53 protein-coding genes (2 of these 53 only partly in view) are annotated in these 55851 nt (G+C 65.3%); 28 read left to right on the top strand and 25 right to left on the bottom strand.

Features of this window, described 5'->3' with window-relative positions:
• Window positions 1-81 carry the 5' end (the start) of an MGH1-like glycoside hydrolase domain-containing protein gene (locus FDY95_RS16355; protein WP_138079393.1) on the bottom strand. 2604 nt of this gene lie to the left of the window's left edge, so 81 of the gene's 2685 nt are visible here — the first part of the coding sequence; the start codon lies at window positions 79-81; its stop codon lies off the left edge, out of view.
• Between the two features lie 478 nt (window positions 82-559).
• Here FDY95_RS16355 and FDY95_RS16350 point away from each other — a divergent pair, with 478 nt between their 5' ends.
• Window positions 560-802, top strand: a complete 243-nt coding sequence (locus FDY95_RS16350) for a hypothetical protein (protein WP_111477200.1) — start codon at window positions 560-562, stop codon at window positions 800-802.
• 219 nt (window positions 803-1021) lie between these two features.
• Here FDY95_RS16350 and FDY95_RS16345 read toward each other — a convergent pair whose 3' ends face one another.
• The 3 genes from FDY95_RS16345 to fdhD form a co-directional block, all read right to left on the bottom strand.
• Window positions 1022-3583, bottom strand: coding sequence for an FdhF/YdeP family oxidoreductase (locus tag FDY95_RS16345; protein WP_138079391.1), 2562 nt, complete (start codon window positions 3581-3583; stop codon window positions 1022-1024).
• A gap of 114 nt (window positions 3584-3697) precedes the next feature.
• Window positions 3698-4039, bottom strand: a complete 342-nt coding sequence (locus FDY95_RS16340; protein WP_138079389.1) for a DUF7009 family protein — start codon at window positions 4037-4039, stop codon at window positions 3698-3700.
• A 160-nt stretch (window positions 4040-4199) separates the two neighbouring features.
• Window positions 4200-5108: a formate dehydrogenase accessory sulfurtransferase FdhD gene (gene fdhD, locus FDY95_RS16335; protein ID WP_138079387.1), complete on the bottom strand. Its 909-nt coding sequence runs from the start codon at window positions 5106-5108 to the stop codon at window positions 4200-4202.
• A 336-nt stretch (window positions 5109-5444) separates the two neighbouring features.
• Here fdhD and moeB point away from each other — a divergent pair, with 336 nt between their 5' ends.
• Window positions 5445-6536, top strand: coding sequence for a molybdopterin-synthase adenylyltransferase MoeB (gene moeB / locus FDY95_RS16330; RefSeq protein ID WP_138079385.1), 1092 nt, complete (start codon window positions 5445-5447; stop codon window positions 6534-6536).
• A 189-nt stretch (window positions 6537-6725) separates the two neighbouring features.
• Window positions 6726-7889 carry a putative sulfate/molybdate transporter gene (locus tag FDY95_RS16325; protein ID WP_138079383.1) on the top strand — a complete coding sequence of 388 codons (1164 nt, stop codon included), beginning with the start codon at window positions 6726-6728 and terminating at the stop codon, window positions 7887-7889.
• Between the two features lie 99 nt (window positions 7890-7988).
• Here the strand turns inward: FDY95_RS16325 and FDY95_RS16320 are convergent, their stop codons facing one another.
• The 4 genes from FDY95_RS16320 to moaA form a co-directional block, all read right to left on the bottom strand.
• Window positions 7989-8414: a hypothetical protein gene (locus FDY95_RS16320; protein ID WP_138079381.1), complete on the bottom strand. Its 426-nt coding sequence runs from the start codon at window positions 8412-8414 to the stop codon at window positions 7989-7991.
• A gap of 71 nt (window positions 8415-8485) precedes the next feature.
• Entirely contained in the window at window positions 8486-9289 is an 804-nt protein-coding gene (locus FDY95_RS16315; RefSeq protein WP_138079379.1) for an alpha/beta hydrolase, read from the bottom strand.
• 8 nt (window positions 9290-9297) lie between these two features.
• Window positions 9298-10572: a leucine-rich repeat domain-containing protein gene (locus FDY95_RS16310; protein WP_138079377.1), complete on the bottom strand. Its 1275-nt coding sequence runs from the start codon at window positions 10570-10572 to the stop codon at window positions 9298-9300.
• Between the two features lie 58 nt (window positions 10573-10630).
• On the bottom strand, window positions 10631-11647 hold the full coding sequence (gene moaA, locus FDY95_RS16305; RefSeq protein WP_138079375.1) for a GTP 3',8-cyclase MoaA: 1017 nt from the start codon (window positions 11645-11647) through the stop codon (window positions 10631-10633).
• A gap of 124 nt (window positions 11648-11771) precedes the next feature.
• Here moaA and moaD point away from each other — a divergent pair, with 124 nt between their 5' ends.
• Entirely contained in the window at window positions 11772-12014 is a 243-nt protein-coding gene (gene moaD / locus FDY95_RS16300; RefSeq protein ID WP_138079373.1) for a molybdopterin converting factor subunit 1, read from the top strand.
• A 122-nt stretch (window positions 12015-12136) separates the two neighbouring features.
• Window positions 12137-12553, top strand: a complete 417-nt coding sequence (locus FDY95_RS16295) for a molybdenum cofactor biosynthesis protein MoaE (RefSeq protein ID WP_138079371.1) — start codon at window positions 12137-12139, stop codon at window positions 12551-12553.
• Between the two features lie 71 nt (window positions 12554-12624).
• On the opposite strand, the gene FDY95_RS26385 is transcribed toward FDY95_RS16295, so the two are convergent.
• Together FDY95_RS26385 and FDY95_RS16285 are read right to left on the bottom strand one after the other, a co-directional pair.
• Entirely contained in the window at window positions 12625-13083 is a 459-nt protein-coding gene (locus FDY95_RS26385; protein WP_171025716.1) for a hypothetical protein, read from the bottom strand.
• A gap of 67 nt (window positions 13084-13150) precedes the next feature.
• Entirely contained in the window at window positions 13151-14371 is a 1221-nt protein-coding gene (locus FDY95_RS16285; protein WP_138079367.1) for an XdhC family protein, read from the bottom strand.
• Window positions 14372-14641: 270 nt separating this feature from the next.
• On the opposite strand from FDY95_RS16285, the gene FDY95_RS16280 reads away from it, so the two are divergent.
• The 7 genes from FDY95_RS16280 (at window position 14642) to FDY95_RS16255 (ending at window position 21952) form a co-directional block, all read left to right on the top strand.
• Entirely contained in the window at window positions 14642-16792 is a 2151-nt protein-coding gene (locus FDY95_RS16280) for a catalase (RefSeq protein WP_138079365.1), read from the top strand.
• A 260-nt stretch (window positions 16793-17052) separates the two neighbouring features.
• A complete protein-coding gene (locus tag FDY95_RS16275; RefSeq protein ID WP_138079363.1) occupies window positions 17053-17898 on the top strand; it encodes a class I SAM-dependent methyltransferase in 846 nt (281 codons plus the stop codon).
• Window positions 17899-18004: 106 nt separating this feature from the next.
• The gene (locus tag FDY95_RS16270; protein ID WP_138079361.1) at window positions 18005-19717 is read left to right on the top strand and encodes a tetratricopeptide repeat protein; all 1713 of its coding nucleotides are present in this window, start codon (window positions 18005-18007) and stop codon (window positions 19715-19717) included.
• A 138-nt stretch (window positions 19718-19855) separates the two neighbouring features.
• The gene (locus FDY95_RS16265; protein WP_138079359.1) at window positions 19856-20578 is read left to right on the top strand and encodes a DoxX family protein; all 723 of its coding nucleotides are present in this window, start codon (window positions 19856-19858) and stop codon (window positions 20576-20578) included.
• 105 nt (window positions 20579-20683) lie between these two features.
• Window positions 20684-21022: a potassium transporter KefB gene (locus FDY95_RS16260; RefSeq protein WP_138079357.1), complete on the top strand. Its 339-nt coding sequence runs from the start codon at window positions 20684-20686 to the stop codon at window positions 21020-21022.
• A 260-nt stretch (window positions 21023-21282) separates the two neighbouring features.
• The gene (locus FDY95_RS26380) at window positions 21283-21459 is read left to right on the top strand and encodes a hypothetical protein (protein WP_171025715.1); all 177 of its coding nucleotides are present in this window, start codon (window positions 21283-21285) and stop codon (window positions 21457-21459) included.
• A complete protein-coding gene (locus FDY95_RS16255) occupies window positions 21440-21952 on the top strand; it encodes a nucleotidyltransferase family protein (RefSeq protein WP_138079355.1) in 513 nt (170 codons plus the stop codon). The genes FDY95_RS26380 and FDY95_RS16255 overlap by 20 nt, the downstream gene beginning before the upstream one ends.
• Before the next feature lie 21 nt (window positions 21953-21973).
• Here the strand turns inward: FDY95_RS16255 and FDY95_RS16250 are convergent, their stop codons facing one another.
• The 7 genes from FDY95_RS16250 to FDY95_RS16220 all read right to left on the bottom strand — a co-directional run bounded on the left by FDY95_RS16250 (window position 21974) and on the right by FDY95_RS16220 (window position 30064).
• Entirely contained in the window at window positions 21974-22339 is a 366-nt protein-coding gene (locus tag FDY95_RS16250) for a hypothetical protein (RefSeq protein ID WP_138079353.1), read from the bottom strand.
• 105 nt (window positions 22340-22444) lie between these two features.
• Window positions 22445-24682 (bottom strand): xanthine dehydrogenase family protein molybdopterin-binding subunit, encoded by a 2238-nt coding sequence (locus FDY95_RS16245; RefSeq protein ID WP_138079351.1) that lies wholly within the window; start codon window positions 24680-24682, stop codon window positions 22445-22447.
• Window positions 24679-25701, bottom strand: coding sequence for an FAD binding domain-containing protein (locus tag FDY95_RS16240; RefSeq protein ID WP_138079349.1), 1023 nt, complete (start codon window positions 25699-25701; stop codon window positions 24679-24681). The genes FDY95_RS16245 and FDY95_RS16240 overlap by 4 nt, the downstream gene beginning before the upstream one ends.
• Window positions 25702-25782: 81 nt before the next feature.
• A complete protein-coding gene (locus FDY95_RS16235) occupies window positions 25783-26304 on the bottom strand; it encodes a (2Fe-2S)-binding protein (protein ID WP_138079347.1) in 522 nt (173 codons plus the stop codon).
• A gap of 560 nt (window positions 26305-26864) precedes the next feature.
• On the bottom strand, window positions 26865-28031 hold the full coding sequence (locus FDY95_RS16230) for an NTP transferase domain-containing protein (RefSeq protein WP_246074055.1): 1167 nt from the start codon (window positions 28029-28031) through the stop codon (window positions 26865-26867).
• A 144-nt stretch (window positions 28032-28175) separates the two neighbouring features.
• Window positions 28176-28670, bottom strand: coding sequence for a cyclic pyranopterin monophosphate synthase MoaC (moaC, locus tag FDY95_RS16225; RefSeq protein ID WP_138079345.1), 495 nt, complete (start codon window positions 28668-28670; stop codon window positions 28176-28178).
• Between the two features lie 5 nt (window positions 28671-28675).
• Window positions 28676-30064: a chloride channel protein gene (locus FDY95_RS16220; protein WP_138079343.1), complete on the bottom strand. Its 1389-nt coding sequence runs from the start codon at window positions 30062-30064 to the stop codon at window positions 28676-28678.
• Window positions 30065-30255: 191 nt separating this feature from the next.
• Between FDY95_RS16220 and FDY95_RS16215 the strand changes: the two genes are divergently transcribed.
• Window positions 30256-31479 carry a molybdopterin molybdotransferase MoeA gene (locus FDY95_RS16215; RefSeq protein ID WP_138079341.1) on the top strand — a complete coding sequence of 408 codons (1224 nt, stop codon included), beginning with the start codon at window positions 30256-30258 and terminating at the stop codon, window positions 31477-31479.
• A 258-nt stretch (window positions 31480-31737) separates the two neighbouring features.
• Here FDY95_RS16215 and ygiD read toward each other — a convergent pair whose 3' ends face one another.
• Window positions 31738-32628 carry a 4,5-DOPA-extradiol-dioxygenase gene (gene ygiD, locus FDY95_RS16210; RefSeq protein WP_171025714.1) on the bottom strand — a complete coding sequence of 297 codons (891 nt, stop codon included), beginning with the start codon at window positions 32626-32628 and terminating at the stop codon, window positions 31738-31740.
• A gap of 275 nt (window positions 32629-32903) precedes the next feature.
• Between ygiD and FDY95_RS16205 the strand changes: the two genes are divergently transcribed.
• From FDY95_RS16205 to FDY95_RS16195, 3 genes are all read left to right on the top strand, one after another.
• Complete coding sequence (locus FDY95_RS16205; RefSeq protein WP_138079339.1) at window positions 32904-33356, top strand: carboxypeptidase regulatory-like domain-containing protein; 453 nt, start codon at window positions 32904-32906, stop codon at window positions 33354-33356.
• A 273-nt stretch (window positions 33357-33629) separates the two neighbouring features.
• The gene (locus FDY95_RS16200) at window positions 33630-33998 is read left to right on the top strand and encodes a VOC family protein (RefSeq protein WP_138079337.1); all 369 of its coding nucleotides are present in this window, start codon (window positions 33630-33632) and stop codon (window positions 33996-33998) included.
• A gap of 103 nt (window positions 33999-34101) precedes the next feature.
• Window positions 34102-34584 (top strand): cupin domain-containing protein, encoded by a 483-nt coding sequence (locus FDY95_RS16195; protein ID WP_138079335.1) that lies wholly within the window; start codon window positions 34102-34104, stop codon window positions 34582-34584.
• 62 nt (window positions 34585-34646) lie between these two features.
• On the opposite strand, the gene FDY95_RS16190 is transcribed toward FDY95_RS16195, so the two are convergent.
• The gene (locus tag FDY95_RS16190) at window positions 34647-35246 is read right to left on the bottom strand and encodes a Crp/Fnr family transcriptional regulator (RefSeq protein WP_138079333.1); all 600 of its coding nucleotides are present in this window, start codon (window positions 35244-35246) and stop codon (window positions 34647-34649) included.
• Window positions 35247-35379: 133 nt separating this feature from the next.
• Between FDY95_RS16190 and FDY95_RS16185 the strand changes: the two genes are divergently transcribed.
• The 4 genes from FDY95_RS16185 (at window position 35380) to FDY95_RS16170 (ending at window position 41405) form a co-directional block, all read left to right on the top strand.
• On the top strand, window positions 35380-36417 hold the full coding sequence (locus tag FDY95_RS16185) for an LLM class flavin-dependent oxidoreductase (protein WP_138079331.1): 1038 nt from the start codon (window positions 35380-35382) through the stop codon (window positions 36415-36417).
• A gap of 197 nt (window positions 36418-36614) precedes the next feature.
• Window positions 36615-39182 (top strand): TonB-dependent receptor, encoded by a 2568-nt coding sequence (locus FDY95_RS16180; RefSeq protein WP_138079329.1) that lies wholly within the window; start codon window positions 36615-36617, stop codon window positions 39180-39182.
• Window positions 39183-39271: 89 nt separating this feature from the next.
• On the top strand, window positions 39272-40588 hold the full coding sequence (locus FDY95_RS16175) for a PepSY-associated TM helix domain-containing protein (RefSeq protein ID WP_138079328.1): 1317 nt from the start codon (window positions 39272-39274) through the stop codon (window positions 40586-40588).
• A 160-nt stretch (window positions 40589-40748) separates the two neighbouring features.
• Window positions 40749-41405, top strand: coding sequence for a hypothetical protein (locus tag FDY95_RS16170; protein ID WP_138079326.1), 657 nt, complete (start codon window positions 40749-40751; stop codon window positions 41403-41405).
• A gap of 77 nt (window positions 41406-41482) precedes the next feature.
• Here the strand turns inward: FDY95_RS16170 and dnaB are convergent, their stop codons facing one another.
• Window positions 41483-43021 (bottom strand): replicative DNA helicase, encoded by a 1539-nt coding sequence (dnaB, locus tag FDY95_RS16165; protein WP_246074054.1) that lies wholly within the window; start codon window positions 43019-43021, stop codon window positions 41483-41485.
• A gap of 597 nt (window positions 43022-43618) precedes the next feature.
• Here dnaB and FDY95_RS16160 point away from each other — a divergent pair.
• The gene (locus FDY95_RS16160) at window positions 43619-45001 is read left to right on the top strand and encodes a UDP-N-acetylmuramate--L-alanine ligase (RefSeq protein WP_138079322.1); all 1383 of its coding nucleotides are present in this window, start codon (window positions 43619-43621) and stop codon (window positions 44999-45001) included.
• 128 nt (window positions 45002-45129) lie between these two features.
• Window positions 45130-45846 (top strand): alpha/beta fold hydrolase, encoded by a 717-nt coding sequence (locus FDY95_RS16155; RefSeq protein WP_138079320.1) that lies wholly within the window; start codon window positions 45130-45132, stop codon window positions 45844-45846.
• On the opposite strand, the gene FDY95_RS16150 is transcribed toward FDY95_RS16155, so the two are convergent.
• From FDY95_RS16150 to FDY95_RS16140, 4 genes are all read right to left on the bottom strand, one after another.
• The gene (locus tag FDY95_RS16150) at window positions 45818-46099 is read right to left on the bottom strand and encodes a hypothetical protein (RefSeq protein ID WP_138079318.1); all 282 of its coding nucleotides are present in this window, start codon (window positions 46097-46099) and stop codon (window positions 45818-45820) included. The two genes, FDY95_RS16155 and FDY95_RS16150, sit on opposite strands and share 29 nt — an antisense overlap.
• Window positions 46100-46163: 64 nt before the next feature.
• The gene (locus tag FDY95_RS26990; protein WP_262710189.1) at window positions 46164-46289 is read right to left on the bottom strand and encodes a hypothetical protein; all 126 of its coding nucleotides are present in this window, start codon (window positions 46287-46289) and stop codon (window positions 46164-46166) included.
• Window positions 46286-46915: a hypothetical protein gene (locus FDY95_RS16145; protein WP_138079316.1), complete on the bottom strand. Its 630-nt coding sequence runs from the start codon at window positions 46913-46915 to the stop codon at window positions 46286-46288. Before FDY95_RS16145 ends, FDY95_RS26990 begins: the two co-directional genes overlap by 4 nt.
• 18 nt (window positions 46916-46933) lie before the next feature.
• Window positions 46934-47725, bottom strand: coding sequence for a M48 family metallopeptidase (locus FDY95_RS16140; protein WP_138079314.1), 792 nt, complete (start codon window positions 47723-47725; stop codon window positions 46934-46936).
• A 252-nt stretch (window positions 47726-47977) separates the two neighbouring features.
• On the opposite strand from FDY95_RS16140, the gene FDY95_RS16135 reads away from it, so the two are divergent.
• The 3 genes from FDY95_RS16135 to FDY95_RS16125 all read left to right on the top strand — a co-directional run bounded on the left by FDY95_RS16135 (window position 47978) and on the right by FDY95_RS16125 (window position 52905).
• A complete protein-coding gene (locus tag FDY95_RS16135) occupies window positions 47978-48592 on the top strand; it encodes a fumarylacetoacetate hydrolase family protein (protein ID WP_138079312.1) in 615 nt (204 codons plus the stop codon).
• A gap of 240 nt (window positions 48593-48832) precedes the next feature.
• On the top strand, window positions 48833-50800 hold the full coding sequence (locus FDY95_RS16130; protein WP_138079310.1) for a M23 family metallopeptidase: 1968 nt from the start codon (window positions 48833-48835) through the stop codon (window positions 50798-50800).
• 395 nt (window positions 50801-51195) lie between these two features.
• Window positions 51196-52905, top strand: coding sequence for a glucose-6-phosphate isomerase (locus FDY95_RS16125; protein ID WP_138079308.1), 1710 nt, complete (start codon window positions 51196-51198; stop codon window positions 52903-52905).
• A gap of 190 nt (window positions 52906-53095) precedes the next feature.
• On the opposite strand, the gene FDY95_RS16120 is transcribed toward FDY95_RS16125, so the two are convergent.
• Window positions 53096-53599: a cupin domain-containing protein gene (locus FDY95_RS16120; protein WP_138079306.1), complete on the bottom strand. Its 504-nt coding sequence runs from the start codon at window positions 53597-53599 to the stop codon at window positions 53096-53098.
• 212 nt (window positions 53600-53811) lie between these two features.
• On the opposite strand from FDY95_RS16120, the gene FDY95_RS16115 reads away from it, so the two are divergent.
• The 3 genes from FDY95_RS16115 to FDY95_RS16105 form a co-directional block, all read left to right on the top strand.
• The gene (locus FDY95_RS16115) at window positions 53812-54369 is read left to right on the top strand and encodes a lipocalin family protein (RefSeq protein ID WP_138079304.1); all 558 of its coding nucleotides are present in this window, start codon (window positions 53812-53814) and stop codon (window positions 54367-54369) included.
• Between the two features lie 98 nt (window positions 54370-54467).
• The gene (gene bcp, locus FDY95_RS16110; protein ID WP_212744916.1) at window positions 54468-54917 is read left to right on the top strand and encodes a thioredoxin-dependent thiol peroxidase; all 450 of its coding nucleotides are present in this window, start codon (window positions 54468-54470) and stop codon (window positions 54915-54917) included.
• Between the two features lie 172 nt (window positions 54918-55089).
• Window positions 55090-55851 carry the 5' portion of a transketolase gene (locus tag FDY95_RS16105; protein ID WP_138079300.1) on the top strand. It continues 126 nt past the right edge of the window, so only the first 762 of its 888 coding nucleotides appear in the window; it begins with the start codon at window positions 55090-55092; the stop codon falls past the right edge of the window.

Below are 55851 nucleotides of genomic sequence, written 5' to 3'. Positions count from 1 at the left end.
CTCCGTTAGATAGGGGCCGAATTTCAGCCAGGCCGCTTCACCCGTCTTGGAAGCGGCTAGGCGTAGTTGTTCCTGCGTCATGAACTGTATGGCGAAGCCCGGGCCGAGGCCGGAGCTTTAGCGTAAAGGTTGAGAGAGGGCGCAGGGGCAGCGAATGGGTCGGACGGCGCATGCTCATATCCAGTGGTCGGTTGGTCCCTGTCGCGAATTGGTTTTCGGGCTTCTACGTAAGCCACCCCGTCGATAGTTCGGGCGCTAAGTGGTTTGGGCTCAGCCCCATCGATGCGCAAACGTTTGCTATAAGCGCATTTGCGCAAGTACTCCGGGAGGCTAAAACCGGGCCAGCTGCCCGGTGTGTCCGGCCGCCGTCGGTGCCAACGGCCTTAGCGGCAGCGTCTAAGCCTTTTGGCCTGGGCGGGCGCGCCGGCTGGCGGCCAGCCCGAAATGCCCGGACGGCTTCGCAGTAACCGTCCTCTAAAATAAGTGTTTTACTATTTATCTGAGTTGGAACTATATAGGAACGGAATATGCTTGTGGCTCCGAACATTTCCCCCACCCTATGCTTGATAACTACCTCGTCGCCACCGGCTTTTACCAGATTTCCTGGCCCGATGGCCCCGACGCCAAACCGGGCATCACCTTCGTGCGTCCCGGTGCCCGCGAATCCCTGCGGGTGTTCTTGTGCGCCGCCGCCCCGGAAATGGAAGTCTACACCGGCGAGTTGCAGAACGGCCGCCTCGTTTACCGCGGCCCCGCCGAAGTAGTAGAGCAGCTGCGCAACCTGGCCGAAAGACAGAACTAACGGCCCGCCCGATTCAATCAAAAAGCCCGCGTGCAAGCTGCACACGGGCTTTTTTTATGCTCTGGCAGATATGCTAGGCCGACAATTCCAGAGCGGTCATGCTGAGCTTGTCTAAGCATCTCTACTGCTTCGTTAAATCGTTGCATGCGAAGTGGTAGAGATGCTTCGACAAGCTCAGCATGACGGCCTATTTACTACCCGCGAATTTTTAAGGTCAGCTTACCCGCTGACGGCGACCTGCAGCGGGCGGGCTTTGGTTTCGCCTTCGGGCAGGGTTTCGGGCAGGGGCATCACCGTTACCACCACGAACTTGGAGGTGGGCGTGTTGCTCACGTCGGCCACGCTGGCCACGGGCACTAGCACGTTCATCTCGGGGTAGTAGGCGGCGCAGTTGCCGCGCGGCAAATCGTAGGGAATGGCCACGAACCGCTCGGCGTGGCGCTGCTGCCCCTCGAAGTGGCTGGTGATGTTGACGAGCTGCCGCGGCTGAATGCCCCGGGCCCGCATGTCGTCGGGGTGCAGGAAGATGACGCGCCGCTCGCCGTACACGCCGCGGTACCGGTCGTTGTAGTCGTAGATGATGGTATTGAACTGGTCGTGCGAGCGGATGCTGAAGAGCACCAGCTGATCGGGCAGCAGCTCGTGCTTCTTGAACTCGGTGACGGTGAAGTTGGCCCGGCCGTTGTCGGTGGTGAATTTTCGCTCGCGCGGGCCGTTGGGCAAATAGAAGCCGCCCGGCCGGCGCACCTTCTGGTTGAAGTCCTCGAAGCCCGCGATGGTGCGGGCAATATGGTCGCGGATGACGTCGTAGTTCTCCATCATGGCCACCCAGTCGGTGGTGGTTTGCTCGCCCAGGGTGGCAATGGCCATGCCGCACACAATGGCCGTTTCGCTCAGCATCTGGCCCTCAAGGGGCTGCAGCACACCGTGCGAGGCCTCCACCACGCCCATGGAGTTTTCGCAGGTCACGAACTGCTTGCCGTTGCGCTGGGTATCGATTTCAGCGCGCACCAGGCAGGGCAGCAGCAGGGAGGTGTCGCCCGTGACGAGGTGGCCGCGGTTGAGCTTGGGGGCCACGAACACCGTCAGCTCCTGCCGGCGCATGGCCTCGGCAATGAATTCGGTGTCGCTCATGGCCGAGAGGAAATTGCCGCCCATGCTCACGAACACTTTCACGCGCCCGTCGTGCATGGCCTTGGCCGTTTCCACCGAGTCGAGGCCGTGTTCCCGCGGGGGCTGGAAGTCAAACTCGTTTTCCAGCGCGTCGAGAAACACCTTGCTGGGCCGCTCCCAGATGCCCATGCTTCGGTCGCCCTGCACGTTGGAGTGCCCGCGTACCGGGCACAGGCCCGCGCCCGGAATACCGATGGCGCCCTTCATCAGGTGCAGGTTCACGATTTCGCCGATGCTATACACGGCGTTTTTCTGCTGGGTGAGACCCATGGCCCAGCAGGTGATAATCTTCTTTTTCGCCCCGATGATGTTAGCCGCTTCCAGCAGCTGCGCCCGCGGCACGCCGCTCATCTGCTCGATGTCTTCCCAACTGGTGTTGTGCAGCTCGGTCAGAAACTCCTCGTAGTGCGCCGAGTATTCGCGAATGAAGTCATGGTCGATGACCTGGCCGGGGTTGCGCTCCTCGGCCTCCAGCAAGTACTTCATGATGCCGCGCAGCACCGCCTGGTCGCCGTTGACGCGCACCTGCAGCCAGAGGTCGGTTATCTGGGTTCCGTCGCCGAGCAGGGCGCCCAGGGCCCGCAGCGGGTTCATGAAGTCCTGGGGGTTGCGGAAGTGGTTCAGCCCGGCTTCCATCAGCGGGTTGACGCTGATGATCTGGGCCCCGTTGCGCTTGGCTTTCTGCAGGGCCGAGAGCATGCGCGGGTGGTTGGTGCCCGGGTTCTGCCCCATGATGAGAATGACCTCCGCCTCGTAGAGGTCGTTGAGCGTTACCGAGCCCTTGCCCAGGCCCACGGTGTTGGTCAGGGCCGAGCCGCTCGACTCGTGGCACATATTGGAGCAGTCGGGCAGGTTGTTGGTGCCGAACTCACGCACGAACAGCTGGTAGGCGTAGGCCGGCTCGTTGGGCACCTTGCCGGAGGTGTAGAAGGCCGCCTCGTCGGGCGACTTCAGCCCGTTGAGCTTCTCCCCGATCAGCTGAAAGGCTTCTTCCCAGGCAATGGGCGCGTAGTGCGTGGCGCCGGGGCGCAGCACCATGGGGTGCGTAATGCGGCCGGCGTTGTTCAGGTCGCGGTCGGTGAAGCGCGACAAATCCGCTACGCTGTGCTGGGCGAAAAAGTCCGGCCCGATGGTGCGGTGGTCGGCGTCGGAAGCCGTCGACTTGGCCCCGTTCTCGCAGAATTCGGCCACCGAGCGGTGGGTGTCGGGGTCGGGCCAGGCACAGCTGCTGCAGTCGAAGCCGTCCATCTGGTTGAGCTTGAGCAGGGCGTGGGTGCCGCGGCCCAGGCCGGCTTCGGCCCAGCTGAACTCCATGCTTTTGATGACGGCCTGCAGGCCGGCGGCCACTTTGCTGGGCTTGGTGAGGGTGAGGCCGGTGAAGTCTTCGGGCGGCTGGGCCAGCACGGGGTACTTGTGCTTGGCGCCGAGGGTGTCGGGGGCTTCCATAATGCGCTTGTCGGCGTCGGGCTTGCCGCCCGGATCCTCGTGGTCGGCTACGGGCGCGGTGCCCTGGCCGGGCCGCTCCCCGCTCTTGGGCACGTTGCTGGCCGCGGGTTGCTCGTTGGTGTTGCCGGACTGGCTGGGGTCTTGGGCGGGCGACTTTTCCATAATGAGCCTCACCCCCCGGCCCCGCGCCAAGGGGAGCGGGAGAGCCTGACGACTGCGGGAGGTTTTTGTTTCGGTGGGATTGGGTACTTCAGGGCAAGTTTACGGACTGCCAGGCTAGTGACGGCAGCCGAGGTCTTTCTCGACCAGTATACGCAGCTCCTGCCCGTCCGTCATGTCGACGGTGCCGGCGAGGCTGATTTCGGCCGGTTCCAGCCAGGCCTGGGCCAGCGCGGCGGGCACCAGCACGGATAAGGAACCGGGGGTATAGGCCACGCGCAGGGCTTGCGCGGCGGCGGTGGAGTCGTCGTCGGTGAGCTGCAGGGCGTAGGTGAACTGGCCGGCCGGACCGGGCGCCAGCGGCACCACGGCCTCTACCCGGCCAGCATGGGCAAACTGCGCCACTTCCTCGTCGGAAAGGCGCAGGCGCAGGGTGTTGTCTTCGATGCGGAGCTTCATGGGGGGGGAAAGGGAGGAGCTAGGAGCTAGGAGCTAGGAGCTAGGAGCTAGGAGCTAGGAGCTAGGAGCTAGGAGCTAGGAGCTAGGAGCTAGGAGTGTATGGCCGTTTTGGCCTGGGGTTGCGAATTTGCACGACATTCTAGCTTCTTGCTTCTGGCTCCTAGCTCCTGAATTCTGACACCTCGCTCCTGACTTCTGGCTCCTCGGAAATAATCCGCCAGGGGTGCGAGTAGATGTTGTAGCGCTGCTGGCGCACGAAGCCGAGCAAGGTCATGCCGAAATCCTGGGCAGCCTGCACGGCCAGGGAGCTGGGCGCGCCCACGGCGGCCAGCACCGCAATACCGGCTACGGCCGCCTTTTGCACCAGCTCGAAGCTGGCCCGGCCGCTGACTAGCAGCACGTGCCGGTGCAGGGGCAGCTGCCCGGCCAGCAGGGCCGCGCCGATGAGCTTGTCGAGGGCATTGTGGCGGCCCACGTCTTCGCGCAGCAACAGCAGCTCGCCCTGGGGCGAAAACAGCGCCGCCGCGTGCAGCCCGCCGGTTTGCTCGAATACGGCCTGGGCTTCGCGCTGCCGCTCGGGCAGCTGGTGAATCACCGGGGCCAATATCAGCGGGCCGTCAGCGGGCAGTAACGGGCAGGCCGCCGCGTGCACCGCCTCGATGCTGGTTTTGCCGCACACGCCGCAGCTGCTGCTGGTGTAGAAGTGGCGCTCCAGGCGCGGCAGGTCCAGGGGCAGGTCGGCGGCCAGCTCGGCACGCACCACGTTGCCCTGCTCCTCGGGCTTTTGCACGTCGGGGCAGGGGCGCACGCCCAGCAGCTCCTCGCGGCGCCGGATCAGGCCCTCGGTGAGCAGAAAGCCGGCGGCCAGCTCCTCGTCGTGGCCGGGGGTGCGCATGGTCACGGCCAGGGTGCGGTGCTCCCGCTGCCCGCTGGGGCCGTAGCCCAGGCGAATTTCCAGCGGCTCCTCGGCGGCCAGCACGTCATCGGCCGGGGTGCGCGCCTCCCCCACCACGCGCTGCACGCGGGTGTATTCGTAGCTGGTGGGCGGCAGAAAAACGGGAGCAGGCATTGGCGGTGGGGTGACAGGTGACAAGTGACAGGTGACAGGTGACAGGTGACAGGTGGGCAACGGCAGCCTGCTGATTGGAGTTGAGCGGCTGCTGTTGTGTTATTCGGCGGGGCGGGCCCGGAGGCGAATCCGAGGAATAACCAGTCGGCGGCGTCTGCTGCCAACCTGCGGCGGCGGACATATGTTATCCGCCGCGCCAACCTTTCCCGCGTCCGGCAGTTCAGCACGTACGCCCGCCCGTAAATTTCCGCCCTTCCACCGCCCCTTTCACCTGTCACGTGTTACCTGTTACGTGTCACCTGTCACCTGTTACCTGTTACCTGTCACCCCTGCACAATGCTTACTCCCGCTGAACGCCACCGCTACCGCCGCCACCTCCAGCTGTCCGAAATCGGCGAGGCGGGCCAGCTGAAGCTGCGCGCGGCCCGGGTGCTGGTGGTGGGCGCGGGCGGCCTGGGCTGCCCGGTGCTGCAGTACCTGGCCGCCGCCGGCGTGGGCACCCTCGGCATTGCCGATGCCGACCAAGTGGAGCTCAGCAACCTGCAGCGCCAGATTCTCTACGGCCCCGCCGACCTCGGCCAGCCCAAAGCCGCCACCGCCGCCCGCGAAGTACAACGCCTCAATCCGCTGGTGCATTGCCAGTTACACGCCGTGCGCGTGAGCCTCAACAACGTGCGCGAGCTAGTGGCCGATTATGACCTGGTCGTCGACGCTACCGACAACTTTCCCACCCGCTACCTGCTCAACGACACCTGCGTGCTGCTGGGCAAGCCCCTGGTGTCGGGCGCCATCTACAAGTTCGAGGGACAGGTGTCGGTGTTCAACTACCGCGGCGGGCCCAGCTACCGCTGCCTGTTTCCCGAGCCGCCCGGCGCCGCCGAAGCCCCCAACTGCGACGCCACCGGCGTGCTGGGCGTGCTGCCCGGCCTCATCGGCACGGTGCAGGCTTCCGAGGCGCTGAAGGTGCTGCTCGACCTGGGCGAGGTGCTCAGCGGCCGCCTCTGGGTGCTCGACGCGCTGACCATGCAGACGCGCGCCCTGCGCTTCGCCCGCCACCCCGCGCGCAGCCTGATAACGCCCGACACAGCCAACCCCGCCGACTACCACGACCCCGGCTGCGCCGCCCCGCCCGCCGACGGCATCACCGCCGCCGAGCTGCGGGCGCGGCTGCAGTCCCCCACCCCGCCCTTCCTGCTCGACGTGCGCGAGCCGCACGAGTTTGAAGCCCAGCACCTGCCCGGCGCCCGGCTGCTGCCGCTGGGCCAGCTGGCGGCGGGCGTGGCCGCCGTGCCCCGCGAGCAGCCGGTGGTGGTGTACTGCCGCTCCGGTGCCCGCAGCCGCCGCGCCATTCAGCAGCTGCAGGCCGATTTTGGCTTCCGCAACCTGCAGAACCTGGAAGGCGGCCTCCTGGCCTGGGCGGAGTCCTGAGCCAGCCACGACTGGCACCGGTTTAGCCGTGCAGCGGCTTCCCGGGTTCGGAAAGAAAGCAGGGTTTCAACCCGCGTAGCCGCCCAGACCGTATGCCTGGGCTGTTTGTACTCATCCGCAGGCTGAAAGCCTGCCTTATGTCGGGCGCCGGTTAGGCTGCGGCTGCACCGGCGCCAGTTCACTTCCCTTATGCCCGAAACCGCTACGCCGCCCGCCCGGCCCCGCATCCGCTTCGACCGCAACGAGCTGGCCGGCGCCTTCGGCGACCTGGGCACCGACCTGCCCCTGCTCATCGGCATCATCGCCGCCTCCGACGTCGACGCGGCCGGGGTACTCATCATGTTCGGGCTGATGCAGGTGTTTTCGGGGCTGTGGTACGGGCTGCCCATGCCGGTGCAGCCGCTCAAGGCCTTTGCCGCGCTGGTCATTGCCCAAAAGCTGCCCGGGCGCCTCATCTTCGGCGGCGGGCTGGCCATCGGCGCCAGCATGCTGCTACTCACGGTAACCGGCCTCATCGACGCGCTGGCGCGGCTGGTGCCCAAGCCCGTGGTGCGCGGCATTCAGCTGGGGCTGGCCCTGCAGCTTTCCACCCTGGCCCTGAAGGAGTACGTGCCCGCCGACGGCCTGGGCGGCTACGTGCTGGCGGCCGTGGCGTTTCTGATTACGGTGGTGCTGCTCGGCAACCGCCGCGTGCCGGCCGCGCTGCTGGTTATCGGCCTGGGCGTGGCCTACGGCCTGCTGTTCAAGCTGGACCTGGGCACCGCCCACCGCGCCCTCGGCCTGCACCTGCCCACCCCGCACACGCCCGCCTGGCCCGACGTAGTAACCGGCGCGGTGCTGCTGGCCCTGCCGCAGATTCCCCTTTCGCTGGGCAATTCCATCCTAGCCACCCGGCAGGTGCTGCACGACCACTTTCCGGAGCGCGACATTACCGTGCGCCAGATCAGCTTCACCTACGCCCTGATGAATCTGGTGAACCCGCTGCTGGGCGGCTTTCCGGTGTGCCACGGCTCGGGCGGGCTGGCCGGGCACTACGCCTTCGGGGCGCGCACGGGCGGCTCGGTGCTGCTCTACGGCGGGCTGTTTCTGGTGCTGGGGCTGTTTTTCAGCCAGGGCTTTCAGCAGGTGGTGCAGATTTTCCCCTTGCCGGTGCTGGGCGTGCTGCTGCTCTTCGAAGCCCTCACGCTGGCCGCGCTGCTGCGCGACGTGGCCGGCACGCGCGCCGGTTTGCTGCTGGTGGTGCTGGTGGGTTTGCTGTGCTGGGGCCTGCCCTACGGCTACCTGGTGGGCCTGACGGTGGGCACGGCGGTGTACTACGCCATGCAGCGCGGCTGGGTAGGCCTGGGCAAATAGTCCCCAAACCGAAGCGCCGACCACTCCCGCCGAAACCACAAACGCCCCACGCCCGCGGCGTTACCGCGGGCGTGGGGCGTTTGGACATTGCCGAATAGCTTAAGCCGGCTGGGCCGGACTGGCATCGGGGCTGGCGGCCGGGGCAGCCGAGGGCGCGGCGGCGTGGTAGCGGATGTGGCGCCCGAGGCACTGGGCCACGTCGGTAGCCAGCTGATCGGGGGTAGAGTTGACGGCGTAAATCGTCTGTCCGGCGCGGCGCAGCATCAGCTGGGCCGAGGTGCCGTGCTCGGCCGATACCCGGGCAGCCACCACCAGCGCGTGCGTATCGGGCCAGGAGGCTTCGAAGGCCAGGGCGGTGCCCTCCCAGGGCGCCTTCACGGGCCGCACGCTCAGCGGGCGAAACGACCTTACTTCTTCAAAAGCCGTCAGCAGCGGATTGCTCAGCACGGCAAGCTCTGCGGACTCAGCATCGGCGGCAGACGCGTGCAGCGCGGCCGCAAACTCGTGGACGGTTGGAATAGGCATGGCAAAGGGAGGGAAAGGTGACGCCCCCGCAAAATGCGGATTTTTTCGGTTTGAACGGCCGCGACCCTCCCCTATTGCCCCGTCAGCAGCCCGCGCAGCACCTGCTGGTAGCGCGGGTTGTCGGTCATGCCGTTGTGGCCCGCGCCCGGCAGCACGATCAGCCGGTCGGTGGGCCGGAGCAGGGCCCGCAGCCGCCGGGAGGAGCCGGGGTAAATGACCTCGTCCCGGTCGCCGTGGAAGAGCACTACCGGCGCCGCCACGCGCGGCAAGACCTCGTAGGTACGCAGCGGGTAGCGCACCAGGAAGCCCGGCACCCAGGGATAGTGGCTGCGGGCCATGTCCTGCATGCTGTAGTACGGGGCCTGCAGTATGAGCAGGCGCGGCCGGTGCCGCGCCGCCAGCCAGGCCGCCGGCCCCGTGCCCAGGGAGTAGCCCAGCACCACGGTCTGGTTTTCGGGGTAGTCGGCCGCCAGCTGCTGGTACGCGGCGTCGGCGTCGGTCAGCAGCTGCGTTTCGGTGCTGATGCGGCCCTGGCTTTTGCCGTAGCCGCGGTAGTCGAGCAGGAACACGTCGTAGCCCAGCGCGGTGTAGAGCGGGGCCACCTCGCCCCAGCTGTCGAGGGCGCCGCCGTTGCCGTGCAGGTAGAACACCAGCCCCCGGCGCGGCGCCTCGGTATGAAACAGCAGGCCGTGCAGGCGCGTGCCGTCGGGCGCCGTGGTCCACCGCTCCTCCCAGCGGCCGGGGAAGCGGAAGCGGTAATCGGCGGGCAGCTTCGCGGGGAAGAACAGCAGGCGCTCCTGCTGAAAGTAGAGCAGCAGGCAGACCAGTACGTAGACCGCAGCCGCGCTGCCCAGAATCCAGAGCACTACTTTCATTACCGATTCTAGATAGCCAGCTTTTCGAGCCGGGGAAAACGCTTGACATCGACCTGCGCCGAGTCGATGGGATTACCCCGCAAATCCAGCTCTACCAGGTTCTGCAACTGATATAAAGACTCCGGCAGCGACTTTATTGTGCCGTTTTCGTGCAAGTCGAGCCGCCGGAGCTGGGAAAGTTGGCCGATGGGCGTCAGTTCCTGCAGCTGGTTGCGTCGGGGATGGTTCCAGAAGCCTTCCAACTCCAACACCCGCAGCTGCGTGAGCTGCCCGATGGAAGCGGGTACCGTACGCAGGCTGGCATTGCCCAGGTATAGCTCTTCCAGCCACGGCAAGTTATTGATAGCTGCGGGGTAACGGCGGAAACGATTATCATCAAGATTCAGCACCCGCAGGGCTTTCAGGCGCGGCAGTGAAGCGGGCAAACTATCCAAGTCGTTATGCCCCAGGTTTAGCTCCCGCAAGCTGTCAAGCTCATACAAAACGACGGGAAACGCCGATAAGTCATTGTAACTAAGGTCGAGTTTTTTAAGCCGTTTCAGCTTCCCAAATCCAACGGGCATCTCCTTTAGGTCGCTGAGGTGTAGCTTCAGCTCTTCCAGGTTATACAGCTCCCCTAACCGACGGTACAGGGTATCCGGGCCGCTGTCCCGGCCATTGCGTTTTCTATATTGAATGGCGTACGTGGTCAGGTCCAGCGACTTTACTTTCGCCGGCTCCTTCAGCGCCAGCCGCAGGTCCTCGTACTGGCCGTGGTAGTCTTTCTGCTGCCGCTGGAAATACGTGGCATCGAGCGGAAAGCGGACGGTTTGGTTCAGCAGCGGGTGCCGCTTCTGCTTTTCGTCCTGGTATTGCAGCGCAATGCGCAGCCGGGGGGCCGTTGGCGAATTATTCAGGCGCGTGATGGTACCGCTTATCGACTTGAACTGCTCGAAATACCACGTAGCGCGGGCATGGCCCAGCACCCGCACGGCGGGCCCGGGCACCGCTACCGCCTGCCCCACGGGCAGGGCCGCTAGGTCGCGCAGCTGCAGATACACTTCCTTGCTGTACCAGTTGTCCGTAACCCCGCGGCGGTTGGAATAATAGCTGTAGTTCAGCACCACGTACCGACCAGTGTCCAGTTCCGTCCCGCCTACGACGACGGCCTTATTCAACAGCTTCGTCGTGATGCGGTGGTAGCGCGTGTGCAGACTGCGCTGGATGGTATGGCAGGCACTCAGACCTAGTAAGCAGATGCCGGCTACCCACTTGCACAGACGTGGACAAGTAATCCAAGACATAATTAGGCTCAAATACAGCTATCGGAGCCGGAAGGTATTGTTTTGACGTTAATTCACTCTACCCCCCAATCGTCGACATCGACTCGAAGTTGAGCTGATGCAGGGGGCGCTGTTGCTCGGCCTCGAAGCCGTTGGCGGCACGCTGGTAAAAGGCTTGGCACAGGGCGGCGCGCACCTCGTCGTCGGAAGCGCCGCCGCGCAGCAGGGCCCTCAGGTCGAGGCCGCCCTGGTCGTAGAGGCAGGTTTTCACGCTGCCTTCGGCGGTGAGGCGGATGCGGTTGCAGGTGCCGCAGAAGGTGCGCGAGTAGGCCGCAATGATGCCCAGCCGGCCCGCATGGCCCGCCACCGCGTAGTGCGCGGCCGTGTCGCCGGGGCGGGTGGGCTCGGACAGGAGCGCGCCGAAGTGCTGCGCCAGGTGCTCCCGGATGCGGCGGTGATTCCACGGCAGCGTGGCCGCGGTAGCCTCGTGCGAGCCGCCGTTGAAGGGCATCTCCTCGATAAAGCGCACGTCCACGGGCAGTTCCCGCGTCAGTTCGGCCAGGGGCAGCAGGTCCTCGGTGTTCTGCCCGTCCATCACCACGGCGTTGATTTTGACGCGGATGCCAGCCGCCAGCAGGGCGTAGAGCGTGTCGAGCACCCGGGGCAGCTCGTCGCGGCGGGTGATGCGCGCGAAGCGGCCGCGGTCGAGCGTGTCGAGGCTGAGGTTGACGGCCCGCACGCCCATGCGAGCCAGGGCCGGCACGTGCGGGGCCGTGAGCACGCCGTTGGTGGTCAGCGTCAGCTCCGTGATGCCCGGCAGCTGGCTCAGGCGCTCCATAAAGGGCACCAGGTCGCGGCGCACGAACGGCTCCCCGCCCGTCAGGCGCACCTTGCGCACGCCCAGCCCGGCCAGGAGGCCGACCAGCCGCTCCATTTCCTCGTAGCTGAGCAGCTGCTGCTTGGGCACGTACTCGATGCCTTCGGCGGGCATGCAGTAGAAGCAGCGCAGGTTGCAGCGGTCCGTCACGGCCAGGCGCAGGTATTCCAGCGGGCGGCCGTGGCTGTCGAATAAAACGGACGGAGCGGATTCGGTCATGGAAGCAGAAGCGGGACGGACGCCGGGGCAGCGGCCGCGTGCTTGCAACAACGGCCGGGCGGCATTTGTGTTCGATTTCGGCGAATTTCGCAACCCAACCGGCTGCTTTTCCGGTTATGGCCCCATGAAGTTAACCATTGCCCTCTTCGGCATCACCCGCGAAATCGTCGGAAGTCCCCAGCTGGAGCTGACCGTGCCCGCGGGCCAGTCGGTGCAGGAGCTGCTGGCCGAACTGCACCAGTCCTTCCCGGCCCTAGGCCAGTTGCGCAGCCTCGCCGTAGCCGTCAACAACGAATACGCCCAGCCCGGCACCCAGCTGCAGGAGCGCGACGAAATTGCCCTGATTCCGCCCGTCAGCGGCGGGTGAGGTAATTAATAATTAAGAATGAAGAATTAAGAATTGGTGGTTTTGGCCGGTTGATGGCTCTCGACCAATCAGGCTTCGTTCTCAATTATTAATTCTTCATTCTTAATTATTAATTGACAGAAATGCTCATTCAGCTCACCGACCAGCCCATCGACGTGGCCGCCGTCCTTCAGGCCGTGCAGGCCGACGGGGCCGGGGCGGTCAACGCCTTTATCGGCACCATCCGCAACCGCAGCACCGGCCGCCGGGTGGTGCGCCTGCACTACGAGGCCTACGACCAGATGGCCGTGCACCAGCTGCGCAAAGTGGCCGAGCAGGCCGTGGAGCGCTGGCCCATGCTGCAGGAAGTGGCCATAGTACACCGCAAAGGCACTCTGGAAATCGGTGACGTGGCCGTGGCGGTGGCCGTATCGACGCCGCACCGCGCCGAGTCGTTTGCCGCCTGCCAGTACATCATCGACACCCTGAAGGAGGTGGTGCCCATCTGGAAAAAGGAGGAGTACGAGGACGGCACCGTGTGGGTGGCCGCGCACCCCTAGCACCTGACGCGACCCGGACCGGGAGCCAAGAGCAGCTATCCGACCGGACGGCACCGTAGCCCGGTGGGCCGCTACCGGCTCCGGGCTACGGTGCCGTCCGGTGAAACCCACTCGGTGATGATAGTTCGGTCGGGCAGCCGCCGCGTTACCTGCAGCCGTTCGCGGCTGTCGTTGATTACGTACAGGTACTGGTAGGGCGTCAGCCGCTGGCCGGCCGCGTTGTAGAGCGTGTAAGGCCCGGAGCGCTTCAGCCAGCCCCATTGCGTGCTGGTAGTGGGCGGCCCGGCGCACCCGGGGCTGCTCACGGTGCGCGGGCCAAAGGCCCGCCAAGTGCGGTGCTGGGCGATAATGCCAGGCACCAGCTGCAGGTATTCCGTTTGCCGGAAAGGCCAGAGCGGCGGCCGGTGCCGCAGGGCCCGTCCCTGCGCGCTGGGGCCCCCGTTTCTTAACGGCCCTGCCCCGGCAGCAGCCCCCTCCGGCAGGGTCACCAGGGCAATCAGTAGCAGCGTATGTCCGGCAACAATCCGCATAGCCCAAGATAAGCAAAATCCCCAACGCCTTTCCTAGCTTCGGGCGCGCGGGCAGCAGCACGTCCGGTCAGATGCCGCAGCTCGGCTCCGTCACCACCACGTGACGGTAGCGAGGCTTCCCGCCCACCATTTCTGCGGCCGAGTCGGGCGCGGCCACGTCGGTGGGGCGGGCGTGGATGGGGTCCGGGGAATGGGTGAGCATGCCGCCGGGCCGGCCCTGGCGCACGGCCTGGATTTCGGCCACAATGGAGAGGGCAATTTCCTCCGGCGTTTCGGCGCCTAGGTTCAGGCCGATGGGACTGTAGAGGCGGCCTTGCAGGCGCGCTTCGGCCTCGGGCACTTCCTCGCGCAGCTCTTCGAGCAGGCGGGCGGCTTTCTGGCGCGGGCCGAGCAGGCCGATGTACTGGGTGGGCGCGTCGAGCAGGCGCTGGAGCACGGCCAGGTCGTAAGCGTAGTTGTGGGTGAGCAGCACGGCGTAATCGGCGGTGAGGGGCAGCTCGGGCACCTGGCCCAAGGGCACCACGCGCACCTCGGCGGCTTCCGGGAACCGCTCCGGCGCGGCCTGGCGGGGGCGGCCGTCCACCACCGTCACCTGCCAGCCGAGCCCGGCGGCCAAGCGCACCAGCGGCTGGGCGTCGTTGCCGGCCCCGTACACCGCCAGGCGCAAGGGTGGGCGCAGCACTTCCAGAAACACGCGCACGGTGCCGCCCGGCGCGGCGTATTCGCGGATCAACGACTGATCCTGACCGAGGGCCTGGTCGGCGTCGCGGCGGATGTCAGCGGTGAGGGCGAGGTTGTCGAGGGCGGAGCCGCGCACCTGCCCGCCGGGCAGCAGCAGCAGGCGCTGGCCGAGGTCGGCCACGGCCTGGCCGGCGGCGCAGCGAAACACGGTGGCCAGCACGGCCGGCTCGGGGTGCCGGGCAAAGCCGCGCAGCAGCTCCAAGGGGTTGTCGGGGTCTTGGAAATCCAGCGGCTCCAGCAGGATGCGCACCACGCCCTGGCAGCCGGGGCCGAGGCCGTGACGGGGGTCGTCTTCGTCCGAGGTGTCGTAGGTGACCAGCGTCGGCTGGCGGCGCACGAGGGCCTGCCGGGCGCGCTGCCGGGCGTCGCCTTCGAGGCAGCCGCCGCTGATGGCGCCAGTGAGCTGCCCGTCGTCGGTGACGAGCATGCGGGCGCCGGGGCGGCGGTAGGCCGAGCCTTCCACTTCAACCACGGTGGCCAGGGCGCAGGCGCGGCCGGCCGCGCGGTAGTCGTCGTAGGCAGCGAGCAGGCGTTGGAGTTCGGTCATGGGGAGCAACAGGATAAACCGTTCCGGCGGCAGCGGAAGCGGCGTCAAGGCAGTACGCGCCGCCGGAGCGGCTGGTTATCAACCCGCCCGGCGCCTGCAGGTTTGCGGCCCGGGGCAAAAGCCCGCGGCTAAGCTCGTGCATACGGCCCGCCCGGGCGGTTTTGGGCCGAACCCGGCGGGGCAGCGTCCGTTAAGCAGGGCAGCCACCGCCCCAGCCGCGCCAGCGGCCCAGAGCCGGCCTTCCTCTTATCAACTGCCTAGCGCTGTATCATGAGCAAAAAGCCAAAACCCACCGAGCAGGACGCCAAATCCCAAGACCTGGAGCAAAACCGCGAGTACGGCCACGGCGAGTTCCTGACCTCCAACCAGGGCGTGCGCGTCAACAACGACCAGAACTCGGAAAAGGCCGGGGAGCGGGGCCCCTCGCTGCTGGAAGATTTCCTGCTGCGCGAGAAAATCACCCACTTCGACCACGAGCGGATTCCGGAGCGGGTGGTGCACGCCCGCGGCGTGGCCGCCCACGGCTACTTCGAGGCCTACGACAACGCCCAGCAGTACTCGCGGGCCCAGTTTCTGCAGCCGGGCGTGCGCACGCCCATCTTCACCCGTTTCAGCACCGTGGCCGGCTCGCGCGGCTCCTCCGATATGGCCCGCGACGTGCGCGGCTTCGCGGTGAAGTTCTACACCCAGGAGGGCGTCTACGACTTCGTGGGCAACAACATCCCGGTGTTTTTCATCCAGGACGCCATTAAGTTTCCGGACCTGATTCACGCCGTGAAGCCCGAGCCGCACAACGAGATTCCGCAGGCGGCCTCGGCCCACAATACCTTCTGGGATTTCATCAGCACCAATCCCGAGGCCATGCACATGGTTATGTGGGTGATGTCGGACCGGGCCCTGCCGCGCAGCCTGCGCACCATGGAGGGCTTCAACATCCACACCTGGCGGCTGATTGATGCCGACGGGAAAGCCCGCTTCGTAAAGTTTCACTGGAAGCCCAAGCTGGGCATCAAGTCGGTGATGTGGGACGAGGCGCTGCAGATTTCGGGCAAGGACCCCGACTTCCACCGCCGCGACCTGTGGGACAACATCGAGCAGGGCAACTTCCCCGAGTGGGAGCTGGGCGTGCAGGTGGTGGAGGAGGAAGACGAGTTCAAATTCGGCTTCGATCTGCTCGACGCCACCAAGATCATTCCCGAGGAGCTGGTGCCCGTCACCATCATCGGCCGGATGGTGCTCGACCGCAACCCCGACAACTACTTTGCCGAGACGGAGCAGGTAGCATTCCACCCCGGCCACGTGGTGCCCGGCATCGACTTCACCAACGACCCGCTGCTGCAGGGCCGGCTGTTTTCCTACACCGACACCCAGCTCACGCGCCTGGGCGGCCCGAACTTCCACGAAATTCCCATCAACCGCTCGGTGGCGCCCATCCACAACAACCAGCGCGACGGGCACATGCGCCAGCAGATCAACGTGGGCAAAACCAGCTACGGCCCCAACTACCTCAACGACAACACGCCCAAGCAGGCCAAGCAGAGCGAGGGCGGCTTCGTGAGCCACCAGGAACGGGTGGAGGGCAGCAAGGTGCGCGCCCGCAGCAAGAGCTTCGTGGACCACTACTCCCAGGCCCGCCTGTTCTGGAACAGCCAGGCCGACTGGGAAAAAGCCCACATCGTGAAGGCCCTGCGCTTCGAGCTGGGCAAGGTGGAGGACGAAGGCGTGCGGGAGCGGATGCTGGTGCACCTCAACCAGGTAGCCCAGGAGCTGGCCCAGCGCGTGGCCAAGGGCCTGGGCCTGGAAGTGCCTTCGGCCAAGGGCATGCAGCTCAACCGCATCGTGGGGGCCGACGAGGACCCGGCCCGGCTGCAATCCAAGCCCGCCAGCGGCGACGAGGGCAAGTCCGACGCGCTCAGCATCGAGTTCAGCCCGGTGAATGCCCAGAAGGATATCCAGACCAAGCAGGTAGCTATCCTGGCCGCCGACGGCGCCGACGCGGCTAGCATTCAGTCCTTGAAGAAAGCACTCGAAGCCGGCGGTGCTACGGCCAAGCTGGTGGCCCCGCACCTGGGCATGCTCAAGGTGCAGGGCGGCGAGGCCCTGCGCATCGACTTCAGCCTGCAAACCACCGCCTCGGTGCTGTTCGATGGCGTGTACGTGGCCGGCGGCGAGCCAAGCGTGCAGGCCCTGCGCCAGCAGCCCGACGCGGTGCAGTTCGTCAACGAGGCCTACCGCCACTGCAAGCCCATCGGGGCGGCGCCGGCCGGCGAGGCCCTGCTGAAAGCCGCCGCCTACGCCGGCGCCGAAGACCTGCCCGGCGGCCCCGGCGTGAGCGTGGCCGGCAATACGGACCAATTCATCCAGGATTTGACCACCGGCCGTTTCTGGCAGCGGGAGCTGGAGAGCCAGCCGAAAGTGTAAGGCGTAGTTGCCCATTCAGGGCCTTACGGAAGCCCCGCGGTGCTCGGCACGGCGGGGCTTTTGTTGTGCTCGGCACCCTCCTGTCGGTCCACGGGCGGCATGCTCAATCGGATGAATGCCGCTGGCGGCCGGCGACTTAATGCGCGGAAGTTGGCCTTTTGCGGGTTACAATATTGTATATTGGCTATAGTTACCTCCCGAAGCCGGCCCGGCGGCTCCGCTCCTACTCCCCGCTCCTTCATCCAACTTTCCATAAGGCTATGAACGCAGAGCTTGAAACCATCCGTGAACAGCAGAAGGCCACCTGGAACAAGTTTTCGGCCGGCTGGCGCAAGTGGGACGACTTCACCATGGACTGGCTGCGGCCCATGGGCGAGGAAATCATCCGTGACCTGCACATCCGCCCCACCGACATCGTGCTCGACGTGGCGGCCGGCACCGGGGAGCCGGGCCTGAGCATCGCCACGCTGGCCAAGGACGGCAAGGTCGTCATCACCGACCTGGCCGAGGGCATGCTGGCCGTGGCCCGCGACAAAGCCGCCGACCGTGGCATCAGCAACTACGAAACCGTGGCCTGCGACGTGTGCGAGCTGCCCTTCGACGACGAAACCTTCGACGCGGTGAGCTGCCGTTTCGGCTTCATGTTTTTCCCCGATATGCTGCTGGCTGCCCGCGAGATGCACCGCGTGCTCAAGCCCGGCGGGCGCTTGGCCGCCTCGGTGTGGGGCGTGCCCGCCCAGAATGCCTGGATTACGACCATCATGGGCACCATCGGCCGCCACCTGCAGCTGCCGGCCCCGCCGGCCGGAGCGCCGGGCATGTTCCGCTGCGCCGCCCCCGGCTTCCTTACCGATCTGCTGCGGCAGGCCGGCTTCCAGGACGTGCACGATACCCAGATAACCGGGCAGCTGCGCAGCAGCAGCAAGGAGGCGTACTGGCAGTTTATGAACGAAGTGGCCGCGCCCGTGGTAGCCGCCATGAGTCAGGCCGACGCGGCGACGCAGGTCAACATCCGCACCGAAGTCTTTGCCCTCATCGACGAGCAGTGCTCCGACGGCTCGACAGCCCTGAACTACGGCACGGTGGTAGCCTACGGTCAGAAATGACGGCCGCTCTGCCGAGCCACCGCAGTCGGTGCTTCCGGACCCTGGCCGCCAAAAACAGCGGCCTGCACGGCGGCACCGGTTTCCCGGCTATTGCCCGTTCCCGGCCATGAATGCGCCCCGCTTCCACCCGTGGCTGATTTTTTACGGCCTGTGCCTGCTGCCCTCGGCGTGCCGGCAAAACCATCAGGTCGATGCGGCCGAGACGCCAACGGTAACCGAGCTGAATCTGAAGCGCGGCAACCTGTCGGTGTGCGGCCCGGCCGAGCAGCAGTTCGGCCGCGTGGCCTTCGAGGTAACCGCCCCCCGGCCGGTGCAGGCCGATTTTACCCTGGCCGTGTCGCTGTTGCACTCCTTCGAGTACGACGAAGCGGAAAAGGTCTTTGCCCGCATCATCGACCGGGCGCCCGACTGCGCCATGGCCTACTGGGGCGTGGCCATGTGCAGCTACCACCCGCTCTGGACGCCTCCCTCGCCCGCCGAGCTGGCCAAGGGTGCCCGGGCCGTGGCCCTGGCGCGGCGCCTGCCGAAGAAAACCGCCCGGGAATCCGCTTACATCGAAGCCCTGGCCGTTTTTTACCAGGACTACGCGCACGCCGACCACCGCACCCGCAGCGGGCGCTTCGAGCAGGCCATGGCCCAGGTGGCCGCCCGCTTTCCCACCGATAAGGAAGCCGCCATTTTCTACGCCCTGGCCCTCGACGCGGCCGCCGACCCAGCCGACAAAACCTTCCGCAAGCAGCGCAAGGCCGGGGCCATCCTGGAAGGGCTGCAGCCGCAGGCGCCCGGGCACCCGGGCATCGTGCACTACCTCATTCATACTTACGACTACCCCGAGCTGGCCGCCCTGGCCTTGCCGGCGGCCCGGCAGTACGCTTCCGTAGCGCCCTCCTCAGCCCATGCGCTGCACATGCCTTCGCACATTTTCACCCGGCTGGGGCTGTGGAACGAGTGCATCAGCTCCAACCTGGCGGCGGCTTCTTCAGCCCGCTGCTACGCCGAAAACGCGGGGCTGCGGGTCCACTGGGACGAGGAGCTGCACAGCATCGACTACCTGGCCTACGCCTACCTGCAGCAGGGCGACAACCCACGCGCCCGGGAGCAGCGCCGCTACCTGGCCTCGATGCAGGAGGTGTCGCCCGTTACCTTCAAGGTAGCCTACGCCTTTGCGGCCGTACCCGCCCGCTACGTGCTCGAAAACAAGCAGTGGGCCGAAGCCACCCGGCTCCGGCCCCAGCGCGCCAACCTCGACTGGGCGCAGTATCCCTGGCAGCGTGCCATCACGCACTTCGCCCGGGCCCTGGGCTACGCCCACACCCAGCAGCCCGACTCGGCGCAGCTCGAAATCGACCAACTCAGCGCCCTGTGCCATGCGCTGGCCGAGCAGCACGACGACTACAAGGCCCGGCAGGTCGAGGTGCAGCTGCTGGCCGCCGAGGCCTGGCTGGCCCTGGCCCGGGGCCAGTCGGGCGCCGCCCTGCAGCGCATGCAACAGGCCACCGCCCTCGAAGACCGCACCGAGAAGCACCCGGTCACGCCCGGCGAAATCATTCCGGCCCGGGAGCAGCTGGCTGATATGCTGCTGCAGCTGAACCAGCCTGCGCCGGCCCTGGCCGCCTACGAAGCCAACCTGCGGCAGCACCCCAACCGCTTCAACGGGCTATACGGCGCGGCCGTGGCCGCCGAGCGGGCGGGCCAGCCCGTCAAAGCCGCGGCATACTTCCAACAACTGACCGAAGTGGCTCGGGCTGCTAACTCCACCCGGCCGGAATTGGCGGTGGCACGGGCTTTTCTGGCGAAGCAAAAAGGACCGGTCATCTAAGCGCAGCATCCGGTTTTCGGAACAGAGCCCGGTGGCCGTAGCCAACGAGCTGATTTCTCGAACTATTTTTACTTTGCAATTCAAAGAACTTTATACATTTGCATCAACTACCGTATTCCCACTGCCCCCTTTCTCTCCATGAGCCTTTCCTCTACCCTGGACCGCCTGCATGCCCAGGCCCGGCAAAACCGCTGGCTGCGCTACTTCGCGGTGTTTAACCGGCTGGCGCTGGCGGCGGGATTCATCCCAACCGGGTTCGTGAAAATCATGGGGGAGCGGTTTACCTCCCTGTCCAACAACCACCCGATGGGGCATTACCTGGAGGCGCTGCACCACACCGGCTATTATTATCCCTTTATCGGAGTGCTGCAGATGACGGCGGCCCTGCTGCTGCTGCTCCCCGGCACGGCGGCGCTCGGGGCGGTGCTTTACTTCCCCATCATTCTGAACATCTGCATCCTGTCGCTGGCCGTGCGCTTTGATGGTTCGCTGCTCACCTCGCCGCTGATGGTGCTGGCCAATCTGTACCTGCTCTGCTGGTACTACGACCGGCTGAAATTCCTGCTGCCCTTCAATCAGCCGCCCGTGCCGGCCCTGCCCGCGCCGCAAGCCAGCAACAAATTCCCGGCGGGCTTTTTCGCGGGGGTAGTGGCGGCTATTGCGCTGGTGGTCGTGGGCATCACCTCCTTCGACGTGAAGCCCTACAACACCCTGGCCGATTGCCGGACGCAGTTCGACGGCAGCCACCGAACCAGGGCGGGCTACCATTTCTGTGAGTGCATTCACAACCAGGGCCTACCGCTGGACCAGTCTCTGGCCGAGTACCAACAAGCCCCCGACGACCCGGCTAGCACGCCCTAATCGTTGCGGGTCGTCGTCGGGCCTTATCAGTATCGACAGCAGGAGCTAGTTGGAAAGCCTGCTTCGGCCATTCAACCGCTTTCACCCATCAACCACCACAAACCCATGACTGCTCAACAAGACCTCCCGACAAGCCTCCACCCCAGCCCGCTGAGCAAACGCGTCGCGCAGGGCGCCGGCATTGCTTTCGTGCTGATAGCCCTTTTCATGGCGGTTTTCGCCAGCGGGGCCCACCTGAAATTTGGCCTCTGGACCGTGCTGCCGCTGCTCACCGTGCCGGTAGCGGGGGCTTTCGGGGGCCTGCTCTACTACCTGCTGGATTACCTTCGCTACCAGGGCGGCTGGCAGAAAGCAGTGGCCAACGTGGTCAGCCTGGTGGCGTACGGCGTGCTGCTGTGGCTGAGTCTGGTAGCAGCTTTTGCGGTGACAGGGCTCTGGGACTGACGGTATCGGTTAAGCTCGCTATCTAAACGCGCTTGGTGAGTCGTGTAGTTTTGGCCGAACGTGTAATGCGCCGGTTTTTGGCTACAGCGTGTGCGGAATGCCGGGCCGACGACGCCTCTCAAGCGTAGAGCGGGAAACCAGGGTATTACAGTTCGGAACCTTGTGTCTGACTACCTTGTCGATTGGTAATGAGGGCATGGAGCCGGCTTCATTGCTATGCCCACAACCACCCAGACACGGAGCGTTGAAGCGCAGTCATTATGAAACGTTACACCTCTTTCAAGAGCCTCAAAAAGGCCGCTGATCCGCGTAGCACTCCAGTTGCTGTTCGTGCGCCGGCAGAAGGGAAAATCAGAGACTTTCTGCAGTTGGTGAAAGCGACTATCCGGCCAAACGATAAACCGGCGACGAAAGCGCATGACGGAATCGGCGAATGAGACGCTGCTGCAGCTCTGCCGACTATTGCATAAGCATGCGGTAGAATACCTGATTGTGGGTGGTGCGGCGGTGGCTATTTACGGGCACTATCGGATGAGCATGCTACCGTCTGGAGAGCTGTCCGATAAATATGATTTTGACTTCTGGTATAATCCCAGCTACGCCAATTACTATCGGCTCCTGGAGGCATTGGAAGAGTTTGGTATAAATGTCGATTCCTATCGGAACGAACAATCACCGAACCCGAAGAAGTCATTTTTCAAACACAGCTTCGAGGATTTCATGGTAGATTTTCTACCCGAAATCCTGGGCCTTGGCAGATTCAATGACGCTTTCCGTCGAAAGACGGTTTCCAGGCTGGATGGCTTCGATATTTACACCGTTGCGCTGGCAGACCTCATCCTGAGCAAACAGGCTACGAATCGGGGAAAGGACCAAGAGGATATTGCGGTGCTGCAGAAGTTGAATCAGCGGTCCAATCCGGATTCTTAGTCGTGAAACCAACAGCAACTATCAGCGCCGCATGTAATACGTCAAATACCCCTCCCTTTTTCCCACAATTGCCGACATCAAAGCGCCCCAATCCCTCCAGCCATATCCTAGGGCCACTCCATCGGAGAAAACGAAATGCCAGTCGTTGGCCTTTTCGTCGGCGGTAGCGCCCACCCAGCCCAGCTCTTCAATTGCCCTTTTAATCAACTCCAGGTGTGGGCGGTACTCGGGCTCAGTAGCGGCCAGATATTCACTCCACAGAGGATAGTCCTTAGACCATAAGGGTAAGTCCTCATCCCCACCGCCTACATTACCATAATCCTCCGGCTCATCGGTGGTGACGACAAGCTCCAGCCCCGCCTCATTTTTAATTCTGATTGCGTCCATAACTAAAATCCGGTTTCCGTTTTTCCGCCTCTCCGACCTAAAGAAACAGCAACGCCCCGAAACCACTGTGGTTTCGGGGCGTTGCCATTGCGACTCCAGCCGAGGCTACAGCAGCTTGTCAATCGTGAGCGGGAGGCTGCGTACGCGCTTGCCGGTGGCGTGGTACACGGCATTGGTAATGGCGGCGGCCACGCCCAGCAGGCCCACTTCGCCGATGCCTTTCACGCCCAGCGGGTTCACGTGCGGGTCTTCCTCCTCCACGAAATGCACCTCGATGTCGCGCACGTCGGCGTTGACGGGCACGTGGTACTCGGCGAAATTGTGGTTCAGGTAGCGGCCGTAGCGGTGGTCCATCACGGTTTCCTCCATCAGGGCCATGCTGATACCCCACACCACCGAGCCGAGCACCTGCGAGCGGGCGGTTTTCTGGTTGATGATGCGGCCGGCGGCCACCACGTTCACCACCCGCGTGACGTGGATGGTGCCCAGGTCCTCATCCACCTGCACTTCCACGAACACTGCGTTGTGGGCGTGCATCGAGTACTTCTGCATGTTCAGCGGGTTGGGCATCACCGAGGAGTCGGCCTCGATTTCCCGCTCCCCGCTCACTTGCAGCACGTCGCGCAGCACCACCGATTGCCGGGGCTCCTTGCGCAGCCGGATCAGGCCGTTGACGAATTCCACGTCCTCGGGCTTGGCGCCTTTCAGCGGGGAGTCGTCCATTTTCTGGGCCAGCTTCAGCAGCTTTTCGCCCAGGGCCTCGCACACGCTTTTCACCGCGGAGCCGACGGTGGCAGCCGTCCAGGAGCCGCCCTGCACGGGGGCTTCGGGCAAGGTGGTGTCGCCGAGCTTGGCGGTGACGGCTTCCATGGGCAGGCCCAGGGTTTCGGCCGCAATCTGCGTCATCACGGTGTAGGTACCGGTGCCGTTTTCGCCGGCGGCGCTGCTCACCGTGAGCTTCCCGTCGGCGGTGATAGTGGCTTTGGCGGCGGCTTTCTGCATGGAAGCATCCCACACGCCTCCGGCCATTCCCCAACCGACCAGCCGGTTGCCCTCGCGCATGGAGCGGGGCTCCATCTTGCGCTTATCCCAGCCGAAGCGGCGGGCGCCTTCGTCGTACACTTCGCGCAGCTTTTTGCTGCTGAAGGGCTTGTCCTCGTTCTGGTCGCGGTCGGCGTAGTTGCGGCGACGGAATTCCAGCGGGTCGATGCCGGCTGCGTAGGCCATTTCGTCCATGGCCACTTCCAGGCCGATGGAGCCGGTGGCCGCGCCGGGCGCGCGCATGTCGAGCGGGGTAAACACGTCGAGCGGCACCACTTCGTACTCCAGGTGCACGTCGGGGCACTGGTAGAGCATGCCCGACCAGTTCACCACATTTTCGGTGTACTCCTCGAAGCGCGAGGTTTCGTGGACGGCCTTGTGCTTCACGCCCACCAGGGCGCCGCTGGCGTCGGTACCCAGCTCCACCGTCTGCAGGGTGTGCGGGCGGTGGCCCAGGCTGAACATCTGCTGGCGCGTGAGGCTCAGGCGAATGGAGCGTTTCAGCTCCAGCGCGGCCAGCACCGAAAGGTATAGCTCGTACTGCGGCCGCAGCCCCGCCCCGAAGCCGCCGCCCATGAACAGGTTGACCACCCGGGCCTTATCGGCGCTCAGGCCGAACACCTTTTTCAGGTACTGCTGGCAGTTGAAGACGCCCTGGGTTTTGTCGTAGACGGTCAGCTTGCCGTCGGGGTGGTAGTGCACCGTGGCCCCGAAGATTTCCATCGGGTTGTGGTGCTGGGTGCCGTGCACGTACTCCTGCTTGATGCGGTGCTCGGCCTTGCTGAGGCCCTTGTCGGCGTTGCCGCGGCGCACGGGCGGTTTGTAGCCGGTTTTGCCGCTGCCGGGCTCCTGGCCCTTCTCGCGCAGGGCCTCCACGTCGGTTTCGTGCTTCTCCTGCTCGTACTCGATTTCGAGGACGGAAGCGGCGTAGCGGGCCAGCTCAAACGTTTCGGCTACTACCAGCGCCACGGGCTGCTGGCTGAACTTGATTTCGTCGTCCTGCAGCGGACGGAAAGGCGAGCCGCCGGGGGCCACGTCGTCCTTGTAGCTGCGGTCAAACCAGGCCAGCGTGGGCACGTTTTCGTGCGAAAACACTTGGAGGACGCCGGGCAGCGCCAGGATTTTGTCGGCGTGGATTTTCCGGATTTTGCCCTTGGCCACGGGGCTGCTCACCACGTAGCCGTACACGAGGTCGGGCACGTCAAACTCGGCCGAGTACTTGGCCTGGCCGGTCACCTTCAGGGGGCCTTCGACGCGGCTCGGGGCCTTGCCGACGTATTTGGTATTGCTATCGGTGCTCATGGATTGCTGTTGGTAAAGACGTCGGATGCTTGTTGCTCCCCGGCCGCAGCCTGCGTGAGGGCCCGCACGATGGCGCGCTTGGCCAGCTCGATCTTGAAGTCGTTGGTGCCCTGCCCCTTGGCTTCCTTAAGCACCGCCTCGGCGACCTTGCGGAAAGTGGCTTCGGTGGCGGGCTGGCCTTTGAGCAGGTCCTCGGCGGCCCGGTCGCGCCAGGGCTTGTGGGCCACGCCGCCGAGGGCCAGCCGGGCTTCCTTGATGGTATTGCCGTCCAGCTCCAGCCCCACGGCCACCGATACCAGCGCGAAGGCGTAGCTCTGCCGGTCGCGCAGCTTGAGGTAGGCGAAGTTTTCGGCGAAGCCCTGAGCGGGCAGTTCGATGCCGGTAATCAGCTCCCCCGGTTTCAGGGTGTTGTCGCGCTCGGGGTGGTCTTCGGGCAGGCGGTGGAAGTCCTCGAACTTGATCTGCCGCTCGCCGTCGGGACCCTGCACCTGCACCACGGCCTCCAGCGCGGCCAGGGCCACGCACATATCCGAGGGGTGAGTGGCAATGCAATGCTCAGAAGTGCCCAGGATGGCGTGGATGCGGTTGTAGCCGCCGATGGCTGCGCAGCCCGAGCCGGGTTCCCGCTTGTTGCAGGGCGTGGCCGTGTCGTAGAAGTAGTAGCAGCGGGTGCGCTGCATCAGGTTGCCGGCGTTGGTGGCCATGTTGCGCAGCTGCGGCGAAGCCCCGGCCAGAATGGCTTGGCTCAGCAGCGGATAACGCTGCTGGACCTCCGGGTGCCAAGCCGTATCGGCGTTCGAGGCCGTGGCGCCCAGGCGCAGCCCGCCGCCGGTGGTGCTTTCGATGGCCGACAGCGGCAGCTTGTTCAGCCCGACGAGGTGCTGGGGGTGCGCCACGTTTTCCTTCATCAGGTCGAGCAGGTTGGTGCCGCCCCCGATGTAGGCCGCGGCCTCGTGGCCGCTGAAGTCGCGCACGGCAGCATCCACCGACGCGGCACGGGTAAGGGTGAAGGGGTTCATCTGGTGAGTTGGTGAGGTGGTGAGATGGTGAGTTGCGAGGCGTGAAATGGCGGCGAGTCGTTGAACAGCCAACTCACCATTTCACCGCTTCGCGTCGACTACTTCCTTCACGGCGGCCAGGATGCCCACGTAAGCGCCGCAGCGGCAGACGTTGCCGCTCATCAGCTCCCGGATTTCGTCCTCGGTCTGGGCTTTGCCCTCGTTGATGAGCCCCTGCGCCGAGCAGATCTGGCCGGGCGTGCAGTAGCCGCACTGGAAGGCGTCGTGGTCGATAAAGGCCTGCTGCAGGGGGTGCAGCGCGTGCTCGGAGCCCAGTCCTTCGATGGTCGTGATGTCGGCGCCTTCCTGGAGCACCGCCAGCGTCAGGCAGCTGTTGATGCGCTTGCCGTCGACGAGCACGGTGCAGGCCCCGCACTGGCCGTGGTCACAGCCCTTCTTGGTGCCGGTGAGGCCGGCGTACTCGCGCAGGGCATCGAGCAAGCTGGTCCAGGGCGCCAGCTGCAAGGGGTGGTCCTGGCCGTTGATGCGCAGGGTGACGGGGCTGGGTGGCACCAGGGGCCGGAGCTGGCCGTCGGCGGCGCTGGTTGTGGAAACGGTACTCATAGAGGCGCTTGGGTTGGAATAGAGGAACAAGACGGGCGGGAACCCCGGCGGCCGGCTCCGCCGAGCCGGACCGCCGCTGGTTAAGCCCTACGCTTGCCCCGGCGCCGGAGTTGGCCGAAGCGTTTGGTTTATTGAACTATAACGCTTCAGCATTTCGATGAAAGCTCAACAGGTAAACCGTTGATATAACTGTTCTTCACCCAAGTAGGCGGCGCCGTTTCGCTCCCGCTTCTTTCTGCCCCGCAGCCTTCTGGTGAAGAACGGCAACAGCTCAGCCGGCAGCCCCTGCCACGGAGCGGCGCCACATCAATGGAAAAGGGAATCGACAAGAACGACCGAGCTCCGGAGGAGCGGCACTTTGACTACATGGGTCGGGTGCCGCTCCTCCGGAGCTCAAAACGTTTAGGCGGTGGTCGTTCTGTTGACGTGGCGCCGCTCCGCGGCTGGGGTATTGCCGATTGCAGGCCTTTGCAACGCGCATTTTAGGGCAATGCGGCCCTGCGTCAGCCACGACAGTGGTACTACGACTTCGCTGCGCTCAAGTCGTAGTACCACTCGGGTTATCGGATGCCCAGCTCCTGCTGCGCCGCTGCGCGCTCCGCGGGCGTATTCACGTTGCGCAGCTCCTGGGGCGCGGGGGCGGGCAGCAGCTCGATGTCGGAGTTGATCAGGGCTTTGCGCGGGCAGGAATAGCCCAGGGCCAGAAACTGCAGCAGCACCGGGTAGCTGCGCGGCTCCCAGATGGTGATGAGCGGCTCGGGAAACTCGTTGTCGGGGCTTTGGAAGGCGGTGGCCACGCGGCCGGCGTGGCGGTGCTGCACCAGGTGCCGCAGCGTGGCTTCGGTGAGGAAGGGCAGGTCGCAGGCCACCACCAGCCAGGCGGCGTTGGGGTCGTGGCGGAAGGCGGTGAGCAGGCCGCTCATGGGCCCCAGGTCGAGGAACTGGTCGGGCAGGGCGGTGAGGCCGGCGGGCACGTCGGCGGCCTGGTCGGGGCGGCAGCTGATGAGCACGTCCTGGCAGAGCGGGGCCAGCAGGGCGGCAGCGTGCTCCCGCTGCTCCCGCTGGTGGTAGCGCAGGCGGCTTTTGTCCTGCTGCATGCGCTGGCTGCGGCCGCCGGTCAGCACCAGGCCGCGCAGCGGGGGCTGCTGCTCGCGCAGCCACTGCTGCGCCCAGGCGGCAATGGCGTCGGTATCGGCCAGGGGCAGTACGGGCACTTCGGCGGCATTCGGCAGGTGGTTTCGCAGCACGGCGGGCAGCTCCGTCTGGCCTTCCGACAGCAGCACCAGCCGCACGTCGGTCAGGCGGTCCAGCTTCTTGTCCAGGGGCTTGCGCGGGTCGATGATGACCACCTGCTGCCGGGCGCGGAAGTGGTTGCCGTTGACGAGCACCAAGCTCTGCTCGTTCAGCCACTGGGGCTGAATGAACTTATCCATGCCGCGGCGCAGGTCGAGGCGGCGGAAGTGAATCTTGTCGGTCAGCTCGGCGGCGGCGCCGGCCTGCAGGATGGCATCGGCCCCGCCCGCCCCCCCGTCGGCCGCCTCGTCGCCGGCCGCGTGGTCGGCATCGATGTAGGCCACGCGCAGGGCGGGCGTGAGCAGGGGCAGCAGCCGGGCGGCCAGGTCCTTGATGACGCCGCAGGGCGCGCCGAGGATGCCCAGCTCGTGGCGGCCGAATTCCCCAAGGTCGGGGCGGGCCAAAGCGGCGTGTTTCTGGTGTTTGGGTTCCATACTTGCGTTTAGAACGTCATGCTTCATTGAACGTCATGTCGAGCAAAGCGAGACATCTCGCGTGCTAACGTCGGATAGTGAAGCTCAACGAAGGAAGTTACTATCGAGCGAGATGTCTCGCTTTGCTCGACATGACGGCTCCTTTTACCCCTCGTGCTGAAAGTCGCTTTTGCCGCCGGTTTTCGACAGCAGCCGGGTTTCCTGAATGACGATGTCGTGCGAAAGGGCCTTGCACATGTCGTAGATGGTCAGGGCCGCTACCGAAGCGCCGGTCAGGGCCTCCATTTCCACCCCGGTTTTGCCCGTCACGGTGGCGGTGCATTCAATGACGACGGCCTCGGGCGGGGCCACGGTGATGGTGACTTGGCAGTCGTCGAGGCCCAGGGGGTGGCAGAGCGGAATCAGGTCGGCGGTTTTCTTGGCGGCCATGATGCCGGCCAGAATGGCCGTCTGGAACACCGGCCCCTTGCGGGTGGGCAGGTCGCCCTGCTGCACCAGGGCCAGGATATCGGCCCCGAGCAGCACGCGGCTGCGGGCGCGGGCCACGCGGCGCGTCACGGCTTTCTGACCGACGTCGACCATGGCCGGCTGCCCGGCGGCGTTGAGGTGGGTGAGCTTGGGGGAATCGGAATCAGGCATGGAAGTCAGATAGAAGTGGCGGCGGAGGCGGGCAGCGGTTGGGCCAGGGTTTCGCGCACGAAGGCTTTTTTCAGGTGCTCGTAGAAGGAATGCTGGTCGACCAGCGCGCTGACGCCCTGGGCCAGCAGGCCGCTGAGCAACAGCTGGAAGATGGCGGAGTGCCGGTCGGTCATTTCCAGCACCAGGATGGCGGCGGTAAACGGGGAGCGGACCACCCCGGTCAGAAAGCTCACCATACTCACCAGGATGAGCAGGTTTTGGTCGCCCACGGGTACGCCGGCCATGCGCGCGAGGGCGTCGCCGAGGATGGCGCCGGCGCTGAGCGAGGTGGCAAACACGCCGCCGGCTCCGCCGCTGCTGTAGCTGAGGGCCATGCCCACGAAGCGCGCCGGAAACAGGTACCAGGCCGTCTGCCCGTCGTTCTGAAACAGCAGGCGGTTGATGATGGGTTTGCCCGTGCCCATGCCATCGGTGCCGAGCAGGAAAATCAGGCCGGCCAGCAGCAGGCCGCAGCCGGCTACCCAGGCGGCCTGCGCGGGCAGCGTGGTGAAGCGGCGGCGGTAGTTGCCCAGCCACAGCAGCGCCTTGGCGAAGGCCGCCCCGGCCAGCCCGCAGGTGAGGGCCACCAGCACCACCATGGCCTGCACCCAGCCCTCGGCGGGCTGCACTTTGGGGTAGCCCAGGTACAGGTAAGGCCCGAGCACGGCCTGGGCCGTGAGGCCGGCAATGATAACGGCCGTAAACACGGCCATGCGAAAGCGCGTCAGGTGCAGCTGCGTCAGCTCTTCCACCACGAACACGATGCCGCCCAGCGGGGTATTGAACGCCGCCGCCAGCCCGGCCGCCCCGCCCGTCACCAGGGCAATCTGCCGGGAAAGCTGCGGCCAGCCGGCCGGCTGCAGGCGGTTGATGGCCCGGAAGATGGCCGCCGAAATCTGGATGGTGGGCCCTTCGCGGCCGATGACCCCGCCGCCCAGCAGCAGCACCACGCTGCTGAGCACCTTCACCACGGCCACTTTCATGCTGAGCAGGTAGCCCGCGTAGCCGTGGCGGGCGGGCGTCGACAGCTCGATGCCGGCCATTACCTGCGGAATACCGCTGCCCCGCGCCGCCGGCGCCAGGCGCTGCACCAGCAGCCAGGAGCCCAGGAAGGCCAGCGGCGTCAGCCCGAAAGCCAGCAGGGGCTGGGCCCGTAGCCAGGCAAAGCTGGTTTGCTCGGCCCAGACGAACAGTTTTTCGTAGCCGACGGCGGCCAGGCCCGTCAGCAGCGACGCCACCCAGAAGGGCAGGCTGCGCAGCACCAGCCAGCGCATCCGTTCGGGGTAGAGGCGGCGGAGAAAAGTACGGTCGAGCCAGGCTATGGCTCGGGCATAAAGCGAAGAGAAAAACGTCATGTGGGGGCAAAGATCGGGTGCCTTGCCTGTACGGCGCGTGAACCGCCACCGCCGATGTCCCTGGCCGTAAGCCCCAATAAACTCCGCGAAAGGCTATTCGGGCGCGGCAGCCGGCTTTCAGTCCTAGGGCGCGAAGCCGCCGTCGGGCGTACTTTGCGGCCCGTAATTGCCCTTACTTTCCGCCCCGCCGCATGATTTCCGTCGACGAAGCTACCCGCCTGGTGCAGGCCACCGCCGCGCCCCTGCCCGCCGAACGCGTGCTGCTCACCGAGGCCCCCGGCCGGGTGCTGCGCGAGTCCGTGTACGCCGACCGCGACTTTCCGCCCTTCGACCGCGTGACCATGGACGGCATTGCGCTCCGTTACGCGGCCGTGGCAGCCGGCCAAACCAGCTTCGTCATCGAAAGCACCCTGTTTGCCGGTCAGCCCCCTACCCCACTCGCCGATGCCGCGGCCGCCGTCGAAATTATGACCGGGGCGGTGCTGCCGCCGGGCACGGATACCGTGGTGCGCTACGAGGACCTGCGCATCGAGGAGCGGCCCGACGGCCGCCGCGTGGCCCGGGTACAGGCGCCGCCGCCCGCCGCGGGCCACAACGTACACCGCCGGGGCTCCGACCGCCCGGCCGGGGCGCTGCTGCTGCCCGCCGGCACCCTGCTGGGTCCCGCCGAAATAGCCGTGGCCGCCACCGTGGGCGCTGTCACGCTGCTGGTCACGCGGTGCCCCCGGGTAGCCGTGGTCAGCACCGGCGACGAGCTGGTGGACATCAGCGAAGAGCCCGCCGCGCACCAGATTCGTCGCTCCAACGCCTACATGCTGCTGGCGGCCGTGCGGCAGGCCGGGGCCGAGGGCCATATCTTCCACTTCGACGACGACCCGGCGGCGCTGCAAGTTGGCCTGCCCCCGCTGCTGCGGGACTACGACGCGGTATTGCTCAGCGGCGGCGTGTCGATGGGCAAGGCCGACTACCTGCCCCAGGCGCTGCGGCAGGCCGGCGCCGAGCAGCTGTTCCACGAGGTGCGGCAGCGGCCGGGCAAGCCGTTCTGGTTTGGCCGCCACCCCGAGGGCGCGGTGGTTTTCGCCCTGCCCGGCAACCCGGTGTCGACGTTCGTCAACTACTACCGCTACGCCGCGCCCTGGCTGCGGGCCGTGCAGCTGCCCGCGCCGCAGTTCGCCGCCCCCGAGCCGGCCGCTCTAGCTTCTGATGTCACGTTTAAACCGAGTCTGACGCACTTCCTGCTGGTGAGCTTGGAGCGCAGCCCCGACGGCCGCCTGCTGGCCCGCCCCGAACGCGCCCACGGCTCCGGCGACCTGGCCAGCCTGCTGCCCTCGGACGGGTTCGTGGAGCTGCCGGCCGAGCGCAGCGAGTTCCGGGCCGGCGAGGTGCTGCCGGTGTGGCGGTTTCGGGGGCAGTAGCCGCCGGGGGCGGCGCCAACTTCTTTCCGAAGCCCGTTCCGAAATCCAGAATGGGCAAAAACCTTTCGAAGACCATTCCGCATTTCGGAATGACCAAAAAAACCTTTCGAAGCCCATTCCGAAATGCGGAATGACTAAAAAAACGTTTTGGAGGCCATTCCGCATTTTGGAATGAGCAAAAAAACGTTTCGGCGGCCGTTCCGGAATGCGGAACGGCCGCCGAAACGCGGCGACGAGGTTTGCGCAGCAGCTACGGCCTTAGCCGATGGCTACCGTGCGCATGCTCAGGCCGCCGTAGCTGACTTCCTCGAAGGCGTGCGTGATGGGTTCGTCCTTGTCGGCCAGGGCCAGGGAGTAGAGCAGCGGCCAGTAGTGGTCGGGCGTGGGCACGGCGAGCGGGCCGCTGGCGCCGGCTTTCTGCACGTCAAAGAGGGCGGTGAAGTCGCGCTGGTCGATGCGCTTTTTCACCCACTCGTCGAATTCCACGGCCCAGTCGTAGGGCGAGGCGTCATTGGCCATGAGCTTCTGCATGCTCTGGCGCAGGTTGTGCACCACGTTGCCTGAGCCGATGATGAGCACCCCGCGCTTGCGCAGCTCCTGCAGCTGGGCGGCCAGGGCGAAGTGCTGGGCGGGTGTTTTGGCCACGTCGAGGCTGAGCTGGAACACGGGCACGTCGGCGGCCGGGAAGAGGTGGTGCAGCACCGTCCAGGTACCGTGGTCGAGGCCCCACTCGTCGGAGCCGTGCAGGTCGGGCACCAGGGCCATGGTCTGGCGGGCCAGCTCGGGGGCACCGGGGGCGGGGTACTGCATGGCAAACAGCTCCTGCGGGAAGCCGCCGAAGTCGTGGATGGTTTCGGGCCGCTCGTTCAGGGTCACGAAGGAGCCGCGCGTGAGCCAGTGCGCCGATACCACGAGGATGGCGTTGGGCCGCTGGCGCTGGCGGATGTCTTCGCCCATCTGCTTGAGGGCGCGGGTGAATTTGTTGTCTTCCAGCGCGTTCATCGGCGAGCCGTGCCCGATGAAGAGCACGGGCATTTTGGCGCTGGTCTGGAAGGCGGAGGATACTTTATGGAGGTCTTGCAGGTTCATGGCAGCGGCGGAAGCGAAGGGCAACAGGGCCAGGGTTTTGAGAAAGGCTTTGCGGTCCATCGGGGCTCCCGGTTAAGTACAGCACAAAGGTACCGCCCCGGGCAGGGGCCGCGCCTTGATGTATGGTAAGAAATGGGGACCCGACCGGACGCAAACCAGACCGGGGCCAGTGTTCGGCAAAGGAAAATGGGCCGTTCGCACAGGCCGGGCCGCCCGTGGGCCAATAAGCGGGCCCCGGGGCCGGCGGCCGGCGTAGGTTTGCCTCAGATCCAACGCTCCAGCAGGGTTGCCGCCCCGCGAATGAAGTTTCTCACCGCTCACCCACCCCTACCGTCATGCGCTGTTTTCACGCCTGCCTCGCCGCTCTGTTCTTCGCTGCTGCTTCCTGCTCGTCGGCCTTGGCCGCCACGGGCGTACCGGCCCGCTCGGCCGGCACGGTGAAGCCCGCCGCCAAAGGTGCTGCCAGGCCCGCTGCCGCCCCGGCGCGCATCAAGCCCAAGCTGGTGGCCCCCGGCAGCGACATCCTGCACGAGCACTTCGCCGTGAGCGTGGCCGGCACCATCACCGCCCCCGACGGCCAGCCGCTGCCCGGCGCTACCATCTGGAAAACCAACACCCGCGAAATCCTGGCCGTGACCAACTCCCAGGGCGAATTCAACTTGACCCTGCCCACCAACGCCCGCATGACGCTGACCTGCGGCTACGCCGGCTTCGAAGACCAGCAGCTGCTGCTGAGCCAGCCCCAGCGCCGCAACCTGTTCGTCATCAGCCTGGAGCGCCAAAAATAATCCGCCGCGCTTTTTACCACACCTGCTGAAAAGCCCTGTCGATATCGGCAGGGCTTTTCTTTTGCGCCCCTTGCGGGTGTCTTCCGCCCGCGTTCCGCCGTAGGGGCTACCAGCAGTCATCCTTAGCTTCCCGTCCGCATCACTAAAGGCCGTTTCGAGGGGCGCTGCCAGCCCCCGGCCGCGGCGCGGCTCCAGCAAGCGGCCATATTTCGTCTAACCTCTGCTTACTTCGCCCCGGCAATGCCCGCCGCAACTCCCCCAAGCCCCGACCCCATGGAGCAACAAGTGCTTTCCCTCCGGCCCTTCATCGGGGCCAAAGACTACAGCGTTTCGCGCAGCTTTTACCGCGCCCTGGGCTTCACCGAAACGGTGTTGTCGCCGGTCATGTCGGTTTTCGCCTTGCGGGGCCTGAGCTTCTATTTGCAGGATGCCTACGTGCGGGACTGGGTCGACAACACCATGCTGTTTCTGGAAGTCGAGGACGTCGAGCGGTACTGGGTCGGACTCACGGCGCTGGATTTGCCCGCGCGCTACCCCGGCGCCCGGGTCACGGCCATCCGGCAGGAGCCTTGGGGCAAAGAAGGCTTCGTGCACGACCCCTCCGGCATCCTCTGGCACATCGGCGAGTTCAACCAACCGTAGTACTCCACCGGCGGCTCGGCTGCCGCGCTGGCTGCCGAGGCCGGCGACGCTTTTCCCCCTAGCCTGATCGGCTCACCCGTTTCCCCTTCGCCTTACCCGACGCATGAGCGCCCCCGACATCATCCGCGACCTGCAATTGGCCCCGCACCCCGAAGGCGGCTACTACCGCGAAACCTACCGCTCGGCGCAGGCCCTGACCAACAGCGCGGGCCAGCCCCGCAGCGTGAGCACGGCCATCTATTACCTGCTCGAAAACGCCGACAAGTCGCACCTGCACCGCATCAAGTCCGACGAGCTGTGGTTTTTCCACCAGGGCCAGCCGCTGGAAATCATCGTGCTGCGCGACAACCAGGCCCAGCGCATCGTCCTGGGCCTTGATGTCGCTGCCGGTGAAGTGCCCCAGGCCGTGGTGCCGGCCGGGGCCTGGTTCGGCGCCCGCCTCCGGCACGGCGCGGGCTTTGCGCTGGTCAGCTGCACCGTGGCCCCCGGCTTCGATTTCGCCGATTTCGAGCTGGCCGAACGCACGGCGCTGACCCGGGAGTTTCCGCAGCTGCAAGAGCTGATTGAGCAGTTTACCATGGCCTGACCCCGCTCCCGCTGCCCACAGACTCGCTGCTCTCTACGCGCTGCAGATACCGCGCTTAGCCCTCAGTGCCCGGCCAGCTCGCGGCGGATACGACTCAAGGACTCCGGCGTGACGCCCAAATAACTGGCAATCATGCGCTGGGGCAGGCGGCGGGCCAGCGTGGGGTAGGTCTGCAGAAAATCCACGTAGCGCTGCTCGGCCGGGGCGCTGAGCGTGAGAACCAGTCGCCGCTGCAGGGTGCGCACGTTGTTTTGCAGCAGCCGGTGGAAGAACTCGGGGAAGTCCGGCGTAATCTGGCTGAGCTTGCGGAAAAACGTGGCGTCGAAGAGCAGCACCTCGGAATCCTCCACCGCGTCGATGGTGAACTGAGCCGGCTCGTGGCGGTTGAGGCTGTTCTGGTCGGAAATCCACCAGTTTTCGGGCGCAAACTGCACGATGTGCTCCTTGCCCTTCTCGTCGACCACGAAGGAGCGCAGGCAGCCGCGCGCCACGAAGGCGCCCACGCGCGCGACTTCGCCGGCGCGCACCAGCACCTCGTGCCGGGCCAGGCGGCGCCCCTCGAACAGGCTGCCGATGGCCGCCAGCTCCTCGGCGGTAGCCCCGGGCAGGTGGCGGCGGAAGTAGTCGAGCAGGACGGCCTGGGCGTCGGCGGGCGGATTCATGGGCGCAATATCGGCGGTTGGCCGCTTGGTGACGGGGGCCGGGCAGCGGCGGGCTGGTATCGGTGAGGGTACCACGCCGGCCAAACTACCGCCCCAGGCGGCCGGTTATACGGGCTACATCCACCCCGCCCCTATGGAAACTACCCCGCAAATTCGCCTGAGCGTGCTCGATCAGTCGCCGGTGCGGCCCGGCGCCACGCCCCGGCAGGCCGTGCTCGAAACCGTGCAGCTGGCCCAGCTGGCTGACCGCCTCGGCTACCAGCGCTTCTGGGTATCGGAGCACCACAACACGCCGTTCCTGGCCGGCACCACGCCGGAAGTGCTCATTGCCCACCTCGCGGGCCAGACGGAGCGCATCCGCGTGGGCTCGGGCGGGGTGATGCTGCCGCACTACTCGGCCCTGAAGGTGGCGGAGAACTTCCGCATGCTCGAAACGCTCTTTCCCGGCCGCATCGACCTGGGCATCGGCCGCGCGCCGGGCTCCGACCGGTTTACGGCCCACGTGCTCAGCCCCGGCAACCAGTTCAGCGACGAGGAATTTGCCGAGCAGCTCATGGACCTGAAGGCCTTTCTCCTCGACGAGGAAGTGCCCGACACCATCCACGCCAAGGTGAAGGCCATGCCCCAGGCGCCCACCGTGCCCGAGCCCTGGCTGCTCAGCTCCAGCGGGCAAAGCGGGCTGTACGCGGCGCATTTGGGCATGGCATTTTCCTTCGCGCAGTTCATCAACCCCAACGGCGGCCCCAAGCTCATGCAGCTGTACCGGGACCGGTTCAAGCCCTCGGCCTTCTTCCAGCGGCCCACCGCCAACGTGGCCGTGTTCGTGCTCTGCGCCGACACCGAACAGAAGGCCGACGAGCTGCGCGCCGCCATGGAGCTGCAGATGCTGCGCATCGAGCAGAACCGGCGCGGCCCCTTCCCCAGCTACGCGGAAGCCCGCGACTACCCCTACACCGCCGAAGAGCGCGGCCGGTTGGCCTACAACCGCGGCCGCATCCTGAGCGGCACGCCCGCCCAGCTGCGCGAGCAGCTCACCGACGTAGCCCGCAGCTACCAGGTCGAGGAAATCGTGGTCGTCACCATCACGGCCGACTTCCAGGACCGGCTCCGCTCCTACGAGCTACTGGCCGAAGCCTTTGAGCTGGTGCCGGCTGCCCTACCGGCCCGCTGAGCCCAATACCGTGCCTATACCGCAAAACCGCGCCGGAACCTGGCTTTCCGGCGCGGTTTTGCAGTTTAGGGCGCATGGCCGGCCAGCTGATCTTAGGCAGCTTATTTAGAAAATGTACATTTTACTTTCCTCTTTGTTTGGATCGAATCTAAACAGTGCTTTGCTTTGCATCACTTTTGAATCGGTCTAAATAACCAATGAGCCGTACGCTACCCTTCCTGCTGCTGGCAGTGACTCCGCTGGCCGCCAACGCCGCCCCCAACCTGAGCTATGTTTCCCATTCCGGCGATGAGCCCACCACGCCTCAGCCGGCCCAGGGCCAGGTGGTAGGCCGCGTGGTGCTGGCCGATGGGCAGGCGGCCGAGCAGGTATCAGTGATGGTGAAGGGTACGACCATTGGCACGAGCACGGAAGCGGACGGCTCCTTCCGCCTGCGCCTGCCGGCCGGCAAGCAGACGCTGGCCGTGGCTTACCTGGGCTACGTGACGCAGGAAATCGAAGTAGATGTGCCGGCCCGCGGCACCGTGAGCCTGCCCGCCGTGACCTTGGCCAAAAGCACCAGCCAGCTGGCGGAAGTGCGCATCACCGAGACGCGCAGCCTCAACCAGCGGCCCACCGGCGTGAGCAAGATGCCCATTCGCCCGCTGGACCTGCCCCAGGCGGTGCTGACGGTGACCCAGCAGACCCTGGAGCAGCAGCAGGTGCTGCGCCTGAGCGACGCGCTGGTCAACACGCCCGGCCTATACGTGACCAGCACCACCGGCGGCGTGCAGGAAGAGCTGGGCAGCCGTGGCTTCGCCTACGGCTCGAACAACACCTTCAAGAACGGGGTGCGCTTCAACAACGGCATTATGCCCGAAGCCTCCTCGCTGGAAAGCATGGAGGTGCTCAAGGGCAGCGCGGCCATCCTCTACGGCAACGTGGCCGCCGGCGGGGTGCTGAACCTGGTGACCAAGAAGCCCAAGTTTGAGCAGGGCGGCTCGCTGGGCCTGCGCGTGGGCTCGTTTGGCTTCTGGAAGCCGATGGTGGACGTGTACGGGGCCGTGGGCAAGAGCGACAAGGTGGCCTACCGCCTGAACACCACCTACGAGCGCGGCAACAGCTACCGCGACGAGGTGCAGTCGGAACGCTTCTATGTGAACCCCTCGCTGCTCTTCAAGCTCACGCCCAAGACCGACCTGGTGCTGGAGGGCGACTACCTGCGCGACAACCGCACGCCCGACTTCGGCATCGGCGCCATCGACTACGTGGTTCTGGACTCGCGCACGCGCTTCCTGAACGCCCCCGGCGCCCGCAACGCCACCCGCCAGACCAGCAGCACCGCCACGCTCACCAGCCGCCTGAACGATACCTGGCAGGTGCGCGCCGTGGGCGGCTTCCAGCGCTACGACAACGAGCTGCGCTCGGCCACCCGCCCCACCGGCATCAACAACGGCACCATGCCCGAGGTGAAGCGGGGCACCGTGGTCGTGTCGCCCCGGCACGCCAAGGCCAGCCTGTACGGCGACTGGGGCCGTAACCTGCAGCGCAGCGCCACTACCGAAAACTACTACCTGGCCCAGCTGGATCTGACCGGCAACTTCCACACCGGCTTCCTGGGCCACACCCTGCTGGTGGGCGCCGACGCCGACCAGTACCAGACCAGCACCCTGGCCTACGCGCAGCAGGCCTATGATTCGATCAACGTACTGAACCGCAGCAAGGTGCTCGGCCAGCCCGCCAACGCCGTGGCCGGCTACGACGCGCTGCTGCGCAACACCCTCACCAAGGCCAACACCCGCCGCGCCGGCTTCTACGTGCAGGATCTGCTGAGCATTTCGGAAAAGCTGAAGATGCTGGTGGGGCTGCGCTGGAGCTACCAGGAAACGCCCAGCGACGTGTGGACCTACAACAACACCGCCGGCACCATCGCGGTGGTGCCCTCGCGCCGCTTCGACAACGCCTTCTCGCCCCGCCTGGGCCTGGTGTACCAGCCGCTGAAGACCACCTCGGTGTTTGCCTCCTACGCCAACTCCTTCCAGCCCAACACCGGCCGCACGGCCGTGGGCGCGGCCCTGGCCCCCTCGACCTTCGACCAGTACGAGCTGGGGCTGAAAAACGACCTGTTCAACGGGGTGCTTTCGGCCAACGTGACGGCCTACCGCATCGTGAACAGCAACCTGGCCCAGACCTACCTCGGGCAGGTGCTGCAGGCCGACGGCACGCCGGTGTTCAACGCCGACGGCACGCCCAAGCTCAACCTCGATACCAACGTGAAGGAGCTGGCCGGCGAAGTAACCAGCCAGGGCGTGGAAGTGGACGTGCAGAGCAAGCCCTACCTGGGCTGGTCGGTGAATGCCGGCTACAGCTACAACAACACGGCCTACACCAAGAGCAACATCTACGAGAAGGGCAGCCGCCTGCGCTACAACCCCGCGCACACCGCCAACGTGAGTTTGTTCTACACCTTCGACAACGCCGTGCTGAAGGGCCTGACGGCCGGCGTGACCGGCTACTACGTGGGCGACAAGCTGGCCGGCCGCAACACCCGCACCTACGACCCGACCACCGGCAAGCCCTTCGCCGCCGGCGACGCCTTCAAGCTCATTTCCATCCCCGATTACCTGCTGTTCGACGCCTCGCTGGGCTACTCCTACCAGCGCTTCTCGCTGCGGGTGAAGCTGGCAAACGTGCTCAACGAGCTGAGCTACAACCTGCACGACGATAACAGCGTGAACCCCATTGCCCCGCGCAGCTTCTCCGCCACGCTCGCCTACAAACTGTAATTCCATCCGCCCTGGTTTTTTCAGGGTCGCCAACCCATCGGACCGCGAGGTTCGGTGGGTTCGGCATACCTAGCCACCGCTCACTGGTCATGAAGATTCTCTTCCGCAACATCCACCTCTACCTCAGCCTCGTCGCCGGGCTGATCATTGCCGTCGTGTGCTTTACCGGCGCCGTGCTCGTGTTCGAGAAAGAACTGGAGCAGGGCCTGCACCCCGAGCGCTACTACGTGACGCCACCCGCCGCCGGCGCCCAGCGCCTGAGCGTGGCGCAGCTGGTGGCCGCCGTGCAGGCCAAGGCCGGTCCCAAAGCCAAGGTAGCTGGCGTGAAAATCTACGCCGACCCCGCCCGCACCATCGAAATCAACTTGGCGGGCGGTGGTGGCCCGGGTGAGAAAGGCGGCAAGGAAGGCCGGGAAGGCAGCATGCGCCGCAATGAAGGCGGGGCGCAACGCGGCCCGCAAGCGGGTCCGGACGGTGAGCGGGGCGGCCGCGGCGAAGGCCAGGGCGCTAAAGGCGAGCAGGGCGGCAAGGGAGAAAAGGGTGGCAAAGGCGGCGGCGAAGGCGGCCGGGGCCCGCAGTACTTCGTGAACCCCTACACCGGCGCCGTGGTGGGCCCCTACGTGTACCGCGATTCGTTTTTCTTCACCATGATGGCGCTGCACCGGGGCATGGTGGGCGGCGCGGCGGGCAAGCTCGTCGTGGGCGTGAGCACGCTGCTGTTCCTCTTCATCATCGGCACCGGCATCGTACTGTGGTGGCCGGCCTCGAACAAAATTCTGAAGCAGCGCCTGACGGTGAAGTGGGACGCGAGCTTCAAGCGCCTCAACCACGATTTGCACATCGTGCTCGGCTTCTATTCGGCGCTGTTCCTCTTCGTTTTCGCCTTCACCGGCCTGGCGTGGTCGTTCGAGTGGTTCAATAACGGCATCTTCGCCGTCACCGGCTCCGACCCGAAAGGCCCCGAAGCGCCCGAATCGGAAGTGGTGCTGGACGGCCGTAAGCTCGGCTTCGACCAGGCCTACGCCGCGGCCCGGCAGCAGGTGCCCGGTGCCCTCTCCTACGCCATTTCGCTGCCCAAGGACTCGACCGAAGCTCTGCGCGTGATGACCACCACTGCCGGCGCGGTTTACGAGGGCGCCACCGACGAGCTGTACCTCGACCAGTACACCGGCCGGCCGCTGGGCCAGCTGGCCTTCAAGGACCGCAACCTCGGCCAGCGCGTGCGCCGCACCTTCAAGCCCGTGCACACCGGCGCCATCTACGGCACGCCCTCCAAAATCATTGCCCTCATCGTCTGCGTGCTCGGCGTGACTTTCCCGGTGACGGGCGTAATTATGTGGCTGAACCGGCTCAAGAAGGAAAAGAAGAAGGCCGGCAAGAAGCGCGTAGCCACGGCGGCGGCCTAACACTGCCGAATCAACATCTTGCTGAAAGCGGCGCCGGATAACCGGCGCCGCTTTTTCTTTCCCGCTATATTTCGTCACCTATCCCGCCTAGCAAATGAACTCCTCCAAGCCTCCTTATTCCCTCGCCGAGCGGCTCATTAGCCGTGCTTTCTTTTTTTCCGTGAGCTGCATTGAGCGGTTTCACGACATGCGGCCCTACCAGGAGAAGCTGGCGGCCCTGGCCCGGCTGCCGGCGGGCACCATCGGCCGGGAAATGGCGGATACCATGCAGGCGCGCGGCCTGAACTTGGTACCGGGCTTCGAAAGCCATGACCTGAAGCACGTTGTGCTGAACTATGCCCTGGAGCCGATGGACGAAATTCGCTTGCAGGCGTTTATGCTCGGCAACGGAAACCGGACGCTGCCTTCGGTGCTCATTTTTTTATTCGGCCTGCTGCTACTGCCCCAGCACTGGCGAATATTTCACCGGGATTTTCGGGCCGGGCGAGCTTGCCCGGCGCTGGCGTCCCTTACCATTGAGCAGTGCCAGCATTACCAGCTTCACGCGTTTCAGCAGCAACTGCTCAGCCGCTACGTACAGTCCCGGCCTGCTCCTACCCCGTCAGCTCACGCTGTCTTTGGCACACTCGGCAGCTACGCGCTGATGGTCGTCGGAGCTGCAGCTATGCTATTCTGCTTTCCCTTCCTGTGGTCAGCCAACGTGGCCGATTTGATCGGGGCGGGTTTTCCTTTTGTGGCGGGCGCCATCTTCGTGGTGGGTGGTTTTCTAAACCTGACGCTGCAATCGGCGCTGCGGGCACGGGCCGCCGCCGAGTAGCAGGCGCCACTGCTCCAAACGCACAACCGCCCGGCAGCTTGCGCTGCCGGGCGGTTTCGTTTTCCGGGTCGCTTTCGTTAAAACGGCGGGTCTTCGTTGGCGAAGTTGCTCTTGGGGAAGGGCTGCGGCGAGGGCGGCGCGTCGTTCATGCGCGAGCCCAGCCGGATGGTGTTCGGCGCGAAGCCGGGGTCGGGCTCGTCGAAGGTGCTGGCGGGCAGCTGGCCGGTGTTGTAGCTGGCCGCTTCGGGCGCGAAACCGCCCTGCCCGTCGAGGTCCATGAACTTGGTGAAGCGGCCGATAAACTTCAGCGGCACGTTGTCGAGGCCGCCGTTGCGGTGCTTGGCAATGATAACCTCGCCCACGCCCTGGGTCGGGTTGCCCATTTCGTCCTCCGTAATGCCGTAGTACTCGGGGCGGTAGAGGAACATCACCATGTCGGCGTCCTGCTCGATAGAGCCGGATTCGCGCAGGTCACTAAGCTGCGGGCGCTTGTCGCCGCCGCGGGTTTCCACCGAGCGGGACAGCTGCGAAAGGGCAATGACGGGAATGTTCAGCTCCTTGGCAATGCCCTTCAGAGCCCGCGAAATCGAGGCAATTTCCTGTTCGCGGTTGCCGCCGGGCTTTCCGTCGCCGTTGCCGGTCATCAGCTGCAGGTAGTCGATGATAATCATCTGAATGTCGTGGTGCGACTTCAGACGGCGGCACTTGGTGCGCAGCTCGCGGATGCTCAGGCCGGGCGTATCGTCGATGAAAATGGGCGCGTTCGAGAGCGTGGCAATCTTGTGGTTGAGCTGCTGCCACTCGTAGTCGGCCAGGTTGCCCTTCTTGATTTTCTCGGAATCCAGCTCGGCTTCGGCCGAAATCAGGCGGTTCACCAGCTGAATCGAGGACATTTCCAGCGAGAAGAAAGCCACCGCTTTCTTGTCCATCACCGCCGCGTTGCGCATGCACGACAGCACGAAAGCCGTCTTACCCATGGCCGGGCGGGCGGCAATAATCACCAGGTCCGACTTCTGCCAGCCCGAGGTGACGCGGTCCAGCGCCATCATGCCGGAGGTGACGCCGGTGAGGCCGCCGGTTTGCTTGCTCTTTTCTTCCAGCTCCTTGATGGCCTTGCCCATCAGGCTGCGCATGTCGTCGAAGTTCTTGCGAATGTTCGATTCCGACACTTCAAACAGCGCCTGCTCGGTCTGGTCGAGCAGGTTGAACACGTCCATGGTGTCCTCGTAAGCGTCGCGCTGCACGGTGGAGGCAATGGAAATCAGCTCCCGCTTGATGGCGTGCTCGGTGATGATGCGGGCGTGCGTCTCGATGTTGGCCGCCGACTGGATGCGGTAGGTGAGCTGGGCCACGTACTGCGGGCCGCCGGCCGCCTCCAGGGTGCCCATGCTGCGCAGCTCCTGGGTCACCGTCAGGATGTCGATGGGCTCGGTTTTATCGAACAGACTCAGAATGGCCTGAAAAATCTGCTGGTGCGCGTCCTTGTAAAAGCTCTTGGGCTTGAGAATATCGATGACGCTGGTCAGGGCGTCCTTTTCCAGCATCAGTGCCCCGAGCACGGCAGCCTCCAGGTCGAGGGCCTGGGGGGGCAGCTTGCCGGTGGGCGCAGATGGCATTACCGGGCGGTTCCAGGCCTTATGGGCTCTGGCGGCCAGTTGTTTAACGCGGCTGTTGCTGTCTTCCGTCGACATTTGCGGCTCCTCTCTGTTTCCGAAAGTACGGAATGGGGTGCCAAAAATACGGCTGCGGCGTTGATTTAGTGCCGTTGGTTGGGGAAGTAGTTTTCGCTACCTTCCCAAGCCCTGCATGACCACGGATGAGCTTGGCGGCGGGAATGGATTCGGGCGGAAGGTGCCGCCGGGCACACCAGTCGTCATTGCGAGCGAAGCGAAGCAATCTTTTCTCCAAGAGCACCGCCGCTACAGATGGCACAGACCGAAAATGGCCTCGCTCAGCACTGCAGAATCCGTTGCAGGCAGTGCCGCTTGGGGTCGATGCCAGGGTTGTCGTTTGACCTGAGCCCAGGACCGATTGCCGCGCTTCGCTCGCAATGACTGCCGGCGCTACCGCTTACGCAGGGCCGCTAGCCGCATCGAGGGCAGCAGCGCAGCATCACTGCCATCCGTGGTCTATCTTTGCCGCCCGGCTTTTCCGTGCCGGGCCGGCCCCGGCGGCCGGCGGCTCCCCTAGCGTATCCTCCCCCGACTGCCCGCATGGCTTACCCCCCGTACCGGCGCGTCCACCTGATTGCGGTGGGCGGCAGCATCATGCACAACCTGGCCCTGGCCCTGCACCAGCAGGGCGTGCACGTCACCGGCTCCGACGACGAAATCTTCGACCCGGCCCGCACCCGCCTGCACAAGGCCGGCCTGCTGCCCGCGCAGATGGGCTGGGACGCGGCCCGCATCACCCCCGACCTCGACGCGGTCATCGTGGGCATGCACGCCCGCCCCGACAACCCCGAGCTGCACCGCGCCCAAGAGCTGGGGCTGCGCGTCTTCTCCTTCCCCGAGTTCATCTACGAGGCCTCGAAGGACAAGCAGCGCATCGTCATCGGCGGCTCGCACGGCAAAACCAGCATCACCTCGCTGATTCTGCACGTGCTGCGCTACCACGGGCTGCAGTTCGACTACGCCGTGGGCGCCCAGCTGGAAGGCTTCGAGCTGATGGTGAAGCTCACCGACGACGCGCCGATTATCGTCATCGAGGGCGACGAATACCTCTCTTCGCCGGTGGACCGCCGCCCGAAGTTTCACCTCTACCAGCACCATATCGGGGTGATTTCCGGCATCAGCTGGGACCACATCAACGTGTTTCCGACCGAGGAAATCTACCGCGAGCAGTTTGCCATTTTCGCCCGCATGACGCCTAAGGCCGGCGTGCTCATTTTCGACCAGGACGACGAGCAGGCCCAGCTGGTGAGCGTGCCCTCGAACCCGGACGTGAAGTACGTGGGCTACGGCCCGCACGAAAACGTCATCCGCAACGGGCAGACTTTCCTGATTACCAAGAAGGACGAACTGGTGCCCATTCAGGTGTTTGGCGAGCATAACCTGCGCAACATCTCGGCCGCCCGCGAAGTCTGCAAGCAGCTCGGTATCAAGGGCAAGGACTTCTACGAAGCCATTGCCTCGTTTAAGGGCGCCGCGCGCCGGCTGGAGCTGGTGAAGCAAGGACCTACGTCGGTGGTCTACAAGGACTTTGCCCACGCGCCCAGTAAGCTGAAGGCCACCTCGGCCGCGCTGAAGCGGCAGTTTCCGGACCGCAAGCTAGTGGCTTGCCTGGAGCTGCACACGTTCAGCTCGCTGAACCCGGCCTTTCTACCCCAGTACGCCGGCACCTTCGACGCGCCCGACGTGGCCGTGGTGTACTTCAATCCGCAGGTGCTGGCCCACAAGCGCCTGCCCCCGCTGAGCGAGGTGCAGGTGGCCGAAGCCTTTCAACGCCCCGACCTGCGCGTGTTTACCGACAGCCGGCAGCTGGCCGAGTACCTGCACGAGCAGGACTGGCAGCACGCCAACCTGCTGATGATGACCAGCGGCACCTTCGACGGGCTCGATCTGGTGCAGCTGGCGGGTGAAGTGACGGGCAACTAATTGCCGCTGCAGTAGCAGAGGCTGCCGGCCGCGTCTGTCCGGACGGGTTCGTTCAGGCAGACGCGGGCTGAAGCCCGCGCTACATTCATAGCAGCCGAAACCAGGCTTCGCGCTACATTTAGCCCGCTATGAAACCTTCCCTGCTTCTTCTGCACGGTGCGCTGGGCTCGGCCCGGCAGCTGCAGCCCCTGGCCGAGCGCCTCGCGGCCGATTTCGAGGTGCACACGTTTTCCTTCGGTGGGCACGGCGGACAGCCCCTCGACGCGGCCCGCTTTACCATGACGCACTTCGCGGCCGAAATCAGCTACTTCCTGGCCGAGCACCGGCTGGACCGGGTGCACGTGTTCGGCTACAGCATGGGCGGCTACGCGGCCATCCTCAGCGCCGCCTCCGACCCGGGCCGCATCCGCAGCATTACCACGCTGGGCACGAAGTTCGACTGGTCGCCGGAAACGGCGGAGGCCGAAACCCAGCTGCTCGACGCGGCAAAGATGCAGGCCAAGGTGCCGCAGTTCGTGGAGCAGCTGCAGCAAACCCACGCCCCCACCGAGTGGACGGCCGTGGTGGATGCCACCGCCGCCATGATGCGCGAGCTGGGCAGCACACCCGTGCTCAACGAGCTGAACCTCTCGCAGCTGACCATCCCGGTACAGGTGCTGGTGGGCGAGCTGGACAAAACGGCCGGCGTGGAAGCGTCGCGGCAATTCGCGGCCTACCTGCCCAACGCCACCTTCGAAGTGCTGCCCAACACGCCGCACCCGCTGGAGCGCGTCGACGCGGCGGCCTTGGCGCTGCGGATTCGGGAGTTTGTCGGGGCTAATGATTTCGCTTCGCCCACACGCTAGCCAACTGGCGCTTCAGCGCGTAGCTTAGCAAATACAGTCCGCTGGCCCAAATGGCCCCGTTTAGGGCCGCCGCCCAGAAAAAATAACGGCCGAACGCGTTCAGGTCGCCGGAGAAGTCGACTAGCAGTGCTGCCCCGGTGAGCCACGCGGGCTTGGGGGCGCCCCAGGTGACGCTGAACAGCGAAACGACGAGCAGCAGCCCGCAGTTGAAGAAGCCGCCCAGAAGGGCAATCAGCAGAAGTTTGCGCAGCATAAGCAGCGTTGGAATGCTCAATAATAACCAACAACGGCCCGTTTCAATCGAAGCGGGCCGTTGCTTATTTCGCGTCTGGTTGTTCGTCCGCCGGCTTGGGCGGCGCAGGGGCGGGCCGGCGGCGCCGGTCGGTGGTGACGAGCAAGGCCAGGGCCGTGAGGCCGAGGCGCAGCAGCCATTTGCGGCTCATCGTTTGGGCGGGAAGAAGGTGTTGTTGTCGACCACGGTGAGGGTGCAAGTGCCGCCGCCTGAGTTGTCTTCGCAAACGGTGCCGGTGATTTTGTCGCCCTCGAAATTGAAGTAGCACATCTGGCAGCCGCGGCCTTCGAGCATGTACCGCTCGGCGGTGGTGCTCAGGTACAGCTCGTTGTCGGTGCTCAGCTCCAGGGGCAGTGCCATGGCCCGGAACATACCGTTGCGCAGGCCCATGCCCACGAGGTAGTATACCGGCTTTTCTTTGGTTTTGGCCTTACTCTGAATGGGCCGCACCAGCGCCTTGTCGACCACGGTGCCGTCGTCGAACTGCCGGTTGAACTGCTGCATCAGGATTTCGCGGGGCACCTTGTACTGCACCTTGCTTTCCACCACGGCCGCCACCAGGCGGTTGGGCGAGTCCATGATGCGCAGGTCGGCGGTTTCCTTCTGCTCCTTGCGGTCGATTCGCTCACTGCGGCGAGTCGGCTCGGAGGTAGCGGTGCCGTCGTCGGGGTTGGCGGTTTCGCGGGTGCGTCGGGAGGCTTCGCAGGCGCTGAGCAGCACTGCCGCCAGCAGCGCCGGGGCCAGCAGGAGTCGGGGTGTTGAGAGAAGTCGGAGCACGGGCAAGGGGGCCGCTGCTTAGCGGGCAGTATAGTATTTACGCGCCTCGGGCAGCTCCTTCTGGATGTTGGCAATGCGCGTGGCGTCGGAGGGGTGAGTCGAGAGCAGCTCGATGTTGCCGCCCTGGTTTTTGGCCGCCATCCGCTCCCAGAACGGCACGGCCGCATCGGGGTTGTAGCCGGCCATGGCCATAAAAATCAGCCCGAGACGGTCGGCTTCCGATTCCTGGGTGCGACTGAACTTGAGCAGGCCCACCTGCGAGCCAACGCCCACGGCCTGCAGAAACACGTTCTGGGTAGCCGAGGGGTTTTGCCCCACCGCCGCCGACAGCACCCCGCCCAGGCCCTGGGCGGCCATCTGCTGGCTCATCCGCTCGTTGCTGTGGCGGGCCACGGCGTGGGCAATTTCGTGCCCCATCACCACGGCCAGGCCGTTTTCGTCCTCCGTGATGGGCAGGATGCCGGTGTACACGGCCACCTTGCCGCCGGGCATGCACCAGGCGTTTTCCTGCGCGTCCTCAATCAGGTTGAACTCCCACTGGTAGCCCTCCAGCTGGCTGGACTGGTTTTGCTGGCGGAAGTAGGTTTCCACGGCCTGCTGAATCCGTTGGCCCACGCGGCGCACCATGGCCGTCTGCTGGCTATTGGAAGACAGGCGGCTGGTCTGCAGCACCTTCTGGTACTCCTGGGCGGCCATCGTATTGATTTCCTGGTCCGACACCAGGCTGAGCTGGTTGCGGCCGGTTATCGGCACCGAGGCGCAGCCGGCGCTGGCCGACAGGGCCACGGCTAATAGGAATTTTTTGAACATGAGCGGAGAGGTGGCTAGGTGAACAAACGGGCCCGGGGCCGCTTGCCGGGGCGAGAATACGCCATTTGGGGCGACTGGGCCGGGTGCGTGCTATACGACGCGGGGCGGGCAAAATGTTGTCTCGCCGCTAACGCCCTCGGCCGCTGCGCCGTAAGGCAGCTGGGCGGCGCCCCGATTTTTCTGCCTGAGCCAATCCCTTACTTTTGCTCAGGGCCCCTGCCGCCCGTTTTTTCCTCCCTGATTTCGCCTTCCATGAAAATACTTTGCATCGGCCGCAACTACGCCGAGCACATTGCTGAGCTGCAGAACGAAGTCCCCGACGCCCCGGTCATCTTCGCCAAGCCCGATACGGCGCTGCTGCAGCGCAACCAGCCCTTCTTCTACCCCGATTTCACCCAGGACATCCACCACGAGGTGGAGCTGGTGCTGCGCATCAGCAAGAACGGCCGGCACATCGAGGAGCAGTTTGCCTACACCTACTTCGACGCCATCGGCCTGGGCCTGGACCTGACGGCCCGCGACCTGCAGAGCAAGCTCAAGAGCAAGAGCCTGCCCTGGGAGCTGGCCAAGGGCTTCGACGGCTCGGCCCCACTGGGCGCCACATTCAAGCCCGTCGGCGAATTCGCGGACCTGAAAAACATCAACTTCCGCCTGGAAGTCAACGGCGAGGTGCGCCAGCAGGGCAACTCCTCCATGATGCTGCACGACTTCAGCAAAATCATCAGCTACATCTCGCAGTTTATCACCCTGAAGATGGGGGACTTGATTTTCACCGGCACGCCCAGCGGCGTCGGCCCCATCAAGGTGGGCGACCAGTTGGTGGGCTACATCGAAGACGAGCAGTTCTTCGACGTGAGCGTGAAGTAAGCAGGGCGACATTCTTATTGAACGTCATTCCGAGCGAAGTCGAGGAATCTCGCGTGCTGACACCCGATAGCATTCTTCGCGTTCAACGCGGGCTTTTACTGTTGGACATCAGCACGCGAGATTCCTCGACTTCGCTCGGAATGACGTTCAGATAGTCTTCTCTACCCGCTCCTTTCCCCATTTTCTTTCCGGCGGCGCCACCCCTGCGGCCGTCCTAAGCCCGTTGTTGCTCCTGTGTTGTTGAACCACCTTTTTCTCAAGCTGCTGCTGCTGGCCATGCCGGCACTGCCCCTCACCTGCTCCGCCGACCCCGACGCGAAAACCGACCCGCCCAAAGCTGCTAAACCCGCCGCGGCGGCCCAGGATACCACCCTCAGCGCGCTGAAGGGCTATTTCCTGTTCCCCATTCAGCCCGGCCGGCCCAACCTGCTGGCCGCCAGCATGGGCGAGCTGCGCCCCAACCACTTCCACGGCGGCCTCGACATCAAGACCAACGGCGGGGTGGACCTGCCAGTGTACGCCGCCGCCGACGGCTACATCTCGCGCATGAAGCAGAGCAGCTTCGGCTACGGCAACGTGCTCTACATCACCCACCCCAACGGGCTGACGACGGTGTACGGACACCTGAACCACTTCAAGGGGGCCGTGGCCCAGGAAATGCTGCGCCGCCAGTACGAAAAGCGCAGCTACGAGCTGGAGCTGTTCTTCGAGCCCAACCAGTTTCCGGTGAAGCGCGGCGAAGTGGTGGCCCTCTCGGGCAACACCGGCGGCTCGGCTGGCCCGCACCTGCACTGGGAAGTGCGCGACGCCAAAGACCAGCAGCTGAACCCCTTGCAGTGGGGCGGCTTCAGCGAAATTCAGGACCACGTGGCCCCCACCGTGGTGGGCGCGGCCGTCGAGCCGCTGAGCATCGACGCGCGGGTGCAGGGCCGCTTCGAGAAGCGGCTGTTTACGCCCACGGGCGCGCCCGGCACCGGTTTCAGCGTGGCCGATACCATTCCGGCTTACGGCACCGTGGGGCTGCTTTTGCAGGCGTTTGACCGCTTCGACAATGCCTGGAACAAAAACGGGCTGTACCGGGTGGAAGTGCGCGTGAACGGGCAGCCGCTGTATTCGCACGTCATCAACGGCATCGGCTTTCCGGAGGAGACGCGCGTGGTCAACCAGCACATCGACTACGAGTACCTGATGACCTCGCGCCGCACTTTCGAGAAGCTGTGGATCGACGACGGCAACGACCTCTCGATTTACCGCACCGGCCCCACCAAGGGCAAGCTGCGCGTGGAAGCGGGCAAGGTCTACGATGTGGAAATGCGCCTGTTCGACGCCTACGGCAACCAAACGCCCCTGCACCTGGTGCTGCGCGGCGAGCAGCCCGACTACTGGCAGACGCGCGCGGCCACCGTGCGCAAGCCCGCCCTGCGCTACGACGTGCTGCGCAACATCCTGCGCGTGACCGTGGACGACACCGCCCGCCAGGCCCCCAACCTCACGCTGCTGCGCAACGGCCGCCAGCTGCAGCTGCGCCCCAGCTACACCGACCAGGGCCGCACGGTCTACCTCTTCGACCTGCGCGCCGGCCTGCCGGAGTTTCTGCGCTTCCCCGGCCTGGCCCAGGACCAGCGCTTCGACCGGGTGGCGGCCATTCCGGCCGGCGAGGAGCAGCTGTTTGCCAACAACCTGGTGAACCTGGTCTTTGCCCCGCGCACCAACTACGACACGCTCTACCTGCAAACCAGCTTCAAGGACAAGACCTGGACCATCCAGAACCCGCGCACGCCCATTCAGCAGGCCATGCGCGTGACCCTGAAGCCCGCCGAGCCCGTGGCCGACAAAGCCCGCGCGGCGGCTTACCTCATCCGGGGCACTACGGCCAGCTGGGCCGGCGGCACCTGGGACGGGGAGCTGCTGACCTTCAACACCCGCAACTACGGGCAGTTCCGCATCCTCACCGACACGATTCCGCCCTCGGCCCGCCTCGTCAGCCGGGCCGGCGGGCTCACGTTCCAAGTCAGCGACAATCTGTCGGGCCTGAACCGCTACGAGCTGGAAATCGGCGGGCGGTTCCGGCTGCTGCGCTACGAAAACAAGAAGAACATCCTCTTCACCGAGCGCACCGACACGCTGGGCCCGGCCCTGCGCGGCCCCGCCACCCTGCGCCTCACCGATCAAGCGGGGAATGAGAAGGTAATTAAGCTGCAGCTGTAGTAGCCGCTGGCTCAATCATTCCAACGCCCTGCTGGCCTTGTGCCGGCAGAGCGTTGCGGTCTTGGCGCGACGATGACCCTGCACCTTCATCATCAACGGGCAGAGGTTCCAGCAACCAAAGCCCGAAGTGCGACGAGCCGGCTAATTCACAAATAAACAACGCAACTTATCCGCCTTGCCAAGCGGCTAGCTAGCGGAAGAGCCTTTATAGTAGGCTTTGGCTGTCAGTATTTTGCCGCGCCTTGAAGCAGTTCCTCCGCGGAAAATTGCTTTTACCGCCCCGCCTTTTCGGAAAGGAGGTGCATTTTTACCGCCGCTGCCCCCGTCACCGCGCCCCGGCGCCGGCCGTAAGCAGCACCCCAGTTCGTTCATACTTCAACCCGCTTCATATCCCGATGGGAGAAACACAACAACCCGTAGCCATTCCGGCCGCCGCGCTGCACCTGGGCCCCTACCAGGCCGCCGTCGACGCCAAGCTCGCCGAGTTTAACGCCAAGAACTTCACCGCCGGCTTCTGGCAGAAACAGGCCGACCTGTGGGTGCAGGACGCCCAGGCCCAGGCCGAGCTACGCGCCTTCATGGGCTGGCTGCGCGTGGCCGAAACCATGCAGCAGGCCGTGCCCGAAATCAACGCCTTCGTGCAGGAAGTGAAGGCGGCCGGCTTCACCCACGTCATCGTGATGGGCATGGGCGGCTCGTCGATGGCCCCGATTGTGTTCGAGAAGTCCTTCCCCAAGTCGGCCGAGGGGCTGGAAATGCTGGTGCTCGACACCACCGACCCGGGCACCGTGCAGCAGATTGAAAAGGCCGTGCCGCTGGCTACCACGCTGTGCATCGTGGCCAGCAAATCGGGCACCACGGCCGAGCCCCTGGCCTTCGGCGACTATTTCTACGACCGGATCAAGGCCATCAAAGGCGACAAGGCCGGCGAGAATTTCGTGGCCATTACCGACCCGGGCTCCAAGTTCATTGCCACCGCCGAAAGCCTGGGCTACCGCCGCGTGTTCCTGAATTTCACCGAGGTGGGCGGCCGCTTCTCGGCCCTCTCCTACTTCGGCCTGGTGCCCGCCGCCCTCTACGGCATCGACATCGAGGAGCTGCTGCGCCGCGCGGTGGGCATGATGGCGGCCAACGGCGCCAGCGGCGACGTGGCCCATAACCCCGGCCTGGAGCTGGGCGTGACCCTGGGCGTATTGGCCCAGCAGGGCCGCGACAAGCTCACGCTCATCACCCCGCCCTCGCTCAGCGACCTGGGTTTGTGGCTGGAGCAGCTCATTGCCGAAAGCACCGGCAAGCACGGCGTGGGCATCCTGCCCGTAGCCGGCGAGCCGTTGGCCGATGCCTCACTCTACGGCTCGGACCGGGTGTTCGTGTACGTGGGCTACGAGGGCCAGCCCGACGAGGAAAACCAGGAGCAGCTGCAGGCCCTGCAGGCCGCCGGCCACCCCGTCATCAGCATCCTGATGCACGACGCGCTGGATTTGGGCCAGGAGTTTTTCCGCTGGGAAGTGGCTACGGCCGTGGCCAGCGCCGTGCTCGAAATCAACCCCTTCGACCAGCCCAACGTGCAGGCCGCCAAAACGGCTACCGACAAGCTGATGAAGGAAGTAGCCGAAAAAGGCAGCCTGCCCCAGGAAGAGAAAACCCTGGCCGCCGACGGCCTGAGCTACTACGGCGGCTCGGCCGCTACCGACGCCAAAGCCCTGCTCAGCAGCTTCTTCCAGGCCCAGCCCGGCGACTACGTGTCCATTCAGGCTTACCTGACGGAGACGCCCGAGCTGAACGCGGCCATTGCCGAGCTGCGCGCCACCCTGCAGCAGCGCCTGCACGCGGCCACCACCTTCGGCTACGGCCCGCGCTTCCTGCACAGCACCGGGCAGTACCACAAGGGCGGCCCCAACACCGGCCTGTTCCTGCAGCTCACCGCCGACAACAACCCCGACCTGCCCCTGCCCGGCCGCAGCTACACCTTCGGCACGCTGAAAAACGCCCAGGCCCAGGGCGACCTGGAAGCCCTGCGCAGCTACGACCGCCGCACCCTGCGCGTCGACCTCGGTGCCAACGCGCTGGAAGGCGTGAAGAAGCTGACCGCCGCGCTGAAATAGTGTTTAGTGCTTGGTGCTTAGGAATGGCGTCATCTTCGTTGACTCGCAGACGCCAAAAGCCCCGCCGGAACAATGTTCCGGCGGGGCTTTTTATTGGCTACTGGTTTGTGCAAAGCGAGCGAATTATCGGTGTTCCTTATGCCGTCGCATTTTCACCAAGCACCAGGCACTACGCATCAAGCACTAAATCCTAACGGCCGAAGTCGTCCTGCACGCGCACGATGTCGTCCTCATCCGAGGGCTGCTGGGCGTCGGTGTGCTGCCAGATTTCGGCCAGGATGCCCCAGCCTTCTAGGCCCACGAGGCGGTGCCGCTCGCCCTGGCGCAGGGTGATTTGCTCGCCTACCTGGTAGGTTTTCAGCTCGCCTTCCGCGTCGGTGTCGCTGATGACGACGCCCACCGGGCCCTGCACCACGCGCCAGATTTCGGCGCGGCGGTGGTGGTACTGCCAGGAAAGGCGCTGACCGGGGGCCACGATGAGGATTTTGGGGCTGAGCTTGCCCGAAATGCGCAGCTCGTCCACCGAGAGGCCGTCGAAGTAGGTATCGGCGAACTGCTGGGCCTGCCCTTCGTCGATGACGAAAAAGCCGCCCCAGGGGCGCGTCTGGTCCTGCCGCTCGATGCCGAAGCCCTGCTGGCGCAACTTCTGCTCGGTATGCTGAAATATCTGCTGCTTATCGGTCGGGGTGCTCATCAAGGAACGGCTAGTGGAAAAATGCGGCCCGTCCGGCGCTAAATAGGGCTTTCCAGTGGCTACAGATCGGCAAAGGTAAGGAGGTGCGTGCATTCCCGAAACGGCCGCTGTCTACCTCCTGACTGGCGCGGGCCACCCCGGCAGGTGCGACTAGCTCGCTGAACGCCCGTGTCCCGCACTGCGTACACCAATTTCACCCCTACTCTTTCCTTATGCCCAGACCTCGCACACCCGTTTTGTGGCAGGCTGCCGTGGCAGCCGTGGCCGCTGGCGCCGCCGTGTACGCCCTCACGCGCCGCCGCTTCCCGCCGCTGACCACCGTGCCGCACGTCGACCTGCACCGCTACGCCGGGCAGTGGTATGAAATTGCCCGCCTGCCCCAGCGCTTCGAGCAAGGCTGCACCCACGTCACGGCCGAGTACCGCCCCATGGCCGACGGCAAAATCGAGGTGCACAACACCTGCCACCAGGACTCGGTGAACGGCCCCGCCGAAACCGTGCGCGGCCTGGCCCGGGTAGTCGACGCGAAAACCAACGCCAAGCTCAAAGTGCAGTTTCAGTGGCCCTTCGAGGGCGACTACTGGATTCTGGCCCTCGACGAGGACTACCGCTTTGCCCTCGTCGGCACGCCCGACCGCAAAGGGCTGTGGATTCTGAGCCGGGAGCCGCAGCTCAGCCACCCGGCCCTGGCCAACCTCACCGAAATGGCCCGCCAGAAAGGCTTCGCGGTGGACAGGCTCATCTACACCCAGCAGCCCGAGGCGGCGTAGGACGCCGACACGCCTCCGGCGCCGGTTTGGCCCGCGCGCGGCAAAACCGGGCGCGGGTTCGGCACATCCGGGCCAACCGTTTACCTTTGGGGCCGATGATTACGCTCAACCCCGGCGACCCAGCCCCCGACTTCTCGGCCCAGGACCAAAGCGGCCAGACGCGCCGCCTCGCGGACTACCGCGGCCAGCGCGTGGCCCTGTACTTCTACCCCAAGGACGACACGCCCGGCTGCACGGCCCAGGCCTGCTCCCTGCGCGACGGCGAAACCCAGCTGCGCGCGGCGGGCCTGCAGGTGCTCGGCGTGAGCCCCGACGACGTGGCCTCGCACCAGAAGTTTGCCGACAAGTTCGAGCTGCCCTTCCCCCTGCTGGCCGACCCCGAGCGCACCCTGGCCGAAGCCTACGGCGTGTGGCAGGAAAAGAAAAACTACGGCCGCACCTACTGGGGCGTCGTGCGCACTACCTTCCTCATCGACGCCGAGGGCCGCGTGGAGCGCATCATCCGCCGCCCCGACACGAAGAATCACGCCGAGCAACTGCTCAAGTAGCCCCTTTCGGCCGGCGGACCCAGCACAGGGCCCGCCGGTTTCGTTTTCGGTAGGATTCACCACCGCCGGGTTTGGCACAAGCCGCCCCGAGGGCCGAACTTAGCCGGCCGCGCCGCCCCGGGCTGCTGCACCCGGCGCCTTCTCTCTTTCGCTCATTCACTTCCTTTCCCCTATGTCCGCTTCTTCTTCTCCCGCCGCCGAAGCCACGGCCACCCGCTCCGTTGCCGAGCTGAAACAGATTGCCGCGCAGGTGCGCCGCGACATCGTGCGCATGGTGCACGCCGTCAACTCCGGCCACCCCGGCGGCTCGCTGGGCTGCACCGATCTGCTGGTGGCCCTCTACTTCAAGGTGATGAAGCATCACCCCGAGCCCTTCGACATGAACGGCGTGGGCCAGGACCTGTTCTTCCTCTCCAACGGCCACATTTCGCCGGTGTTTTACTCGGTGCTGGCCCGCTCGGGCTACTTCCCGGTAAGCGAGCTGAGCACCTTCCGCAAGCTGAACTCGCGCCTGCAGGGTCACCCCGCTACGCACGAGCACCTGCCCGGCGTGCGCGTGGCCTCCGGCTCGTTGGGCCAGGGCCTGAGCGTGGCCACCGGCGCGGCTCAGGCCAAGAAGCTCAACGGCGACGACCGCACCGTGTTCGTGCTGATGGGGGACGGTGAGCTGCAGGAAGGCCAGGTGTGGGAAGCGGCCATGTACGCCCCGCACCACAAAGTCGACAACCTGATTGCGGTGGTGGACCGCAACGGCCAGCAAATCGACGGCCCGACCGACAAAATCGGCGGCCTGGGGGATTTGCGCGCCAAGTTCGAGGCCTTCAACTGGGAAGTGCTCGAAGCCAACGGCAACGACCTGGAGCAACTGCTGCCCGCCCTGGAAGACGCCCAGGCCCGCCTCGGCAAAGGCAAGCCGGTGATGATCCTGATGGAC

This window comes from Hymenobacter jeollabukensis (assembly GCF_005771675.1).
GTDB lineage: Bacteria > Bacteroidota > Bacteroidia > Cytophagales > Hymenobacteraceae > Solirubrum > Solirubrum jeollabukense.
This window is presented reverse-complemented; position numbering and strand designations above follow the sequence as displayed.

Coding starts and splice junctions, on each gene's coding strand:
- FDY95_RS16350 (WP_111477200.1), top strand. CDS start 560: ATGCTTGATAACTACCTCGTCGCCACCGGCTTTTACCAGATTTCCTGG.
- FDY95_RS16345 (WP_138079391.1), bottom strand. CDS start 3,583: ATGGAAAAGTCGCCCGCCCAAGACCCCAGCCAGTCCGGCAACACCAAC.
- FDY95_RS16340 (WP_138079389.1), bottom strand. CDS start 4,039: ATGAAGCTCCGCATCGAAGACAACACCCTGCGCCTGCGCCTTTCCGAC.
- fdhD (WP_138079387.1), bottom strand. CDS start 5,108: ATGCCTGCTCCCGTTTTTCTGCCGCCCACCAGCTACGAATACACCCGC.
- moeB (WP_138079385.1), top strand. CDS start 5,445: ATGCTTACTCCCGCTGAACGCCACCGCTACCGCCGCCACCTCCAGCTG.
- FDY95_RS16325 (WP_138079383.1), top strand. CDS start 6,726: ATGCCCGAAACCGCTACGCCGCCCGCCCGGCCCCGCATCCGCTTCGAC.
- FDY95_RS16320 (WP_138079381.1), bottom strand. CDS start 8,414: ATGCCTATTCCAACCGTCCACGAGTTTGCGGCCGCGCTGCACGCGTCT.
- FDY95_RS16315 (WP_138079379.1), bottom strand. CDS start 9,289: ATGAAAGTAGTGCTCTGGATTCTGGGCAGCGCGGCTGCGGTCTACGTA.
- FDY95_RS16310 (WP_138079377.1), bottom strand. CDS start 10,572: ATGTCTTGGATTACTTGTCCACGTCTGTGCAAGTGGGTAGCCGGCATC.
- moaA (WP_138079375.1), bottom strand. CDS start 11,647: ATGACCGAATCCGCTCCGTCCGTTTTATTCGACAGCCACGGCCGCCCG.
- moaD (WP_138079373.1), top strand. CDS start 11,772: ATGAAGTTAACCATTGCCCTCTTCGGCATCACCCGCGAAATCGTCGGA.
- FDY95_RS16295 (WP_138079371.1), top strand. CDS start 12,137: ATGCTCATTCAGCTCACCGACCAGCCCATCGACGTGGCCGCCGTCCTT.
- FDY95_RS26385 (WP_171025716.1), bottom strand. CDS start 13,083: ATGCGGATTGTTGCCGGACATACGCTGCTACTGATTGCCCTGGTGACC.
- FDY95_RS16285 (WP_138079367.1), bottom strand. CDS start 14,371: ATGACCGAACTCCAACGCCTGCTCGCTGCCTACGACGACTACCGCGCG.
- FDY95_RS16280 (WP_138079365.1), top strand. CDS start 14,642: ATGAGCAAAAAGCCAAAACCCACCGAGCAGGACGCCAAATCCCAAGAC.
- FDY95_RS16275 (WP_138079363.1), top strand. CDS start 17,053: ATGAACGCAGAGCTTGAAACCATCCGTGAACAGCAGAAGGCCACCTGG.
- FDY95_RS16270 (WP_138079361.1), top strand. CDS start 18,005: ATGAATGCGCCCCGCTTCCACCCGTGGCTGATTTTTTACGGCCTGTGC.
- FDY95_RS16265 (WP_138079359.1), top strand. CDS start 19,856: ATGAGCCTTTCCTCTACCCTGGACCGCCTGCATGCCCAGGCCCGGCAA.
- FDY95_RS16260 (WP_138079357.1), top strand. CDS start 20,684: ATGACTGCTCAACAAGACCTCCCGACAAGCCTCCACCCCAGCCCGCTG.
- FDY95_RS26380 (WP_171025715.1), top strand. CDS start 21,283: ATGAAACGTTACACCTCTTTCAAGAGCCTCAAAAAGGCCGCTGATCCG.
- FDY95_RS16255 (WP_138079355.1), top strand. CDS start 21,440: ATGACGGAATCGGCGAATGAGACGCTGCTGCAGCTCTGCCGACTATTG.
- FDY95_RS16250 (WP_138079353.1), bottom strand. CDS start 22,339: ATGGACGCAATCAGAATTAAAAATGAGGCGGGGCTGGAGCTTGTCGTC.
- FDY95_RS16245 (WP_138079351.1), bottom strand. CDS start 24,682: ATGAGCACCGATAGCAATACCAAATACGTCGGCAAGGCCCCGAGCCGC.
- FDY95_RS16240 (WP_138079349.1), bottom strand. CDS start 25,701: ATGAACCCCTTCACCCTTACCCGTGCCGCGTCGGTGGATGCTGCCGTG.
- FDY95_RS16235 (WP_138079347.1), bottom strand. CDS start 26,304: ATGAGTACCGTTTCCACAACCAGCGCCGCCGACGGCCAGCTCCGGCCC.
- FDY95_RS16230 (WP_246074055.1), bottom strand. CDS start 28,031: ATGGAACCCAAACACCAGAAACACGCCGCTTTGGCCCGCCCCGACCTT.
- moaC (WP_138079345.1), bottom strand. CDS start 28,670: ATGCCTGATTCCGATTCCCCCAAGCTCACCCACCTCAACGCCGCCGGG.
- FDY95_RS16220 (WP_138079343.1), bottom strand. CDS start 30,064: ATGACGTTTTTCTCTTCGCTTTATGCCCGAGCCATAGCCTGGCTCGAC.
- FDY95_RS16215 (WP_138079341.1), top strand. CDS start 30,256: ATGATTTCCGTCGACGAAGCTACCCGCCTGGTGCAGGCCACCGCCGCG.
- ygiD (WP_171025714.1), bottom strand. CDS start 32,628: ATGGACCGCAAAGCCTTTCTCAAAACCCTGGCCCTGTTGCCCTTCGCT.
- FDY95_RS16205 (WP_138079339.1), top strand. CDS start 32,904: ATGCGCTGTTTTCACGCCTGCCTCGCCGCTCTGTTCTTCGCTGCTGCT.
- FDY95_RS16200 (WP_138079337.1), top strand. CDS start 33,630: ATGGAGCAACAAGTGCTTTCCCTCCGGCCCTTCATCGGGGCCAAAGAC.
- FDY95_RS16195 (WP_138079335.1), top strand. CDS start 34,102: ATGAGCGCCCCCGACATCATCCGCGACCTGCAATTGGCCCCGCACCCC.
- FDY95_RS16190 (WP_138079333.1), bottom strand. CDS start 35,246: ATGAATCCGCCCGCCGACGCCCAGGCCGTCCTGCTCGACTACTTCCGC.
- FDY95_RS16185 (WP_138079331.1), top strand. CDS start 35,380: ATGGAAACTACCCCGCAAATTCGCCTGAGCGTGCTCGATCAGTCGCCG.
- FDY95_RS16180 (WP_138079329.1), top strand. CDS start 36,615: ATGAGCCGTACGCTACCCTTCCTGCTGCTGGCAGTGACTCCGCTGGCC.
- FDY95_RS16175 (WP_138079328.1), top strand. CDS start 39,272: ATGAAGATTCTCTTCCGCAACATCCACCTCTACCTCAGCCTCGTCGCC.
- dnaB (WP_246074054.1), bottom strand. CDS start 43,021: ATGCCATCTGCGCCCACCGGCAAGCTGCCCCCCCAGGCCCTCGACCTG.
- FDY95_RS16160 (WP_138079322.1), top strand. CDS start 43,619: ATGGCTTACCCCCCGTACCGGCGCGTCCACCTGATTGCGGTGGGCGGC.
- FDY95_RS16155 (WP_138079320.1), top strand. CDS start 45,130: ATGAAACCTTCCCTGCTTCTTCTGCACGGTGCGCTGGGCTCGGCCCGG.
- FDY95_RS16150 (WP_138079318.1), bottom strand. CDS start 46,099: ATGCTGCGCAAACTTCTGCTGATTGCCCTTCTGGGCGGCTTCTTCAAC.
- FDY95_RS26990 (WP_262710189.1), bottom strand. CDS start 46,289: ATGAGCCGCAAATGGCTGCTGCGCCTCGGCCTCACGGCCCTGGCCTTG.
- FDY95_RS16140 (WP_138079314.1), bottom strand. CDS start 47,725: ATGTTCAAAAAATTCCTATTAGCCGTGGCCCTGTCGGCCAGCGCCGGC.
- FDY95_RS16135 (WP_138079312.1), top strand. CDS start 47,978: ATGAAAATACTTTGCATCGGCCGCAACTACGCCGAGCACATTGCTGAG.
- FDY95_RS16125 (WP_138079308.1), top strand. CDS start 51,196: ATGGGAGAAACACAACAACCCGTAGCCATTCCGGCCGCCGCGCTGCAC.
- FDY95_RS16120 (WP_138079306.1), bottom strand. CDS start 53,599: ATGAGCACCCCGACCGATAAGCAGCAGATATTTCAGCATACCGAGCAG.
- FDY95_RS16115 (WP_138079304.1), top strand. CDS start 53,812: ATGCCCAGACCTCGCACACCCGTTTTGTGGCAGGCTGCCGTGGCAGCC.